Genomic DNA, 57,671 nt, shown 5'->3' with positions numbered 1-57,671 from the left:
GTCGGTTCGCACGCACGAGGGGCGCGACGTCGTGGTGCAGGCGCGCGTGCAGACCTGGGCCGGCAGCGAGGAGCGGGCGCGGTCGACCGCGCAGCAGATCCGCGTGAACACGGGCGCCACCATCAGCGCCAGCGGCCCGGAGATGGGGAACAACAGCGGCTGGGCCGTGAACTACGAAATCCTCGTTCCGGCGCGGACCAACCTGGACGTGCGCACGCACAACGGGCCGATCAGCGTGGAGCGCGTGTCCGGGACGATGAACCTGCGCGCCCACAACGGCCCGCTGAACCTGACGGAGCTGTCCGGAAACGTCACCGCGCGCACGCAGAACGGGCCGGTGAACGTGCGGCTGAGCGGCCGCCGCTGGACGGGCGAGCGGCTGGATGCCGAGACGGTGAACGGCCCCGTGAGCGTCCGCATGCCGGAAGGCTACGCGGCGCACCTGGAGGCTCGCACCGTGCACGGCCCGGTGAACGTTCCGCGTGCCATCCGCGCGGAGCAGCGCCGCCCGGGCGAGCGCGGCTGGCGTCCCGGCGCCAACATCAACACCGACATCAACGGCGGCGGCCCCACCATCCGCGCCGTCACCACCAACGGCCCGATCAACATCCAGGAAGGCTGACCCGCCGCGCGGGCGATAAGAAAGAGGCGCCCCTCCAGCGGGGGGCGCCTCTTTCGTTAACGCGGCTCGTCTCCGGCGGGGCCGGGGAACTCGAACTCGAACACCATCCCGCAGCGATTGCACAGGAATGAGCGGTCCCACCTGCGGACGGCGTCCTCCCACTGTTCCCGCCGGTCGCGGTACCGGCGGGCCAGCAGCCACGCCGCGACCAGCACCAGCAGCCCGGTCAGCGGCCGCGCCACGGCCAGCATCCGCGCGCTTGCCAGGTGTGGAGCGACGTGGTTCAGGAAGATGCTCAGCATGTACAGCAGAAAGACGGCGAACGCGATCATCCCCCACCGGGGCGGGGCCGGAGGCCCGAGCGACCGGGCGAGCTCCGACTGGATGGTCCCGTGCGAGGAGATCCGCCGGTCCTGGGCCCAGAGCGGGGCGCCGCTGAAGATGGCGAGCCCCGTGGGTGTGCTCTCGCTCTCGATGTGGATGTGAGAGCTGCCCTCCGCGCGCACCAGGTCCAGGTCGCGCACGTTCTCGGTGCCGCAGCGCGGACACTTCAACTCGGAATTCAACGAAACGCTCCCGTTCAGGCGCCGGATCGCGATCGCCTTTCGGCCCGGGCGCATGCCCCTGTCGGCACGGCGGTTCCATCGGAACGTACATCGCGCGGATGCCGGCCGGCAACGTCGCACGCGGTCTGCCGGGCCGGGACTTGCAGCGGGGGGCGCGACGAAGATCGATCCACGACAACGGGACAGCGGGAGGGCGGATGCGGCTGGGGATGGTGGGGCTCGGAAAGATGGGCGGCAACATGGCGCAGCGGCTGACGCGCGGCGGGCACGAGCTGGTGGTGTTCGACCGCGACCCCGCGGTCACCCGCGCCGTGGCCGAGGCTTCGGGCGCAAAGTCCGCGGCGTCGCTGCAGGAGCTGGTGGCCGCGCTGGAGCCGCCGCGGGCCGTGTGGGTGATGGTGCCCGCCGGCCCGCCGACGGAGCAGGTGCTGAGCGACCTGGCGGACATCTGCGGCCCCGGCGACGTGCTGATCGACGGCGGCAACAGCAACTACAACGACAGCAAGCGCCGCGCGGCCGAGCTGGAAACGCGCGGGCTGCGGCTGATGGACGCCGGCACCAGCGGCGGCATCTGGGGGCTGGAGAACGGCTACTGCCTAATGGTGGGCGGCGCGCCCGAGGCCGCGGCGGTGTGCGAGCCCGTGTTCCGCACCCTCGCCCCGGAGGGCGGCTACGCGCACGTGGGCCCCAGCGGGTCTGGCCACTTCGCCAAGATGGTGCACAACGGCATCGAGTACGGCCTGCTGCAGGCGTACGCCGAGGGCTTCGAGATCCTCCACAAGTCCGGCTTCGAGTACGACCTGGAGGGGGTCGCCTCGCTGTGGAACCACGGCAGCGTCGTCCGCTCGTGGCTGCTGGAGCTGCTGGAGCGGGCGTACGCCGAAGAGGGCCCGGCGCTGGAGCGCATCAAGGACTGGGTGGCGGATTCGGGCGAGGGGCGGTGGACCGTGGAAACCGCGATGGCGCTGGACGTGCCCGCGCCCGTCATCACCCTGTCGCTGCTGGCGCGCTTCCGCTCGCGCCAGGAGCAGTCGTACTCGGCGCAGGTGGTCGCGGCGCTGCGCAACCAGTTCGGCGGCCATTCCATCAAGACGACGGACGGGGCGGGGGGCGCGTGAGCGACGCGGCCACGGACGACGGCCGGCCGGACCTGGGCGACGTTCCCGCCGCGCCGCCCGCGGGCGAAACGCCGCTGCGCACGCCCATGACCGAGGCGGGCGCCCGGGTGCGCACGCCCGACCCGCTGGCGCTGGTGATCTTCGGCGCCACGGGCGACCTGACGCGCCGCAAGCTGATGCCCGCGCTCTGGGCCCTGCGCGCCGACGGGCTGCTGCCCGAGGGCTTCGCCATCGTCGGCAACTCGCGCGAGGAGATCGGCGAGGGCGACTTCCGCGAGCGGATGCGGGGCGCGCTGGCGGAGTTCGACGAGGAGCCCGGCGCCGACGACTGGGCCGGGTTCTCGCGCCGCATCCGCTACGTGCACGGATCGACGGACGACCCCGGGACGTTCAACCGGCTGAAGCAGGTGCTGGACGAGGTGGAGCGCGACTGCGGCACGCAGGGGAACCGCATGTTCTACCTGGCGCTCCCGCCGTCCGTCATCGCCCAGACGGCGCAGGGGCTGGGGCGGGCCGGGCTGGTGACCGGCGCGAAGGACCCGGCGTGGACGCGGATCATCGTCGAGAAGCCGTTCGGGCGCGACCTGGAAAGCGCGCGGGGGCTGAACGCGAGCCTGCTGGAGGTGTTCCGCGAGCGGCAGATCTTCCGCATCGACCACTACCTGGGAAAGGAAACGCTGCAGAACCTGCTGGTGTTCCGGTTCGCGAACACCATCTGGGAGCCGCTGTGGAGCCGCAACTACGTGGACCACGTGCAGATCACCGTGGCCGAGAGCGTGGGCGTGGAGGGCCGCGCCGGCTACTACGATCGCAGCGGCGCGCTGCGCGACATGATCCAGAGCCACCTGCTGCAGATCCTCACGCTCGTGGCGATGGAGCCGCCGGCCTCGTACGACGCCGATTCCATCCGCAACGAAAAGGTGAAGGTGCTGCAGTCCATTCCCCTGCTGCAGGGCGACGACATCGGGCGCTGGGCGGTGCGTGGCCGATACGGCGCGTCGGGGAAGGGCGGCGAGGACGATCGCGGCTATCGGGACGAGGCGAACGTGCCCGAGGGATCGCGGACCGAAACGTACGCGGCGGTGCGGCTGACGGTGGACAACTGGCGGTGGGAGGGCGTGCCTTTCTACCTGCGGACGGGCAAGAAGCTGGCGGGGAAGCAGAGCGAGGTGGTGATCCGCTTTCGGCCGGCGCCGCACCCCATCCGCGACCTGGTGCACTGCGATTCGCCCGCGCCCAACGCACTGGTGCTGCACATTCAGCCCGACGAGGGGATGTCGCTCTTCTTCGAGGCGAAGGAGCCGGGCATCCGAGGGCCGCTGCGGGCGGTGTCGATGGACTTCGACTACAACCGCGCGTTCGGCGTGGAATCTCCCGAGGCGTACCAGCGGCTGCTGCTGGATGCCATGCTGGGCGACGCCACGCTGTTCGCCAGGCGCGACGAGGTGGAGGCGGCGTGGACCCTGGTGACGCCCATCCTGGAAGCATGGGAGCGCGGGGGCGAGCCTGAGGAGTATCCGGCGGAGTCGTGGGGCCCGCGCTGTGCCGACGAGCTGCTGGCGCAGGAGGGGCGCAGCTGGCACCAGCCGACGGGGTAGGGAGTAGGGAACGTGGTACCTGGGGAGCAGACGAACGTTACGAAGCGCACCTTGTCATCCCGATGGAGCGGCCACGGGGAGCCTGGCCCAAACGCCGTTCCAGGCAGCGACTGAGGGATCCGCCACACACGTTCCGAAGCGCGCGGAGTATCGGCGCGGCCCAGGCCCGATGAGCGGGTGAACCCGCCGCTCGGAAAGCGGTAAGCCCCGACACCGGCCGCTTGCGCGTCCGGTTCGGGGCTTCAACCACACGCGTTTGATAGGTGTGGTGCGCGTCGGTTGTCGGGCGCTCTACGAAGGCTCGACCGGGTGGTTGCCGGCCTTGAGGGCTGCGCGGAGGGCCGTGGCGGTGATCTCCATCTGGCCGAAGATGCGCGCCGGGACGCCCATGGGCGATTGCAGCACCCCCAGCAGCAGCTCGCCCGCGCCCACCTGGTGAAGGCCGGCGGCGCGGGCTTCGCGCATGGCGAACTCGATCGCGCCCTTCACGTCGTCCGCGTAGGGGAGCACGGGCGCGCGCAGGCCCCAGGCGCGCGGCGGCGAAGCGTGCTCCATCCGTCGGCGCACCATCGCGGGTTCGTGCCCCAGGCGCTCGAATGCGCGCGCCGCCAGGCCCGACGGATCGGCCATCAGCGCGTAGAGCAGGTGCTCGGCGTGGACGGCGCCCACGTTGGCCTTCTGCGCCTCGGCCGTCGCGTTGCCGAGCGCGTCGCGCGCCGCCTCGTCGAACGGCAGGTCGGGCGGGCGGGGCGGGGGAACCTTGGGACCGCGGCGAAAGAGCACGCGCAACCTCCGATTCAGGATCGTGCATCAGCGCCCGGAGATGCTCCCGGGCCAGGCCGGAACGTAAGCAACGGAATCCATCGTGTCCACGCAGCCGCCATCCGCCGAGGTCGTTCACCCCGGCACCTCCCGCATCGAAGTCTACGCCGACGCGCAGACCGCTTCCCGCGCATCCGCGGAGAGTTTCGCGCGCCACGCCGTGGAGGCCGTGCAGGCGCGCGGCCGGTTCAGCGTGGCCCTTTCGGGCGGGAGCGCGCCGGAGCAGTCGTACCGCATGCTGGGCGACGAGCCGTTCCGGTCGATGATCCCGTGGGAGGGCGTGCACCTGTTCTGGGGCGACGACCGCTGCGTTACTCCGGGCCATCCACGCAGCAACTTCCGGATGGCCAACGCGGCCTTCATCACCCGCGTGCCCATCCCACCACGGAACGTGCACCGCATGCCGGGAGAGCTTCCGCCCCGCGAGGGTGCCGCGAGGTATGCGGCGGAGTTGGAGGCGTTCTTTGGGCCGGGAGTGCCGCGGTTCGACCTCGTTCACCTGGGGATCGGCCCGGACGGGCACACGGCCTCGCTCTTTCCCTTCGACGACCTGCTGCGCGATGGCGAGCGCACCGTCGGCTGGGCGCTGCACCGGCCGCTCGGGGAGTGGCGGCTCACGTTCACCGTCCCCGTGCTGAACGCGGCCCGGCGCGTGGAGATGCTCGCACTTGGGGCGGGCAAGGCGTCCATCGTCCGGTCGGCCCTGGAAGGGCCGATCGATCCGTACCGCATCCCCGCGCAGCTGGTCCGCCCGTCGGGGGAGATGGTGTGGATGGTGGATCGCGGCGCGGGCAAGGAGCTGGCGGGCGGGTGAGATTGGCGTGGGGCCCCGGCCCTGCTGGGGCGACTGAAGTCGCGGCAACAACGGCCCAAAGTCCGCCTTCGCGGACTGCACGCGCAGTCGAGTGCGTGAGGCCAGCCGGAGCGCGATCGAATTCTCCCTTTCCCCCGCTTGCGGGGGAGAGGGCCGGGGAGAGAGGGCCGCCAGGGCATGCGCCGAGTACCGTCGAAACGCACCGCCCTCGCCCGCGTTCCCGCCGAGTGCACGACGCCAGCCGAAGCGCAATCGAATTCTCCTCTCCCCCATGGGGTTTATGGGGGAGAGGCCGGGAGAGGGGGGCGTCCGCGGCATTCTCCACAACCCGCCCCCCTCACCCGAATTTCTCCCCTCTCCGCACAGCAGTACCGTGCGGGGAGGGGCCGGGGGAGGGGCCGGGGGAGGGGCCCCCTCAGGCCGTCACCTTCCGCACGACATGGAGCCGGGGCCACATCCGCCGCACCAGCGTCCCCAGCCCCAGCAGCCCCGCCACACGCCACGCCGCGAGCAGCAGCACCTGCATCAGGATGATCCTGCCGTCGAAGTGCACCGACGCGATGCCGGCCAGGATCAGGTTCACGTTGATGCCGATCGCGATGATGGCGGCCGGCACCAGGAGCACGCCCGAAAAGAACGAGACCGCCACCGCCACCTCGGCCAGGGGAATCAGGACCGAGAGCAGGCCGTCGGCACCCGTGTCCACCATCAGCCGGGCGACGTGCGTGTAGAAGTCCAGCGGCGTCTGCGTCTGCCCCTCGGCGACGGCCGTCAGCAGGGGGCGCAGCGGATTGCTCGTCAGCCATCCCGCCCGGATCTTTCCCAGCCCGAAGGTCATCCACACCAGCCCCAGGTACATCCGCAGCGCCAGCCACAGGGGCGACGAGAACCGGCTGCGGAACGGCCACGTCAAAAGGCGAAAGCGCCGGAGCGCGTGCGTGCTCATGGTGAATCTCCCGTCCAAGGTCGAAGGTGTCCGTCAACCTGCTGACAAGATGGTCCCCACACAGGGCCGCGGCGATGCGGAGAACTCCGCGACCGCACGCGCGGAGCCGCCCCACGCCGCCCACGTGGACGCGGGGGATTTCCCTTCACGCGGGGACGGAAAAGCGGAGGGGCCCGGCGATTCGGCGGTCGGCGCCGCTCCAAGGCGGACAGGGCGGACGGTCCGCGCGCGCTGCTTGCATGGCCACTCCAGCAGCAGAGACACACTTCATGGAGTTGCCACAAGCGATGCAGAAGGACGCCCCACCCCGCGAGCTCGGGATCCTGTTCGAACGGAATCCCGTGCCCATGCTGGTCGCGGACATCGAAACGCTGGACATCGTCGAGGCCAACCAGGCGGCGCTCCGCCAGTACGGGTACTCGCGCGACGAGTTCCTGGGGATGAACCTGGCCCAGATCCGCCCCGCCGAAGACGTTCCGCTGCTGGCTCAGGCGTTCGCGCGCTCGGGCGGCGGCGTGATGGCGCGGGGCGCGTTTCGCCACACGCGGCGCGACGGCAGCGTGCTGGACGTGGAGGTGAGCACCGAGGACCTGGTGTTCGATGGGCGGCCGTCGCGGCTGATCGTGGCGGTGGACGTCACCGCCCGGAAGCAGGCCGCCCACCGCTTGGAGCGGCTGCAGTCCGTCACCGCCGCCCTCTCGCAGGCGTGGACCACGGAGCAGGTGGCCGAGGCGGTGGTCGGGCGCGGAGTAGACGCCTTGGGCGCGCGCTCCGGCGCCCTGGCCATGCTGGGCGCGGACGGCGATCTGCACCTGGTGAAGGGGATCGGCTATCCGCGGGAGGCGCTGGAACGGTACCGCAGGATCCCGCTCGACACGCCCTTCCCGCTCTCCGATGCCGTGCGCGACGGAGAGCCCATCTTCCTGGCCGGCGCCGAGGAGCGGGCCGCCCGCTACCCTCACCTGGCGGAGCTGCGGCAGACGAACGGGCAGGGGCCCATGGCGGCCGTGCCCCTGCTTCACGACGGGCGCACGGTGGGCGTGCTGGGACTGAACTTTCCCGACGGCGCCGCGCTGGGCGATGACGAGCGGGCGTTCATCGGCACGCTGGCGCAGCAGTGCTCCCAGGCGCTGGCGCGGGTGCAGGCGCACGAGGCCGCCGAAATGGAGCGGCGCCGCCTGGCCGCCGTGCTCGATGCCATTCCCATCGGCGTGTGGATCGCCGACGCCGCGGGGGCGGTCACGCACGTCAACGAGGCGGCGGGCGGCATCTTCGGCGAGGCGCCGCTGAGCCCCGGCATCGACGCGTACGGCGACTACCGCGGCTGGTGGCCGGAGACGGGGCTCCCCGTTCAGCCGCGGGAGTGGGCGCTGGCGCGTGCCATCACCCAGGGCGAGGTGACCGTAGGCGAGCTGCTGGAGATCGAGCGGGCGGACGGGTCGCGCGGCTTCATCCTGAACTCCGCGGCCCCCATCCGCGACGGGGGCGGCGAGCTGGTGGGCGGCGTGGTGACGGCGCTGGACGTCACCGGGCGCATCCGCGCCGAGGCCGAGCGCGACCAGGCGCTGGCCCTGGCGGAGACGGCGCGCGACCGGCTGCGGCGCATCTTTCAGCAGGCGCCGGTGGCCATCGCCACGACGCGTGGGGCGGACCACGTGGTCGAGACGGTGAACCCCGCGTACCTGCCGCTGCTGGGCGCCGGGCACCGGGCCGAGGAGCTGCTGGGGCGCCCGGTTCGCGAGGCCCTTCCCGAGTTCGAGGGACAGGGCTTCTTCGAGCTCCTGGACGAGGTGTACCGCACAGCGCAGCCGTTCATCGGCACGGAGGTGGCGGCGCGCGTGGACCGGGGCGGGGGCACCCTGGACGAGGTGTTCTACAACTTCGTCTACCAGCCGCTGGTGGACGCGGCGGGGCAGGTGGAGGGGCTGTGCGCGGTGGCGGTGGACGTAACGGCGCTGGTGCGTGCCCGGCAGGCGGCCGAGGACGCCAACCGCGCCAAGAGCGACTTCCTGGCCAGCATGAGCCACGAGCTGCGCACGCCGCTGAACGCCATCGGCGGGTACGTGGAGCTGATCCAGCTGGGGCTGCGCGGACCCGTCACCGACACGCAGCAGCACGACCTGGAGCGCATCCAGCGCAGCCAGCGGCACCTGCTTTCGCTGGTGAACGACGTGCTGAACTTCGCGCGGCTGGAGGCGGGGGCGGTGCGGTTCCAGCTGGAGGACGTTCCCGTGACGCGGGCCTTGGCCGAGGTGGACGACTACGTGGCCCCGCAGGTGCGCGCCCGCGGCGTGCGCTACTCGCGCGACGGCGGCCGCCCCGGGCTGGCCGTGCGCGCGGATGCCGAAAAACTGAAGCAGGTGCTGCTGAACCTGCTGACCAACGCCCTGAAGTTCACCCCCGCGGACGGCGAGATCGAGGTGCGCTGCGCCGCCAGCGAGGGGAGCGCCGCCATCCGGGTGCGCGACACGGGCTGCGGCATCGCGGCCGAGAAGCTGCCGTTCATCTTCGACCCGTTCGTGCAGGCGGGACGCGCGCTCCACCGGCCGCAGGAGGGGGTTGGGCTGGGGCTGGCGATCAGCCGCGACCTGGCGCGTGGCATGGGCGGCGAGCTGGCGGTGGAGAGCGTGGAAGGCCGGGGCTCCACCTTCATCCTCACCCTGCCGCTCGCCCCCTCCGCCGCCGCTCCAGTAGACGTGTCCGTGGCCCCCGGTATGCAGCAAGCCTTGATGGAGTAAAAGCTGGCCCCGGCGGACGAACGCAACCATGAGGAGGCACCGATGGCCACTCGCCTGATCGTCCGCTGGAGCATGCCCCTGTGCGCGGCGGTGCTGCTGGGCGGGTGCGGGGCGCGTTCGGCGGCGCCTTCCACCGAGCCGGAGCCGGAGGACGAGGTAGACATCGGCTACGGGACGGTTCCCGCCAGCCGGGTGACGGGGGCGGTGAGCTCGGTGCACGGGCGCGACCTGCGCAACCAGCCGGTGTCGCGCGTGGAAGAGATGCTGCGGGGGCGCGTGCCCGGGGTGCAGGTCACGCGGACGGGAGACGGCGGCTACCTGGTGCGCATCCGCGGTGCCGGCAACTTCGGGGCGGGCGGGGAGCCGCTGTTCGTGGTCGACGGCACGCCCGTGCATGCCCTGCGTCCCGGGAGCGCGCTGGAAGGCATCATGCCGCGGGACGTGGTTCGCATCGACGTGCTGCGCGATGCGGCCTCCGCCGCCTCGTACGGCGTCCGCGGGATGAACGGGGTGATCCTCATCACCACGCGCCGCCCCGGCTGAAAAGAACGGGTTTCACGCAGAGGACGCAGAGAAAAGGGAGAGGACGCAGAGGGGGCGGAGACGCCGCGATCCCTCTGCGTCCTCTCTGTTCTCTCTGCGCCCTCTGCGTGATGGTTTTTTGTCAGAGGCTCGCCGCGATAGCCCGCCCCGCGGTGCGGCCCGAGAAGATGCAGCCGCGCAGGAAGGTGCCTTCCAGCGCGCGGTACCCGTGCATTCCGCCGCCGCCGAAGCCCGCCGCCTCGCCCGCCGCATACAAACCGGGAAGCACCTGGCCGTCGGGCCGCAGCACGCGTGCGGACAGGTCGGTGTGCAGCCCGCCCAGCGTCTTGCGGGTGAGAATGCTCAGGCGCACCGCGATCAGCGGGCCCGCCGCGGGGTCCAGCAGCCGGTGCGGCTTCGCCACGCGGATCAGCTTGTCGCCCAGATAGTTGCGCGCGCCGCGGATGGCCGTGATCTGCGCGTCCTTTCCGAACGGATTCTCCAGCTGCCCGTCGCGCGCCACGATCTCCGCCTCCAGCGCCGTCAGGTCGATCAGCGGCTCGCCGGTAAGGGCGTTCATCCCGCGCACCAGCTCGGGGAGCGTGCGCTGCACCACGAAATCCACTCCGTTCTTCTTGAACGCCTCCACCGGCCCCGGCGCGCCCGGAAGCACGCGGCCCAGCACCTGTCGCACGCTCTTTCCCGTGAGGTCGGGGTTCTGCTCCGAGCCGGATAGCGCGAACTCCTTTTCGATGATGCGCTGCGTGAGCACGAACCAGGTGTGGTCGTATCCCGTCTTCGCGATGTGCTCCAGCGTGCCCAGCGTGTCGAACCCGGGAAAGAGGGGCGGAGGCAGGCGCCGGCCGCGCGCGTCTACCCACAGCGACGACGGGCCGGGAAGGATGCGGATGCCGTGCATCGGCCAGATGGGTGCCCAGTTGTGCAGCCCCTCCGTGTAGTGCCACATGCGGTCGGGGTTGATGATGGCGCCGCCCGCCTCCTGCGCGATGCCCAGCATGCGCCCGTCCACGTGCGCGGGCACCCCCGAGATCATCCGCGCCGGCGCGGGGCCCAGCCGCGGCGGCCAGTTCCTGCGCACCATCTCGTGGTTGCCGCCGATGCCGCCGGAGGTGACGATCACCGCCTGCGCGCGAAAGGCGAACTGGCCCACCGCCGTCCGCGAGCTGGGCCGTCCCCGCTCCACCGCGCTGGGCTCCAGCACCGTGCCGTGCACGCCATCCACCACGCCGTTCGTCAGCGTCAGCCCGTCCACCTGATGGCGGAAGGCGAAGGTGACCAGTCCCCGCGTCTCCGCGTTGCGCACCCGCTGGATGAAGGGCTCCACCACGGCCGGGCCCGTGCCCCAGGTCACGTGGAAGCGCGGCACCGAGTTGCCGTGGCCGATGGCGCCATAGCCGCCACGCTCCGCCCACCCCACCACGGGAAAGAACCGCAGCCCGCGCTCCCACAGCCACGCCCGCTTCTCCCCCGCGGCAAAGTCCACGTACGCCTCGGCCCACTTCCGGGGCCAGTGGTCTTCCTCCCGGTCGAAGCCCGCGGTGCCCATCCAGTCCCTCAGCGCCAGCTCGCGCGAGTCCCTGATCTTCATCCGCCGCTGCTCGGGGCTGTCGACCAGGAACAGCCCGCCGAACGACCAGAACGCCTGACCGCCCAGCGATGCCTCGGGCTCCTGCTCCACGACGATCACGCTGCGCCCCGCCTCCGCCAGCTCGGCGGCGGCGACGAGCCCGGCCAGCCCGGCCCCCACGATGATCACGTCGGCTTCGTGCGTCATTGCTTCGTCTGGCGGGATGTGGAGGGGAGGGTCGGGTAGCGGATCCGCGAACAGCATACGCGCCGAAGCGCCCGACTGCAAAATGCTGCCTGCCGGGGAGGGATTTGCGAAAACCGTCGTCTTGGCGTACAGTGATGCGCGCCGAGCGCAGCCCCGCCCCGTCCCCGTCCCGGATTTCGTGGAACCGCCCCAGGCCCCGCAGGTCCTGTACGATGACCAGGCGGCCCGCTTCGACGAGCGCGCCGGGCTTCCCGCGCACGCCGCCGAATCCATCGCCGCGTCCCTGGCCGAAATCGTCGGAATCGCCGCAGGTCAGCGATGGCTGGAAGTGGGCGCGGGAACGGGGAGCCTGAGCCTGCCGCTGCTGCGCCGCCCCATCCGCTACGTGGGATTCGACCGCTCCCCCGCCATGCTCGGCGTTTTCCGCCAGCACGCGGCGGAGGCCGGGCTGCACCCGGAGCTTCACGTGGCGGACGGGAACGGGCCCTGGCCCGCGGGTGACGGCGCGGTGGAGGTGGTCTTCGCCGCGCGGGCGCTGCATCACGTGGATACGGCGCACGCGGTGGCCGAGACGCGGCGGGTGCTCGCGCCCGGCGGATGGCTGGCCGTGGGCCGCGTGCGCCGGCCGCCGGACTCGCCGCGCTCCGTGCTGCGCCGCAGGATGCGCCAGCTGCTGCGGGACGAGGGATACGCCGGCCGCAGCGGCGAGCGCCACGCCGAGGCCGTGTTCGACGCGCTGGAAGCCATCGGGGCCGCGCGGCATCCGCCCCGGGAGGCGGCGCGGTGGACCACCATGCACAGCCCCGCGGATTCGCTCGCCTCGTGGCGGGAGAAGGCGGGGCTCGCCGGGCTGGAACTGCCTGCCGCCATCAAGGAGCGCGTCCTCGCCGCGCTCCGCGACTGGGCGCTTGCCGAGTTCGGCGACCTGCATCGGCCGCTGCCGCAGGACGAATCGTTCGAGATCCAAGCCATCCGTATCTGAAATCCCCCGCCCGCCGCGGACCCTCCGCCGGCGCCGGAATCCAATCCCCCGCTCCTCCATCCATGCAAGCCGAACTGCTGACCGCGCTGGGCCAGTCGCTGGTGACCGGCAACCTTACGGACGCCGAGCTGCTGGCGCGCACCGCCCCCCATCCCCTGGTGCAGATCCTTCCCGATGCCAACGTGGTGAAGGTGGGCGGGCAGAGCTTCATCGACCGCGGGCGCGCCGCCGTCTTTCCCCTGATCGATGAGATCGTGGCCAACCTGGGCCGCCACAAGATGATCATCGGCACGGGGGCGGGCACCCGCGCGCGGCATGCCTACAGCGTGGGCATCGACCTGGGGATGCCCACCGGCGTGCTGAGCGTGCTGGGCACCTTCGTGAGCATGCAGAACGCGCGCATGCTGCACTACCTGCTGGCCAAGCACGGCATTCCCTTCATCGAGCCCGTGCAGTTTCCCCAGCTTCCGCTGTACCTGGAAGAGCGCGGCGCCTGCATCTTCTTCGGCATGCCGCCCTACACCTTCTGGCAGCAGAACCCCGCCGTCGGGCGCATCCCCCCGCATCGAACCGACACCGGCTGCTACCTGGTGAGCGAGGTGTTCGGCACCAGGTCCATGATCTTCGTCAAGGACGAGGACGGGCTGTACACGGCCGACCCCAAGAAGGACAAGGGTGCCAAGTTCATCCCCCGCATCACCCTGGGCGAGCTGAAGGAGATGGACCTGGACGACGTGGTGGTGGAGCGCGCCGTCCTTGAACTGATGGAGCACGCCGAGAACCGCCGATCGATTCGCATCATCAACGGGCTCGTTCCCGGCAACCTCACCCGCGCGCTCGAGGGCGAAGACGTGGGCACGCTGATCACCGCCGATTGACCCCTCATTCGCCCTCCACTGAATCCATCTCCATGTCCGATACGACGACCGACCGGCGTCACCACGTGACGTCCAGCCTGATGAGGGAAAGCCTGGTGGACCGGGGCGTGATGGCCGGCACCGAGGCGCCCGTGGTGCGCATGCTTCCCAACGTGCACGTGGTGAAGGTGGGTGGCCGCTCCGTGCTGGATGCCGGGCGCGCCGTCACCTATCCCGTGGTGGAGGTGCTTGCCGAGCTGCTGAAGACGGAGCGGCTGATCCTGGGCGTGGGCGGCGGAGTCCGGAGCCGTCACGTCTTTTCCATCGGCCTGGACCTGGGGCTGCCCACCGGCGTGCTGGCCCAGGTGTCCGTGGCCGACGCGCTGGGGAACGCGCACATCCTGGGCACGCTGCTGGCGCCCTACGGCGTGGTCGCCATCCCGCCGGAGATTTTCGGCCACCTGCTGCCGCTGTTCATCCACTCGGCGCCGGGGGTGATCTTCAACGGCGTGCCGCCCTACTCCATCTGGGAGCACCCGCCGCACATCGGCCGCATTCCCCCGCACCGTACGGACGCCGGCTGCTTCCTCCTGGCCGAGTGCTTCGGGTGCAAGACGGTGACGCTGGTCAAGGACGTGGACGGCCTGTACGATGACGATCCCAAGGAGAACCCGGGTGCCTCGTTCATCGACAGCATCGGCGCGCGCGAGCTGAAGAAGCGGACCCTGCGGACGCTTCCGTTCGACGAGGTGCTGCCGGACCTGCTGCTCAACTGCCGCCTGGTGAAGCAGTTCCAGGTGGTGAACGGGCGCGATCCCGACCGCATCGCGGCGGCCGTGCGGGGCGAGCATGCCGGCACCATCGTCTACGCCGACTGACGCCGTCCGCGCCGACGGCGTCTCCCGCTCATTCGCGGGCGGGATCGAGGCGCTGGCCGGAGTGAGCTTCGCCCTGCCGGCGGGAACGCTGACGGCGCTCATCGGCGGCAACGGGTCCGGAAAATCTACGCTGCTGAAGCTCATCCACGGCGCACTCGTAGCGGATTCGGGCGAGTTGCGGGTGATGGGCCTCGATCCACGCCGCGACCGAGGCGCGCTCCGGCCGATCACCGGGTACGCGGGGCAGGACGTGGCGCTGGACCCCGAGATGACGGGCTGGGAAACGCTGCGCCTGTTCCACGCCCTGCGCGGCCTGCCGCGGCGCGAGCGGGACGGCTGCCTGGGGCGCGTGGTGGACGATGCGGGGCTGGAGCCGTTCGTCCAGCGCCGCGTCGGCACCTGGTCCGGCGGGGAGCGGCAGCGGCTTCACCTGGGGCTGGAAATGATGCACGGCCCGCGGCTGCTGCTGCTGGACGAGCCCACCACCAGCCTGGATCCACGCGGCCGCGCCGAGCTGTGGCGCCGCCTCGCCGCGTTCTGCGACGAGGGCAACACCGTCATCACCGCCACGCACGACCTGGCGGATGCGGGCGCCCACTGCGACCGCGTGCTCCTGCTGCATTCGGGTCGCCTGCTGGCGGACGCGTCTCCGCGGGAGTTGGTCGCGACGCACGCCCGGGCGCGCGTCGCGGTCACCTTCCAGCGGCCGGCCAGCGAGGCGGATGTCGCCGGTCTGCGGGAATCCATCGACGCCCTCCCCGAGGTCGCGGACGCCTCGGTGAACGCGTCGGGCGTTACATTCTGGCGCGCCACCCATCCCCCGATCGAGCCGTTGCTTCACCTGCTGGAGGCACGGGGGATCGCGTTCCGCGGGCTGGTGCGCGACGAGCCGGACCTGGCCGCCGCCTACTTTCGGCTGACGGGGAGCGCGCCGGGCTCTCCGCTTCGCCCGGGACGTGGCGGAGGTCGTGGAGAAGGCGGCGGTGGACGGGGCGGCGGGAGGCGCGGATGAGCGGCGTGTACGTGCTGCGGGAGACGGCGCGGCGGACGTGGAGCAAGACGCTGCGTCGGCCGGTGCCGCTGACGTTTTCGCTCGTGCAGCCGCTGTTCTGGATGCTGATCTTCGGCTTCCTCTTCCACCGCTTCACCCTGGGCCCGGCGTACGCGGGGCTCTCGTACCTGGACTTTCTGCTCCCCGGCGTCGCCGCGATGACGGTGCTGTTCGGCGCGTCGCAGGCCGGCATCGAATTGGTGCGCGACCTCCAGACCGGGTTCGCGCAGCGGATGGCGGGCGCTACCTCCCATCCCGGGTGGATGCTGGGCGGCAAGATGGCGGCGGACGTGAGCCGCCTTCTGCTGCAAGCCCTGGCGGTCGCACTGCTGGGGATGCTGCTCGGCGCGCGGCTGCGGCCCAGCGCGCCGGGGCTGGTCGTCGCCATCCTTGCCCTGGCGGCGTTCGGCGTGGCGTATGGATGCCTTTCGTGCTGGATCGCGCTGCGGACGCGGGCGCAGGAGAGCATGGCGGTGTTCGTTCACGTGGTGAACATGCCGCTGCTGTTCACCAGCACCGCACTGGTCCCCACCCGCCAGATGCCGGACTGGCTCGCGGGCGTGGCGCGCTGGAACCCGCTGACCCGCGTGGCCGACGCGCTTCGCGAAGCGCTGCTCTTCGGGCGCGTGCCCGACGCCGCGCTGCTGCTGCCGCTGATCGTCCTTGCCGCCCTGTGCTTCGCCGCCGCGCGCCACGCCATGGCCCGCGCGGCCGAAGATTGACCCTCCCATCCAGCCGATGAACCTGCGCACATCCATCACGCCCATCCTGGCCGCCCTCCTGCTCGCCGCCTGCGGAGGGAAGGCCGACGCGCCAGCGAAGGGCGACCGCGAGGTGGTGGTGTTCGCCGCCGCCAGCCTGCGCGAGGCCATGCAGGAGCTGGCGGCGAGCTTCACGAAATCGACCGGGACGCCGGTGTCGTTCAACTTCGCCGGATCGAACGACCTGGCGCACCAGATCAACGCGGCGCGCGGGATGGACCTGTTCGTCAGCGCCAGCGAGGCGTGGATGGACACGGTGCAGTCCGCGGGGCGGATCGAAGCCGGCACCCGGCGCGACCTGCTGGCCAACTCGCTGGTGATCGTGGGACACTCGCGCGCCACGTGGACGGTGGACCAGCCCTGCGCGCTCGCCACAGTCGGCTTCGAGCACATCGCGATGGGCGATCCCGATGCCGTCCCCGCCGGCACCTACGCGCGCAAGTGGATGCAGTCGGTGGACTGCGGCGGCAAGACGCTGTGGGATGGCGTGAAGGATCGCGTGGCGCCCGCGCCCGACGTGCGCGCGGCGCTGGGGCTGGTGCTGGCGGACCCCGGCGTGGTGGGCGCCGTCTATCGCACCGACCAGATGGTGTTCGCCGGGCGCACGCGCGTCCTGTTCGAGGTGAGCGGCGGGCCGCCCATCCGCTACGCGATGGCGCTCGTGGCGGACGGCGGCAGCCCCGAGGCGGGCCGCCGATTCGCCGACTTCATCGCGAGGCCCGAGGCCGCCCGCGTCTTCGCTCGCCACGGCTTCATCCCCCTCGCCGCGAAGCCGTGAGCCAGGCCATGCTGGAGGTGCTGCGCGCCACCTTCGCGTGGGCCGCCATCGCCACCCTGCTGGTGATGGTGCCGGGAACGCTCGTGGCGTACCTGCTGGCCCGCAAGGAATTCCGCGGCAAGACCGCCGTCTCCACCCTGTTCAGCCTGCCGCTGGTGCTGCCCCCCACCGCGGTGGGATACCTGCTGCTGCGGCTGTTCGCCTATGACGGGCCGCTGGGGGAGGGAACGCTGGGGCTGGACCTGGACGTGATCCTTTCGCCCCGGGCGGTGGTGATCGCCTGCGCGGTGATGGCCACGCCGCTGGTGGTGAGAACGGCGCGCGTGAGCTTCGAGGGCGTGGATCCCCGGTACGAAGAGATGGCGCGCACCCTGGGCCACGGGCGCGCCGCCACCTTCTTCCGCTTCACCCTCCCCCTCGCCCGCCGCGGGCTGATCGCCGCGCTCATCCTGGGCTTCACCCGCGCGGTGGGCGAGTTCGGCGCGACGATCATCCTGGCCGGCAACATCCCGGGCCGCACACAGACGCTGGCGACGGCCATCTTCAGCGCCCAGCAGGCCGGACGCGAGGGCGAGGCGAACGTGCTGCTGATCATCGCGCTCGTGGCGGGATTCGTGGCGGTGTACGCGGCGGAGCACCTGTCGCGCACCCACGCGGCGGCGGTCCGGCGATGACCCATCCCGTGCTTTGCGTGCACGTGACCCTGCCGCTGGACCGCTTTGGGCTGGACGTGGCGTTCGAGACGACGCACCGGGTCACCGGCATCTTCGGCGTGTCGGGATCGGGAAAGACGACGCTGCTGGAGACGGTGGCCGGCCTGCGCCGCGGCGCGCGCGGACGCATCGCGCTGAACGGCGACGTGTGGCTGGATACGGAAAAGCGCGTGCGGGTGCCGCCGGAGGGGCGGGGGATCGGGTACGTGCCGCAGGACAGCCTGCTCTTTCCCCACCTGGACGTGCTGGGCAACCTGCGGGCGGGGCACGGCCGCGCGCGGCGGGGGGCTGGGGACGTGGACGCCACGCTGGACGGCGTGGTGACGGTGCTGGGGCTGCAGCCGCTTCTCTCCCGCGCACCGTCGACGCTCTCCGGCGGCGAGCGGCAGCGGGTGGCGCTGGGGCGCGCGCTCTGCTCCGGCCCCAGGCTGCTGCTGCTGGACGAGCCGCTGGCATCGCTGGACGCGGCCCTGCGCCGCAAGGTGCTCCCCTTCCTGCGCCGCGTGCGCGACGAGTTCGCCTTGCCCATGCTGCTGGTGTCGCACGACCCGGTGGAGGTGCAGGCGCTCTGCGACGACCTCGTCGTGCTGAACGAGGGCCGCATCGTCGCACGCGGCGAGCCGCGGGCCGTGCTGACCCGGCCGGAGGTGTTTACGCTGGGCGAGGGGGAGGTCGAGGGCTTCCAGAACGTGATCCCCGCACAGGTGGTGGAGACGCGCGACGGGGTGAGCGTGGTGCGCCTGGGCGGCGCGGCCGAGGGCCCGCTGCTCACGGTGCACCGCTCCGGGCTGGCCCCGGGGAGCGCGCTCCTGGTGGGCATTCCCGCGGACGAGATCACCCTGGCGCTGCAGCCGCCCCCCGGCCTCTCCGCCCGCAACGCCGTTCCCGCGCGGGTGGAGCGGGTGCAGCAGGTGGGCGCGTCGCGCCTGGTGACCGTGCGCGTGGCCGCGGGCGCGCCGCCCCTGGTGGCCGAGGTCACCGCGGACGCCCTCGCGGACCTGCACGTAGCCCCCGGCACAGGGCTGTACCTGCTGGTAAAGGCCAGCGCGGTGACGCTGTACGAGGACGGCGCGGGCGCGGCCTGATCCGCAAGCCGGGACGAACGAAGGAGCCGCGGCGGGATCGATCCCCCCGCGGCTCCGCTTCTCTACCACCCCTCACCGCCGCCGGCGATGCCGATTCCTCCGTTCGACCTGGCCAGCCCCGCGTTCAAGGCGAACCCGTATCCCGTGTACGCGCGCCTTCGGGAAAGCGAGCCCGTGCACCGGGCGCGGCTGGGATTCCGGCGCGGGGCGTGGCTGGTGTCGCGCTACGACGATGTCGAGGCGCTGCTGAAAGACCCGCGCTTCGCCAAGAACCCGCAGAACGCGCGCAAGGAGGGCGGGGGTAGCGACGCGCCGTGGATGCCGGGCTTTCTGCGCCCGCTCACTCGCAACATGCTGGACCTGGACGCCCCCGACCACACGCGGCTGCGCGCGCTGGTCCAAAAGGCGTTTACGCCCCGGCTGGTGGAGGGGCTGCGCCCCCGCATCCACGCGCTGGCCCACGAGCTGATGGACCGCGCGGGGGGAGGGCGGATGGAACTGGTCGGCGGCTTCGCGCTGCCCATCCCGCTGACCATCATCGCCGAGCTACTGGGGGTGCCGGCGGGGGACCAGCAGCGATTCCACCGCTGGACCACGCGCATCGTGTCGGTTTCGTCGCCGGTGGACATCGTGGGCGTGCTGCCGGCCGTCCGCTCGCTGTTCCGCTATCTGCGGACGCTGTTCGACGAACGGCGAGCCGAGCCGCGCGACGACCTGATCACCGCGCTGGTGCAGGCCGAGGAGGCGGGCGACCGGTTGAGCGAGGACGAGCTGCTGGGGATGGTGTTCCTGCTGCTGGCGGCCGGCCACGAGACCACCGTGAACCTGATCGGCACGGCGGCGCTGGTGCTGGCGCAGAACCCGGGGCAGGCGGCGGAGCTGCGGGCGGACCCGTCGCGGATGAAGTCGGCGGTGGAGGAGCTGGCGCGCTATGCCAGCCCGGTGGAGCTGGCCACGGAGCGGTACGCCCGCGAAGACCTGTCGCTGTGCGGCGTGCCCATCCGCCGGGGCGAGATGGTGCTGGGGGTGATCGGCTCCGCCAACCGCGACCCCGCGCACTTCGCCGACCCCGACACGCTGGACCTGGCGCGCGACCCCAACCGCCACCTGGCGTTCGGCATGGGGGCGCACTACTGCCTGGGCGCACCGCTGGCCCGGCTGGAAACGCAGGTCGCGATCTCCGTGCTGCTGGAGCGCGCGCCCGACCTGCGCCTGGCCGTCCCCGCCGCGTCTCTCCGCTGGCGCAAGCACGCCTTTTTGCGCGGCCTGCGCGAGCTGCCGCTGGCGACGTAGGGGGCGTGCGTCAGCCCGGGTGGCGGCCGATGACGATCGGCTGGTAGAAGGGCTCGTCCAGCCGCTGGACGTCTTCGAACCCGGCCCGTCGCATCAACTCCATCAGCGTGGGGATGCCGACGGCGTAGTAGCGCGTCCTCATCACCTGCACCGACGGCGGCTGCTCGCGCGTGTCGTGGACGACGTACATGGCCAGGTCGTAGTGCTGGCCGTGGAATTCCCAGACCTGGAAGAGGATGCGGAGGCCTTCCCCGCCGGCGTGCACCACCGGTGGCCGCGACTGCACGCCGGCGCGGTCGATGGCGTCGTAGTCGCGGACGGAAACCAGGCAGGTTCCGCCGGGCGCGGTGCAGCGCCACATCTGCCCGAAGGCGGCCTCGATCTCGGCGTCGGAAAGCAGGTGGGGGATGGCGTTGTCGCAGGCGATCACCACGTCGAACTCGCGGGCGTGCACGTCGGCCAGGGCGCGCAGGTCCGCCACGGCGAAGGGAATGCCCAGGCCGCGCGCCTCCGCCTCCGTACGCGCCCGCGCCACCGCGCCCGCCGAAAGGTCGGAACCCGTGACGCGGTATCCCAGCGCCGCCAGCCCCAGGCTCTGGGTTCCCACCCCGCAGGCGGCGTCCAGCACCGTGCTTCCCGGGGCCACGCCGCGGGCGCCGAGCACGGCGTGGAGCGCCGCCGCCTGCCGGGCGATGCTGGCCTCCCAGTCGGCGTAGTTCAGGTGGTACGCCGGCGCCAGCGCGTCGTAGAAATCCGCGGCGGACACGGGGCTACGCGTCGGGAAAGCGGCCGGCAAACCGCCCGATCCACTCCGCGGCGGCTTCCTGCTGCGTGAGGTCCCGCCCCTCGTTCTCCAGTACCTCGCCCCGGTACTGCTCGATGGCGCACACCTGCTCCACCATCCGCGAACGGAACGCGTCGTTCGCGTCCAGGAACTCCACCCCCACGCAGTATCCGTCACCCTCGGGCTTGATCCACACCACCCGGGCGCGCGCCTCGAACGGGGGATCCACCGTGGGGATGCGAACCTGGATGATGGCGCCGAGCGCGTGGTGCTCGTCGGAAACGAACGAGAGCCCGCCCGTGCTGACGTTCACGCTCTTCCGCGTGGACGCGGGGCTCCCTGGCACGCAGGTCACCTCCAGCGGAACGCCCGCCGTGTGGCGGATGAAGGTCCGCCTGGGGTTGTAGCGTTCGGCGGGCGCCGCCGCATCGTCAGCCATCTTCGGTGCTCCTCGTCGCGGAAAGAAGGACGCCGCGACGATGGCAACCTGCGGGCCGCTTGGCGCGGGGGCCGTCGCGAGATACAATCCGGGGATGCCGAACGGTCCCCTGAACGCAGAGCAGTACCTGGCGGTGCGGTCGTCCGCCATCCACGGCCGCGGGGTGTACGCGCGCCGGTCGATTCCCGCGGGCACGCGCATCATCGAATACCGCGGCGAGCGCATTTCGGTGGACGAGGCCGAGGCGCGGTACCCGGACGACTTTTCGGGCCCGCACCACACCTTTCTCTTCGCGCTGGAGGACGGAACCATCATCGACGCCGCGCACCGGGGCAACCGGGCGCGGTGGATCAACCACTCCTGCAGCCCCAACTGCGAAACGGTGATCGAGGACGGGCGGATCTGGGTGGAAAGCATCCGCGGCATCGCCGCGGGCGAGGAGCTGTCGTACGACTACAACATCATCCTCGACGCGCGGCACACCGCCGCCATGAAGAAGCACTTTCCCTGCGTCTGCGGCGCGCCCGGGTGCCGCGGCACGCTGCTGGGCAAAACGCGGTAGGCAAAGGGCCCATCAACCGCGGGCCGCTGGCGTGAACGGCGCTCACTGCTGTACAATCAGGGCAAACATCCATTTAGCGAGGCGAGTGATCGTGCGAAGCAGACTCTGGTTGGGTTTCCTGGCCGCGGCGGCGGTGCTCTCCGCGTCGTGCGCGCCCAAGGCCGCCACCCCCGCCACGCGGCCCACGCCGCGTGCCGACGGCGAGGCCCCCGCGGCCGCGCCGCCCGGCGGCTCCACGGGCGGCGCATCGGCCGGGGGCGGCTCCGCGGCCCGGGGGCCGCGTCCGTACGCGCAGGTGGTGCCCCCGCGGGCGGTGACCGACACCGGCGCCATCACCGTGCACAAGGTGGACGAGCGGTGGCTGCTGGAGGTGCCGGACTCGCTCTTCCGGCGCGACTTCCTGCTGGTGGGCCGCATCGCCGCGGTGCCGGCCAACTTCGGCGCCTTCCTTCCGGCGGGCGTCAGCGTGCAGGAGCGCCTGGTCCGCTGGGAGCGGCAGGGCGACCGGGTGATCCTTCGCTCGGTGGGCGCCGAGGCCGTGGCGGCCGACTCGCTTCCCATCGCCCAGGCGGTGGCCAGCAACTACCTGGGCGCCATCCTGGCCGCCTTTCCCGTGGCGGCGTACGGGCGCGACAGCGCGGCGGTGGTGGACGTCACCGAGTTCTTCGGCGGCGACACGCCGGCGCTCAGCGGTCTCACCACGGCGCAGCGCGAGCAGTACAAGGTGCGCCGGCTGGACCCGGCGCGCAGCTTCGTCAACGCCGTGCGCAGCTACCCGCTGAACGTGGAGGTGCGCCACACGCAAACTTTCGAGGCCACGGCCCCTCCCTCGGACCGTAGCGGCGGCGCGCTGACGCTGGAGATGCGGCAGTCGCTGGTGCTGCTTCCGCGCGAGCCCATGCGCCCGCGCTTCGCGGACCCGCGGGCCGGCTTCTTCGGGGTGGAGCGCATCAACTACGGGCTCGACGAGCAGAAGGCGGCCACGGAAAGCTTCATCGCGCGGTGGCGGCTGGAGCCCGGCGATCCCGCGGCGTACGCGCGCGGCGAGCTGGTGGAGCCGGTGAAGCCCATCGTCTACTACATCGACCCGGCCACCCCGGCGCGCTGGCGGCCGTACGTGCGCATGGGCGTGGAAGACTGGAACCGCGTGTTCGAGAAGGCCGGCTTCCGCAACGCCGTCCGCGCGATGGACCCGCCCACGGACGACCCGGAGTGGGACCCGGAAGACATCCGCTACTCCGTCGTCCGCTGGTCGGCCAGCACCACGCGCAACGCGCAGGGCCCCAGCACGGTCGACCCGCGCTCGGGAGAGATCATCGAGAGCGACATCGTGTGGTACCACAACCACATGCGCAGCTACCGCAACCGGCTGATGATCGAGACGGGCGCCGCCAACCCCGCGGCCCGCAGCCTCGACATTCCCGAGGAGCTGATGGGCGAGACCATGCGCCAGGTGATCACCCACGAGGTGGGCCACGCGCTGGGGCTTCCCCACAACATGATCGCCTCGTCGTCGTTCCCGGTGGATTCGCTGCGCAGCGTGAGCTTCACGCGGCGGTACGGCGTGTCGGCCACCATCATGGACTACGCGCGCCAGAACTACATCGCGCAGCCGGGCGACGGGCTGGCCGCCAAGGACTTCATCCGGCGCCTGGGTCCGTGGGACGAGTTCATCATCGAGTGGGGCTACCGCGTGTTCCCCGACGCGCCCACGCCCGAGTCGGAACGCCCGCGGCTGGACCGGATGCTTTCCAACGCCTCCGGCCCCATGCCGTACCGCTACCTGCCGCAGTACCTGTCGGGCATCGACCCGCGCTCGCAGACGGAGGACCTGGGCAACGACCCGGTGGCCGCGACCACCTACGCCCTCGCCAACCTGCGCCGCGTGGTTCCCAACCTGCCCGCGTGGACGGCCCGCGCCGGCGAGACCGACGAAGACCTGACGGAGCTGTACCGCGAGACCGTCGGCATGTGGCGCACGTACATGGGCCACGTGGCGAACGTCATCGGCGGCGTGTTCGTGGATCCGCGCACGGCCGTGCAGCCCGGCGCCGTGTACGCGCCGGTGCCCCGCGCCCGGCAGCAGCGCGCGCTGGCGTTTCTGGCCGAGCACGCCATCGACACGCCGGAGTGGATGGCCCCTGCCGCCATCACCTCGCGCACGGGGCCGTCGCCGCTGCCGCAGGCCCAGGCCGCCATCGTACAGGCGCTGCTGGACCCGCGCCGGCTGGACCGCCTGGCGATGAGCCAGGAGATGAGCGCCTCGGCGTACCCGGTGGACGACTACCTGGCCGACCTGCGCCGCGTGGTGTGGGCGGGGCGCACGCCCGACGCCAACCTGCGCGCGGTGCACCGGGTGTACCTGGACCGCCTGGCCGCGCTGGTGAACCCGCCCGCGGCGCAGGCCGCACCCCCGGGCGGCGAGGGGCCCAGTGAGCCGCCGTCGCCGCTGCTGGCGCCGCTGAACGTGGCGCGCAGCGACCTGCCGGCGCTGGCCCGCGGGGAGCTGCGCTCCATCCGCGCGGCGGCCCAGGCCAACGTCTCGGGCGGCAGCGGAATCCAGCGCGCCCACTGGGCCGACGTGGTGGCCCGCATCGACGAGATCCTGGAGCCCACCAACCGCTGACGCGGCAACGGCACCAAGCAAGAGAATCCCCAGGCCGCGCCGCGGCCTGGGGATTCTTCTTTGATCCGACATCACGCCACAGCCTGTCATCCTGAGGCCCAGGCGCACCTCACCTGCCCGTAGCACAGCCTACGCGGGCCGAAGGATCTTGCCGAGGACACCTCTACGTTCGGGCGCGGAAGCGGTCACCGGTCCGTGGGCCTCGGCTCTGCGGGGGCGACTGAAGTCGCGGCAACGACGGCCCGAAGTCCGCCTTCGCGGACTTCATGCGGATAGCCGGGTGCGCCTCGACAGGTGAGGCGCGCCCGGCAGTGGAACGGCGGTGCCGAGGGAACGTGCGGAGATCCGGCCTACGGCGTCCGCGGCTCCGGCCGCAGCGCCCAGAGGACGTTGACGATCTGCCAACGGCCGTTCGCCCGGGCGATGTGCATGTAGTCGATCCACGTGGCGGCGTCCACTCGTACGCTCGCCGTGCCCTCGAAAATGTCGAGGATGGTGACGTCCTTCCGCTGGCGCGCGGCTGGGGTGTCGCTCCCGCCGCCCCGCCGCGTCTGCATCACCAGCTCTGAAGCGCCCATGTCGCGGATGTCACTGGCGCCGCTCTGGGGGTCGGTCCGCACCAGGCGCTTGGCCAGCTCGGGGTGTAGCGAGCGTGCCATGCGGACGTGATCGCCGGCGTACCATCCCTCGATGTAGTCCAGCGCCGTCTGGCGGATGGCGGCCGAGTCCGCCGCGGTCTGGCCGTGCGCCGGGCGAGCGGCGAGAAGAACCATTCCGGCGAGAAGAACGAGCTTGCGCATGGGATGTCAGGAGCGGGTGAGGTGGATCGCAACGCCGGCATGAAGGAAGGTGCAGCCGGAGGGCGCCGCGCGCATGTATTCCGACGTCCGTGCGCATAACAAGGTTGCCCGCCCCATGGCCCAGCCGGTCTGAATCGCGTCATCAATGCCGAGCGTCGCACACGAAGACACGGGACGACGCTATCTTCCCCCCGGATTCCTTCCGGACCCGATAGCGCCCATGAAGATGTGCAGCGGCCACGGCTTGTTACGCGTGAGCACCCATGACCTGTGACCGAAGCGCGGGGGTCCCGGACGTACGCTGCTGGAGCGGCTCGTGTGTTTGAAAACTGGGTTTAAGGTGCCCGTGGGGAAACGTGCTCCCCACGGGCGGAAGGTTGCGCAAGTTCACGCGTAAGCGCTCCGTGCGGTCGGGGCGAGGTCCAGGGACCCGGGAAGCCGCTGAGGCTCGACGTACACACCTGATCCGCTTCGGCCGACCGGACGGGAGCACGAGCCTCGAGGATCTGTTAATGGCTCAACCATCTCAGCCACACTTAGCCCACTCCCGCACGTGCATCCCGCTTGGCTCGAGAATGCGCGCGCATGCACCGGTCCCCGCGGGCACCGCAATATGGAATCACGGGCAGATATACCGTACCCGTCCGTGGGCAGAATCGTTGAATCTCAAGGAACCAAAGCCATTTTGCTTTGGGTCGAACTCAACTCCCCAGAACATGGCTCCTGCGTCGCACACGGAGACCGGGGCCGTCCGCCATTTCAGCATGTCCGTCGCTGTGGATTCTGTTCGACGCGGCTGGCGCCGCAATCGGTTCGTTGCTTCGACATGGTCGCGGTGAAAAGCGTTCACGTACACTGTCGCCGCCCATTACCCGGACAATCCCAATGCACTGGCGGTAATGCCGGAACTCCTCCACCCTGTTCGGCCGCGTTCGTGCTGAATCAGTGATCGACGGTTTGGTGCGTCTGCCCGGCCGCGCCAGTCGTTGGTCCATCGTGACTGCCAGCGTGTGAACGAGATTGGGGATTACCGCGTCTGCGGGTGCGAACCCACGGCGCCCACGCGGGGTTCATCGCGCCGCACGAGAAACGTCATAGTGGTCAGCATTGGCGACAAAAATCCCTGCGGCCGTCAGCGGATCGGTAGATTGGGCTAAATGCGAAGAGCCTTCCCGGAGGCTGTGGGCGGGGCCAAAGACCTTATGCCGAGAGTAATGCAGATGAGCACCAGCCACGAACCTGAACTGATCCTGGCGTTCGTCGACCGGGCCCATCGGGACCGGTACCTGTCGCTGCTGGCCAATCCCCGAAAACGCGGCACGATCCTGCGCCGATTGGCTCACGGTGGTGACCTGGACACGCGGTTCATTCACCGCGTGCCGGACGCGGACCAGACACCGGAGCGTATAGAGCGCATGCTGGTGTCACGGGACGCGCCGGAGAGATGCTTCGTAGTGTCGGAGAACGCGGCACTCGATGGCCGCGAACTCCCGCTTGGCGAAGCGCTCCGGGCGGTGGTGGGATACGGGCAGGGAACCCTCATCTCCTGCGTGCCGGGACGGCTGGCCTACTACGAGGCTGAAGAGAGCGGTGAACGGTACATTCTGGAGCGGCGGGAGGGATCGCGCTGACTCACGCCTGTCCATTGTCACTCCTCGCTCGTCCACGTGTGAAAGGTGCCGAACTGCGGAGAGCCGGTGAGCAGGACCTGCTCCGCCAGTGCCAGGACGGGGGCAGACAACCCGCTGCGCTCCATGCGACTGGTCAGCGACTCGGCGTCGACAATCGAAAGCAAGTCGAAGCCGAGGGTGTTCAACGCCCTGGTCGCCTCGCGCCTGTATACATCCGCTCCATGCGCAAACGCAAGGACGTTGACGTACGCCAGGTTGCGATCCAGCAGCACGCCAGCGCGGGGGCGCTGTATCACCTCCGCGAGACCGATCCACACTCGCTCGTACCGCGAAAGATCGTTGTTCATTTGACGTCGGACTCCGCACGCGACGGCTGCCACCCACCTCCACAGGAAGTGGGTAGCAAACACCGCAGGCTACGGTCGGGGATAGTTGTGATGGGTGCTGGTCGGAAGCTTGTTGCCATTCCGGTCAGCCGGGTGGAAGTGCGGATCTCCCCGGGTTGGGTTCGGGTGATGGACGGGAGGACCCTGGCCTTCATTCCGTGCGGCGTCCTGCGCACGCTTGCGGGTTGGATGATTGCGCTGATGCACTGCGGGGCGTCCGCTCGGTCCCAGCACGTTGCCATGCTCGTCAGTCGCGCGGCCGCCGGCTGTCTGGCCCGGCGCGTTCTCGGGACTGTTACCCGCTGAGGCCTCGTCCGCGGCCTGACCATCGTCGTTAGAAGTTGACAGCAATACTTCTGCCGCACGCGCGGTGCGATACCACCGGAAGCCGATAATACCGAGTTCAACAACGCACGCTGTCGCCAGCACCGCGTCTACGGCGGGTACCGGCCCATCAGCAGCTGCCGCAGGAGCAAGCCTGAGCGTTTTAGGACAGAGTCCGTACGGATCGCTATATGTGACCGGGTCCCCGTTGGCGAAGCCGTACACGTTGAGCCCCCCAGCAAGGCCGATCGGGTCCTCCTGCGTGAAGCGGCCTGTGGCTGGATCGTAGTAGCGGTTGCGGCGGTACAGGAGGCCGGATGCGTCCTGCTTCTCGGTGATCAGCGTGCCGTGCCAGTTCTCCGGGATCAGGCGCCCCGCCGGACTGTACGGAAACCACCCCTGCGGCCAATCCAGCACCACGCACCGCTGACCGGTCCCAAAGCCCCGGCAGAGTTGGGGCGCACCGTTCGCGAAGGTTCCCCGCTCCGCCTGTCCGCGTACGTTCCAGTGGGGCACCAGGGTGAATGGCACCGGCCAGGCGGAGTGAACCCCGCCCTGCTTGTCGGCGTAGAGCATCCGGATGACGCTCACCGGCTTGTCCAGCTCCTGCCCGTACGTGTAGAGAACGCGCCCGTAGTGGAGGTTGAGATCGTGTCCGCTCACCACTCCTTGGTCAGCCACGGGGTTGGTGTCGTTCTCGGACGTGCCGGGCATCTGGATCTCGTACAACTCGGCGTCGCCGTCCCACACCACCCGGCGTACGTCGTTGCGCGAGCAGACGGCGGTGTACGGATCATTGGTGCACTCCCGCCGTACGCGGACCCAGATACGACGCCCCAAGGCATCGTACCGGTACTCCTCGTAGTGGATGTAGTAGGGCGACGCATGGTTTCCCGGCGTTTCGTACGAAACCACCGCGGTCTGCCTGCGCAGGTCGGTTGCCCGGAGCCGTCCCTCCGCGTCGAAGAATGAGGCGCGGTCCTGCCGCTTGCCGACCCACTCGGGGTGAATGTTGCGGTCGGTGGCGAATACGATGTTCCCCGCCCGGTCGTACCCCGTGTTCTCCTCCTGTACCCCCTGCTTGCGCACCAGGAGCCGCCCCGTCCCCTGCTGGTAGGTCATCGCGCCCCCGCCAAACGAGGTCGAAGACCCCGTTGCGTCGCTGTATTCGGTGACGGAGTTGTTGTACACGGAGGTGAGGTTGGCCAGTGCGTCCGTCCGTGACTCGCTGTAGTCACGGTGCCGCGCGGTCCTGCCGGTGGCAAGGTCGGTTGCGCGTGTCACGCGATCGGAGCTCAGGACATGGCCCAGCCCCGAGTACGTGAACGTGGCCGAACCCTGCGAGCCGTACAGATCGACGCTCGACAGCAACTTTCCGCGCAGGTCGTAGCCCATGCTCTCGGCCCGCAGCCACGCCCCGTTCTGGTCCATCGAGTTCTGGTCCAGCCGGCCGTCCTGCCTGTAGCGGTACCGCTCGGTGATGCCGCCGGGCCGCAGGAGCGACTCCGTTTCGCCCCGGGTGTTGTAGGCGAACGTAAAGGCGTTGCCCAGCGGATCGATGACTGTCTCGAGGGCACCCGTTTCGGGGTGATATCGATACTGGGTGTCGCCACCGCCCGCAGGCGCAAGCTGGCCGGGGTGTGCCAGCGCCGTGCGCCTGCCGTTCAGGTCGTACCTGTACCCGAGCGTGTAGTCGTGCTGGGCGAAATCCCCCCCCGCAGACAACTCCGCCGCGGTCCGGACGCGCAAGGTATCCGTCTTGAGCAGACCGTTTGGGTAGTACCCTCTCCGGACCTGCGCATCGCGGTTGTCGGCGCGGATCAGGTTTCCGGCATCATCGTACCTGAACTCCACCACGTCAGCGGGAATGCGCAATTCACATCTTGCATCCGATCCTGTGGTACTGCTTCCCAGGCACTTCTCACCGCTCGTGGGATACCGCGGATAGGCGTGGTATCTGCTGAAACCGGACAGAGGCCGCGAGATGCCCTCGGCACGCCCCGCGATGCGCACTTCCGGCAGAATCCGCCTGGTGAGCCGGTTCAGCTCGTCGTACTCCATCCTGATGTAATCGTGGACCTCCGCGTTGTGCCGCCGCGTCCGCGTTCTGACCGCGTTGCCGGACGGGTCGTAGAACGTGCTGTCCACCATTCCATCCGGCGCGACCTCGGCGATCGTGCGTCCAGCTCTGTCATAGTAGAACCGCGTGGTCACCGTTCCAATCTGGGCCTCGTTACCCGCGGAGCTCCGCGACACGGCCGTCAGGCGCCCCTCCTCATCGTACTCGTTTTCCACGATCAGCGTCTGCGCCTGAACGCCGTTCATGGCCGGGCCGAAGCTCTCGGCGTGCCGCACGCGGTCCATCACGTCGTACACCACCGTGTCCACCTGCGCCAGCGATCCTTGGATGGGGGTGCGTGTACGGATCACCCGGCCCAGTTCGTCGTTCAGCAGATCGGTCCGCACCCGGCTGGGCGAGATGGTGGCCTGCAGGTTCCCCCATTGATCGTACCGGAAAACCTCGGCGGCGTTCTGGCCGTTCACCACGGGGTAATCGATGGAGTCAACCAGTTGCAGGGCGTTGTACCCATAGTACACCCGTCGTGACATGTCCGTGCCGGGGTGCTCCCAGGCCCGCAGCCCGTTCGTGTGATACCCGAAACGCACGACCTCCTTCTCCGGCGTGGTGATCTGGCTTACGAAGTCCGGCCACGTCGGGTCGTACAGGTAGGAGGTGATCGCGTTCTGTCCATCACCCAGCGGGTTGTGAACGGTGCTGGTTACGACGTTGCCGCGCGCGTTGTACTCGGCGCTCGTCTCCAGCCCGTTCGCCGCACGCACCCGGGTCACCAGGGCCGGTAGCCGCGAGTCACCGCGCGTCACCACTGTTTCATGCCCCAGCGCGTTGACGATGCGCCGTGGCGCGCCCCAGCGGTCGATATGGAAGGCAGTCGTGTCGGGCACATCCACGCGAGGGCCATCCAGGCGGGTGTAGACCTGGCGGGTGGGTTCCGGGGCCGCCAGCCCCCGCGTTTCGTGCGAGGTGAACGACAGCCGGATCTCATTGTCCATCTCCACCGTCGACGATACCAGCTTGCCGCCGTTGAAGCCGTAGCGCGTGCGCGTGCCCCGCCGGTCTACGCGGGCGCTCATCCACCAGGGCCAGCCGCCGTGATACTCAAACTGTACGGCAGGCAACCCGGGATCGGTGATGGAGAGCACCCGGCCGGTGGCCGCGTCCAGGGACACGCCCGTGGCGCGCGCCGGGTTGCCGTGCAGGTCCGTCGACGTCACCCCGGAAAAGCGTCCGCCGGCGCCGCCATACACGAAGTTGTACCTGACGTGGGTAAGGCCGTACCCGGGCGCCAACGGCACGGAGACGAACCCCAGACGCCCCTCGTTGCTGTAGCCGAAGTTTGTCTGGTGGTTCAGCAGGTTGATGGTCGTGACGTGGTGGCCCGAGCCGTTGTAGATCACCCGGGTGCCGCCGGGCAGCCGCCGCTCGTACGCTGAGTAGGGGTGCGTGGTGGTGTACAGCGTGTCGGGCCGGTCCACCACGTGGGTGGCCGCCCACTTTGCCGGCGTCGTGCCCAAGGGGCGATACGTCCGATAGCTGCCATCGCCCCCAACCCAGAAGATCCGCCCGTCGGGGAGGAAGTGCAGCTTCTCCAGCCCCGCCAGCCACCACCCGGCGCCAAAGGCGCTGGCCTGGCGGTCGACGACGCCGATCTCGCCCCGCGCCGAATACGTGGCGACGGTGCTCGCGCCTGAGGTGACGCGCACCTGGAGGGTGTAGCCGTGCGCGCCGGTCTGCCAGTTCGCGTCGCGAGCACGGAAGAGCAGCGCGATCCGCCGCTCCTGGCCCGGAGTCCACGCCGGCCACTTGCCGGTGGCGAGCGTACCGCCGTTGCTCCCCAGGAGAGTGGCGCTGACCGAATCCGCGGCCACGCCGGCCGGCAGCGACACGTACGCGGCCACGATGGGGTGAGGGTCCACGTGCGCCTGGTTGTAGATCAGCACCGGGGTGCGGGCCTTGTTCAGCGTGCGGATGGTCGGTAGCGCGTGCGCCAGGCGCAGGTCGCCGCACTCGTACGCGCCGCTTCCCGCGGCGATGGTCAGGCACAGGTCGCGCTCCAGCACCGGGGCGGCGCTGGCCGGCTCCAGCGCCAGCCCCGCGCGCGTGCAGTCCCAGGCCACGATCGGCTCACCCGGGACCGCCCGGTCGCCGAAGCGGTCGGTGTACTCCGGGCTGTTCACCAGCTGGCTGATGACGTAGTTCCACCCGTTGGACGCCGCGGAACCCACGTGTACCCACGCGCCGGGGTCGGGGCTGCGGGCCAGCAGGGTTCGGTAGAGGTGCCGGATGATCACGGTGTCCTGCTGCCCGGTGATGAAGCGGCCGCGGTACTCGGGCGACTGGGCCATGTCCCATACGATGTCGCGGACGCTGGTGCCCGCGTGCAGCCGCGCTGCGTGGTGGTCCAGGCCCCCCGGGTCGCCCTCGCGCTCCAGGACCTGCACGTAGATCGCCTTTACGGCGTCTTCGCGGGTGAGGGCGCACGCCTGCGCCCGCAGCGGATTGGCATCCAGGAGAGTCGCCGCGAGGGCGATCGCAAGCAGAAGGCATCGGCGCAGAAACGGCGCCGTGCCCCGCGCGGAAATGCGCGCATCAGTGGGAAAGCGGGGGAGTGGCATGGAGTCCTCGGGCGTTGAACGGGCGAGATGATGTGAGTGGAGGGGCCGGCGATTCGCGGCTGCGGGACGCTGCCGCGCGCGAGACCCGATGGATGATTAACACGACCCGAAGAAAAAGAGAAGACTCGCGAAACAAGAAGTGCGGAGTGGGCGGGGCAATGCTCCTAAACGTGCATCTTGCAAACGTTTGCGCTGAATGCGCGCGGGGGGGGCTCGTTAGGAAAGTAGCCGAAAATACGTGGTGCCGCTTGGGTGCCCGCCGCTCCCGGCGCATGCACGAAGAAGCCGCCGGAGCAAACGCCCCGGCGGCTCGTCATGGTGGTCTGGCGTGCGTTGCGCAGGTGGAATTCCCGGTTTTGGAGCCCGGCCAGGTTGCACTGCATGCCCCCCCTGCCGATCTTCCGTCTACGATCCAGAAACGGCGCCGCATCAACAGATGCAAATCGACTCGCGGCGAGCCGGGCGGATGGATCTCGCACTCCGGTTTGCGTGGGGGATCGGTAGATGTTGTTCCCGGTGGGAGGGCGCGCACGCTCTTTCCCGGATTCTGAGCGGAGCCACCGATGCAGGGAAGAGACGGGCTGGGCGAGGGCACGCAGATCGAGCCGGGGATCGGCGCGGAGGCGACGGCGCCGGTGCCGGGGTGGGGATGGACGGAAGCCGCGCTGGCGATGATGGTGATCGTGTGGGGCGTGAACTTCGCCGTGGTGAAGCACGCACTGGGCGTGTTCGAGCCACTGGCGTTCAACGCCCTGCGCTTCGTGGTCGCCTCGGTGCTGGTGTTCGCGGTGCTCTACCTTCGCGGCCAGTTCTCCATCCCCGGCCGCGAAGACCTGCCGCGGGTGATCGCGCTGGGGCTGCTGGGCAACGTGATGTACCAGATGTGCTTCATCCTGGGGCTGGACCGCACCCGGGCCGGGCACGCCAGCCTGATGCTGGCGCTGACGCCCATCATGACGGCGTTCCTCTCCATGCTCACCGGGCACGAAAAGCCGGGGCCGCGTACCTGGGGCGGCGCGTCGCTCTCCATCCTGGGCGTGGCGCTGGTCAGCGGGGCAAGCCTGCGCGTCGAGGGGCGCGAGGCGCTGGTCGGCGACGCCATCCTGGTGACCGCGTCGGCGGCCTGGGCGTTCTACACCGTGGGCGCGCGCCCCATCGTGCGAAAGTACGGCAGCATCCGCACTACGGCGTGGACGCTGTGGGTGGGAGCCGTGGGGCTGGTGGTGGCGGGAATCCCCGCCCTGTCACGCCAGGACTGGGGCGCGGTCGACGGCCGGGCGTGGGGCGGAATGCTCTTTTCGGCCACGTTCGCCATCGGCCTGGCGTACCTGATCTGGTATCGCGGGGTGGAGCGGATCGGGAACACGCGCACGGCCATCTACAGCAACCTCACCCCCGTGGTGGCGCTGCTGGCCGGGACGGTGCTGCTGAACGAGCGCCCCTCGGCCCTGGCGCTGGCGGGCGCCGCGCTCACGCTGGGCGGGGTGATGATCGTCCGCACCGACCCCGGCTCGGCGGGGTAGCGCGGCTCACCCGTCATCACCTCTATCGACCGGCGGAACCGTGATCCCGTATTCCCTGGACCTGCTCGGCGTGTTCGTGTTCGCCATCAGCGGCGCGCTGGCGGCGGGGCGCAAGAGCCTGGACCTGCTGGGCGTGGTGGTGATCGCGGTGGTCACCGCCGTGGGCGGCGGCACCGTTCGCGACCTGCTGCTGGACCGGCACCCCATCTTCTGGATCTCCGATCCGGCCTACATCGTCGTCATCACCGTGGCCGCGCTCGCCACCGTGGCGTGGACGCGGCGCTTTCGCCCGCCGCACAACACGCTGCTGATCGCCGACGCGCTGGGGCTGGCGCTGTTTGCCATCGCGGGCGCGCAGGTGGCGCAGGATGGGGGGCTTTCCGCGCCCCTCGTCGTTGCGATGGGCGCCATCACGGGAACGGCGGGCGGCATGGTTCGCGACGTCCTGACGAACGAGATCCCGCTGATTCTGCGCCCCGCGATGGACCTGTACGCCACCGCCGCCATGGCCGGCATCGGGCTGTACCTGGCGCTGGAGGCCATCGGTGCACCGCGCGCGCCCGCGGCGATCACGGGGATGGCGGCCATCGCCCTGCTGCGCTTCCTCGCCATCCACCGCGGCCTTCGCCTTCCCGTCTTCAGCCTGCCCCCGGACGTCCGCGACGAGGAAGACGCGCGGGCTCGGCCCGCCGACTCCTGACGCGCGTCCCTTGCCCGCGCCCCGCCGCCCCTGCATCTTCGCCCGTTGCACAACGACTGTCGAAGGAGCAACACGTTGCAGGCTTTGATCATCATCGGCCACGGCTCGCACCTGAACGCCGAGAGCAGCGCGCCCGTCTACGCCCACGCCGCGGCCATCCGGCGCACGGGCGTGTTCGACGAGGTGCGCGAGTGCTTCTGGAAGGAAGAGCCCTCCATGCGCGAGGTGTTCGACCTGGTCGAGGCCGACGAGGTGTACGTGGTCCCCCTCTTCATCTCCGAGGGCTACTTCACCGAAGAGGTGATTCCCCGCGAGCTGGGGCTTTCCGGCCCGGCGCCGTCCGCCACCCGCAAGCTGGGGAAGACCATCCACTACACCGGCCCGGTGGGAACCCACGCGTCCATGGCGGAAATGATCCTTCGCCGCGCCGAGGAAACCGCGGGGCTCGACGCGGAGCGGGCGCGCCGGGCGGGGCTCATCATCATCGGCCACGGCACGGAGCGGAACAGCAACTCGTCGGAGGTCATCTACCGCGTCAGCCGCCAGGCGGGCGAGGCGGGGGTGTTCGGCCACGTGAAGACGGGCTTTCTGGACCAAGAGCCGGAAGTCGGCGACGTGCTGGACGGCATGGAGGAAGACACGGTGGTGCTCGTACCCTTCTTCGTCGCCGAGGGCTGGCATACGCAGGAGACCATTCCAGACGACCTGGGGATCAACCGGCCTGCGGTGACCACGGTGACGGAAAAGGACGGCAAGGTAATCTTCTACGCCGCGCCCGTGGGCACCTTTCCCGAGATCGCGGAGATCGTGCTGCAGCGCGCGCGCGAGGCGGGGGCGAAGGTGCCGGAGGGCGTTCGCGTGAGCGAGGCCGCGGGTGTCTGACGCGCGCGAGGTGCGCGGATCGCACGCGCCGGGCGGGATGGCCGCCGCGCGCGAGGCGCTGGTCGCGTGGGTGAACGAGGAGCCGGCGGGGCGCGTGTTCCTGCAGGTGCGCCTCCTTCACATGGGCGAGGGGCGATACGAGATCCGCCACGTCCGCGACGTGCGGCGCTCGCTGGAGTCGCTGGAAACGGTGACGTCCGATCCGTACGCCGCCATCGAGATCGGCCAGACGACCAACTCGGGCGACCACCGCCCGCTGAAGACGTCGCCCAACCTGCGGCAGGGCTGGGCGCTGGTGAACCTGGACGCGCGGGCGCTGTGGACGGCGCTGGACTACCTGTACCCGGCCTGCGCGCTCCACTGGCACGCGGGGCGTCAGTCCACGCTGCGGGTGACGCACTGGAACGAGGTGGCAGCGCGGCAGACCGGCATGTACGGCGCGGTGAAGCTGCTTCCCGCCGCGGTGGTGCGGAACACGGTACGTGCCTGCTGCGGCGACGAGGTGTGCCTGCGGCGAGTTGCCTGGAACGTGGACGCGGAGACGCCGCTCGCGCTTCCGACGGAGGGGGAGGCGGAGGGAGAGCGGGTGCCGTGCCCCGAGGCGTGCTCGATGTTCATCTCCTTTGCGCGGCAGGTGCTGGTGCAGGAGCGCGCGCCGCGGCTGGAGCTGCCGGGGCTGGGGCGCCTGGCGGCGGAAGAGATCGAGCAGGTGAGGTCGGTGGTGGCCGCCGCGGCGACGGGGCAGAGCCACCTGGCGCGAGAGGGGGAGTTCGGCGACCCCACGAACGTGCGGCGGATGAGGTACCTGGCGCTGCGGCTGGCGGAGGAAAAGGAGAGAGTCGGCGACCTGCCCGCCGCCGAGCTGCCGTGCGAGGGGTGCCCGAAGGCGGTGCCGTGCAAGGGCTGCCCGATGGTGTGAGGGGCGCTCGATGGCCAACCACGTGGCGCGGCCTCGGCCCCGCCGGGGCGACTGAAGTCGCGGCAACGACGGCCCGAAGTCCGCCTTCGCGGACTGCATGCGCAGTGGAGCGCATGAGGCCGGACGAAGCGCGAGCTGTCATCCTGAGGCGCAGGCGCACGGTGCCTGCCCGTTCGGCGGACTACGCGCGCCGAAGGATCTAGCCGCGGATACGAAACAACCTTGGGCGCGGCAGCGGGCACCACAGCCGAGGCCTCGGCCCTGCTGGGGCGACTGAAGTCGCGGCAACGACGGCCCGAAGTCCGCCTTCGCGGACTGCATGCGCAGTCGAGTGCACGAGGCCAGCCGAAGCGCAAACGCATTCTCCCCTCTCCGCATGCGCAGCATGCGGGGAGGGGACGGGGGAGGGGCCAGCCGAGGGATGCGCCGCGGCCCATCGAAACGCCCTCCGCTTCGCCAGCCGCGGAAGGGCCGAGGCCCACGCATCCGTGCCGCTGCCGCGCCCAGGCTGAGAAGTGGCGCAGGCAAGATCCTTCGGCCCGCGACGAGTAATATGCGGGCAACTGCGGTGTGCCTGGGCCTCAGGATGACAGGCCGTGGTGGCGCCGCCCCGACCGAAGCGCACCGGGCTGGCTCCCTTCCCCCGCGCAGTTTGCGGGGGAAGGGCTGGGGATGGGGGGCGCCCGCGGCATGCGCCACCCCCTGCCGCACCGCAACAACTTCAATTCTTCGCACCCATCCATGCCCGACGCACTGACGCTCACCAAGTTCGAAATCCGCTCGTCCGATGGCGGGCCGCCCATCCGCGGCGACGTGCGCGTGCGGGCGGGGCACCGGCCCACAGCGGCGGTCGTCATCTGCCATGGCTTCAAGGGCTTCCGCGCGGCCAACTTCTTTCCCAGCCTGGCCCGCGCCGTGGCGGCCCACGGCTTCGCCGCCGTCAGCTTCGACTTTACGCGGAACGGCGTGGGCCCCGACGGCGCCGACTTCTCCGCGCTGCACCTGTTCGCCGAGCAGACGCACTCGCGCAACGTCGACGAAATCCGCCAGGTGATGGACGCCGTGTGCAGCGGCGTCCTGGTTCCGCGCAAGCCGCGGAGGATCGGCCTGTTCGGCCACTCGCGCGGCGGGGGCGAGGCCATCCTGGCCACCGCGGAAGACTCTCGCGTGGACGCCCTGGTCACCTGGGCCGCCATCGCCGACGTGGCCTCGCGCTGGAGCGGCGAGCACGTCGCCACGTGGCGCGCCGGAGGCACCGTGCACGTCGAGAATACGCGCACCAGGCAGATGATGCCCGTGGGCCCGGACTACTGGCGCGACTACGAGGCGAATCGTGAGCGGCTGGACATCGGGGCCGCGGCGGCCCGCGTGTCCGCGCCCTGGCTGATCGTGCACGGAGACGCCGACGCCACGGTGCCGGTGGACGAGGGACGGGCCCTCTTCGACGCGGTGGGCGAAAGCTCCGAGCTGCTGGTGATCGAGGGCGGCGACCACACCTTCGGCAGCCGCCACCCGTACCCGGGCGCCACCCCCGAGCTGCGAACCGCCGCCGACGCCACGCTGGAGTGGTTCGGCACACACCTCGCATAGTGGGTCGTTCGAACGTTCGCTCGACACCCGTGGACAACCGGGCGGGCGCTGGTTATGATACCGCCTTCCGGCCCTTGGGCGGGCCGCCGGCCAGACGAAAATCCCTGACCCCTCGCTGGAGAACGATATGCCCTACGTGATCGCGGAACCCTGCATCGGCACCAAGGACGCCAGTTGCGTCGAGGTCTGCCCGGTGGATTGCATCTACGAGGCGAACGACCAGTACTACATCAATCCCGACGAGTGCATCGACTGCGGCGCCTGCGAGCCCGAATGCCCCGTGCAGGCCATCTTTCCCGACACGGACGTGCCGCCCGAGTGGTCGGACTACATCGAACGGAACCGGGTGCTTTCCGAGGGCTGACCGCCGGCGGGTCTTCCGCGGAACGAACGAAAGAGGGGCCGCGTCCACACCGGACGGGGCCCCTCTCCTCATCTGCATCCACCGAGCGAATCAGCGGTTCAGCACCTTGCCGGCGTAGCCGTTGTCGGGGTCGCCGCCGCGCTTGAGCACCCGGTCCACCGTGCCCGTGCCGCGGTTGTAGGCCGTCAGCGCCAGCTCCACGTCGCCGTGGTAGCGGTCGATCAGCTCCTTCAGGTAGCGGAAGCCGATCTCCAGGTTGGTGGCCGAGTCGCGCAGCTGGTCTTCGGTGACGCCCTTCTTGAACCAGCGCGCTGTGGGGATCATCAGCTGCGTAAGGCCGATGGCGCCCACGTGGCTGGTCGCGTAGTCCTTGAACTCGCTCTCCGTCCTCACCAGCCCGAAGGCAATGCGCGGGTCGATCTCGTTCTTTACCGCGGCCGCGTAGATCTCCTGGGCCAGCTTGTCGGAGATGGTGAAGCCCTTGCGGCGGTACACCGCGGCCAGCGACTGGGCGGTAACGGGCCCGTCGTTCTCGGCGAGCAGGGCCGGGGTCGGGCTCTTGACCACTACGGCGGGCAGCTTGAGCGCCACGCCCTCCTTGATGGCGGTGCGAACCAGGCTGCGGCGTTCCCTGCCATCCTTCGTATCGAGGCCGCCCGTAGCCACCACGCCCACCTGCACGGCGGCGGTGGCCAGCAGCATCGCCTGAACGGCGCGTGAGCGGATCAGCGACCGAAAGTCGTTGCACCGGGGGTCGCGCTCCTTCACCCGGGGCACAGGGCGGCTCTCGTACTGGCTCAAGCGGTGTCTCCTGTCTGTCACGTGAAATCGCGGGCCGGGAAATCTGCCCCGCGTCGGTCCACGCTGCATTCATTCAACGCTTCGATCCACCGGACGCAACCTGTTGCGTGAATCGAAGTTAGGCCATTCCCCAGCGTTTGCGGGCACACCGTCCGCACGGCTGCTCGCCTGTCGCCCCCGATCGAAGCGTGCTTCCCGACGGGCGGCGTTCGGTGCGGGGGAGAGCCTCTGTGCATGCGCCGCGCCACGGCTCGGTATCGAACCCGAACGCAGAGGCGCGGACGCCCCGAAAGGGACATCCGCGCCTCGTTCTGATGGGTTCTCGCCCTGGGCGGAAATTTACATTCCCGCCGCGCGAAGCTGGTCCAGGTCCAGGCGAGGCTGGGCCGGGGTAAGCTGCGGCCGCTTCTCTCCTTCGGCCTCGCGCGCCTCTTCCTGGCGCTGCTTGACGACCGTAAGGCTTGCCACGATAGCCGCGATGGCAATCAATCCGACTCCCAAGGTGCGAATAAGCGCCTCCCAAGCGGGGGGTTCGTGGCGCGCCGTCCGGTGCGTCCTGCATGCGGACTGGCAGTTTCCATGCCGAACGAGCGTTCGTTACGCACAAGACGCGTAAACGGTTGCACTCGCGACGAGAATCCTGCGTTCCTGCTCGCCATCTGACCGTACAACGCGCGAGACATGAGTTTCCTGACAGCCGCGGGAATTGCTTTCGATTGCGGTGCTGAGTGGACCTTTCCTGTTCGCTGTCCACGCGTGGGGACACGCTGGAGAGGGGGAGAGAATCGCGGCAGAAAACAGCAGGGGAGCAGCGATCGATCTCGCTGCTCCCCTGCGTTTTGGTGTCGGGACCAGGACGCGCCCGGATCCTGGACGCGCCGCGTTCGCACGATCCGCGTCAGTCCACCGTGGCGAGCGCGGGAAGGGCCGCGCCGAACCCGGGTTCCGCGCCCTGGTCGCGGAAGCTGCCCAGCACCTCCATCAGCCGGTCCAGGTCGGCGATGTTGGAGGCAATGCCCACCGACACCCGCACGGCGCCCACCGGGTGGTCGCTCATGCAGTCGGAGAACACCTGGATGTTGAACGTTTCGGGGGTGAGCGTCTTGATGCAGCGGAAGGCGTCTTCGTCGGGATATTCGAAGGCGCACTCCGCCGCGCCGGGATTGCAGAAGAAGCCGGTGCGCAGCGAGAGGGTCGCCTCGTTGGCCCGCTGCTCCACGGCGCGGAAGTCGATCGGCTCGCCCGCGGGGTCCAGCAGGTTGAAGGCGATGGTGCCCCCGCGGTTCGTCATGTCGGACGGGCCGTAGAAGCGCACCATGGGCGCGCCGTTCCCGTGGGCGAGGCCCGCCAGCCGGTCCAGCAGGTCGCGCGTAAGCTCCATCACGTGCGCGCTGATGCGCCCGATGCCGATCCGCTCCAGGAACTCCAGCCCGGTCGACACCGCGGCGATGCCCAGGTAGTTGAGGGTGCCGTCCTCGAACGCCCGCCCCGTGACGTGCTGCAGGTGCACGCGATTCTGCGCGGACACGAAACGCACGGTGCCGCCGGCGAACCAGGGCCGGTGCAGCTCGCCCAGCGCGTTGCGGCGCGCCAGCAGCACGCCCACCCCCGTGGGGAAGCCGAACATCTTGTAGAACGACACGCAGACGAAGTCGGGCGCCACACGCGACAGGTCCAGCGGGTTGGTGGGCACGAACGCCGCCGCGTCGAGCACCACGTGGTAGCCCTGGTCGTGCGCCACGCGCACCAGCTCCAGCGGATGCTTTACGCCCGAGAAGTTGGACTGCGCGGGAAACGCGAACAGGTTGTGCTTGCCGCGCTCCGCGCCGGCCAGGTGCGCCTCCACGTCGTGAAGGCGAAGGTCCGGCCCCAGCGGCACGTAGCCGACGTCGGCACCGTGGGCCGTGGCGAACTCGCGCAGGCCGTTGACGGAGTTGTGGTTGTCGGCGGTCAGCAGGAAGCGGCCGCCCGGCTCCCAGGGGTACGCCTCGCCCACCAGCTTCAGCGCGCCGCTGGCGTTCAGGGTGAACACCACCTCGTACAGCTCGGGATCGGCGTTGAAGTACGTCAGGACGCGGCTCCGCGCGTCTTCGCACAGCTGCGTGGCGGCGAGCGAGGTGGGATTGCGCGAGTGCGGGTTGCCGAAGACGCTGTTGCACAGCAGGTCGGCGTTGGCGTGCACCTGCGACTCGGCGTACAGCCCGGCGCCGGTGTAGTCCAGGTACACGTGGCCCAGCCGGTCCAGACGGCTGAACTCGCGCTGCCGCAACTGCTCGAAGCTTTCGTGCATCCAGGCGCTCCTGCTCGGGACGTGAAGCCTGAAAGGTAGACGCGCGGCGCGGATCCGGGTAGTGGGACGGGGGCCCCTCCCCCCGCAAACTATGCGCGGAGAGGGGAGGCCGAGGCCTCGGCCCTGCTGGGGCGACTCAAGTCGCGGCAACGAAGGCCCGAAGTCCGCCTTCGCGGAGTGCATGCGCAGTCGAGTGCGCGGGGCCAGCCGAAGCGCATTTCAGGTCTCCCCCTCGCCCGCTCGCGGGAGAGGGGGCCGGGGGGAGAGGGCGGCCGAGGCATGCACGGCCGTCCTCGAAACGCTCCCGGCCCGGTCACATGTTCAGCTCACGCACCTGGCCATCCGAAGCGTACCACACTGGCTCCCTTCCCCCGCGGGGTTTGCGGGGGAAGGGCTGGGGATGGGGGGCGCCGCGGCATGCGCAGCAGCCCATCGAGCCCCGACCGAAGTTCTCCCCTCTCCGCACCGCAGTACCGTGCGGGGAGGGGCGGGGGTGGGGCCCCGATTCGTCCAGAGTTTGAACCAATCCACCGCCCGCCCGTGAGTACGTGCCGGCACGATACTTCCTGCGGGCGCGCCCGAACTCTCCGCGAACGAATCACAGGACGGCGATGGCTTCTGCGACCCTGCTACACGACGTAAACCTGATCCTGACGGCCCAGCACCCGGACCCGTTCCGCGTGCTGGGCATGCACACCGTCTCCATCGGCGGCGAGCTTCGCCTGGTGGTGCGCGCCTTCCTCCCCGGCGCCACCTCCGCCTTCCTGGCCGACGAAGACGGCAAGGACGTGGCGCCGATGGAGTGCGGGCACCCCGATGGCTTCTATGAGGCCCTGCTGCCACGCGGGACGTCCAGCTTCCGCTACCGCCTGCGGGTCGTCTGGCCGGGGATGGACGAGCCCGTGCTGCTGGCCGACCCCTTCTCGTATCCGCCGCTGGTCAGTGACTTCGACCTGTACCTGATCAGCGAAGGCACCCACCTGCGCCTGTGGGAGGTGCTGGGCGCGCGCACCATGGAGGTGGACGGGGTGCCCGGCGTGCGCTTCAGCGTGTGGGCGCCGGCCGCCAAGCGCGTCAGCGTGGTGGGCGAGTTCAACCTGTGGGACGGGCGCCGCCACCCCATGCGCCGGCATCCCGCGCAGGGCGTGTGGGAGATCTTCATCCCCGGCCTTCCCGAGGGAACGGCCTACAAGTACGAGATCCTTCCGCACCAGGGCCCCGCGTTCCTGAAGGCCGACCCGCTGGCGTTCAGCGCCGAGCTGCGCCCGGAAACTTCGTCCGTCGTCGCGGACCTTTCCAAGTACGAGTGGGGCGACGCCGAGTGGATGAAGAAGCGCCGCGAGTGGGACTGGTGCGCGGCGCCCATGTCCGTGTACGAGCTGCACCCCGGCTCGTGGCGGCGCAGGCCGGAAGAAGGCGACCGGCCGCTGACGTGGCGCGAGATGGCCGCCGAGCTGCCGGACTACCTCTGCGAGATGGGCTTCACCCACGTGGAGTTCCTCCCGGTGATGGAGCATCCCTACGATCCGTCGTGGGGATACCAGGTGACGGGCTACTTCGCCCCTACCAGCCGCTTCGGCGGGCCCGACGACTTCCGCTTCCTGGTCGACACGCTCCACCAGCGCGGCATCGGGGTGATCCTGGACTGGGTGCCCGCGCACTTTCCCAAGGACGCCCACGCGCTGCGCCGCTTCGACGGCACGGCGCTGTACGAGCATGCAGACCCGCGCCAGGGCGAGCACCCGGAGTGGGGCACGCAGGTGTTCAACTTCGGCCGCAACGAGGTGCGCACCTTCCTGGTGAGCAACGCGCTCTTCTGGCTGGACGAGTACCATGCCGACGGCCTGCGGGTGGATGCGGTGGCGTCGATGCTGTACCTGGACTACTCGCGCGGCGCGGGGCAGTGGGTGCCCAACAAGTACGGCGGGCGCGAGAACATCGAGGCGGTGGAGTTCCTTCAGCAGCTGAACACCACGGTGCGCGACCGCTACCCCGGCACCCTGATGATCGCCGAGGAAAGCACGGCCTGGCCCGGCGTCACGCAGCCGGCGCACCTGGGCGGGCTGGGCTTTCACCTGAAGTGGAACATGGGGTGGATGCACGACAACCTGCGCTTCATGAGCGAGCAGTCCATCCACCGGAAGTACCACTTCAACCTGCTGACCTTTTCGCTGATGTACGCGTTCAGCGAAAAGTACGTGCTGCCGCTGAGCCACGACGAGGTGGTGCACCTGAAGGGCTCGCTGCTCGGCAAGATGCCGGGCGACGGGTGGCAGAAGGCGGCCAACCTGCGGCTGATGCTGGGGATGATGTGGGGGCATCCCGGCAAGAAGCTGCTGTTCATGGGCGGCGAGATCGGCCAGGTGGGCGAGTGGAACGAGAACCGCTCGCTGGACTGGCACCTGCTGGGTGATCCTCTCCACGCGGGCATCCAGCGGTGGATGGCCGACCTGAACGCCGCCTACCAGCGCGAGCCCGCGTTCTGGGAAACGGACTTCAGCCACGAGGGATTCGAGTGGATCGACTTCCGCGACGTGGAGCAGACCGTCCTGTCGTTCATCCGCCGCGCGGCCACGTCGGGGCAGGAGCTGGTGTTCGTCTGCAACTTCACCCCGGTGATCCGCCAGCAGTACCACGTGGGCGTGCCGCGCGCCGGCCGCTACCGCGAGGTGCTGAACAGCGACGCCGCTGCGTACGGCGGCGGCAACGTGGGGAACAGCGGCTGGGTAGAGACGGTTCCGCTCGCCGTGCACGGCCGCGAGCAGTCGCTGCCATTGACGCTGCCGCCTCTGGGCATTCTCATTTTGCAACGCGAAGACTGATGCGGGCGGATTCCTTTCCGCCCGCCTGAACCCATTCGGACGATCATGGCCAAGAAGAGCGGGACCAGCTCCATTCCCCAGGACGACGTCGGCGACGGGCCGGGCACCACGCGCGGCCGCAGCCGGGCCGCCGATGCAGCCGCCGAGGCGATGGCCCCCGGCGGCGCCAAGCCGGCGCGCGGCGGCAAGGCGCCCGGCACCGGCGTGGCCGTCGGCGACCAGCCGGCGTCGGTGACCCGCACCCGCGCGCCCAAGGCAGACGCGGCTGTCGCCAAGTCCGCGACGAAGCCGGCCGCGAAGACCGCCGCGAAGCCGGCCAGCAAGCCCGCCTCGAAGTCCGGCAAGAAGCGCGAAACGTTCGACGAGACGGTGGCGCGCCGGAAGCAGCAGAAGGAGATCGACCAGCTGCAGGCCGACCTCCGCGCCTTTGCGATCGCCCGGCCGGGCGGGTGGAACCACGAGGACTGGCTGGGCTTTCTGGATTCGCTCCGCCAGAAGGGGCACGACCTTTCGGCCCCCGAGGAGATCGGGTCGCGGCTGGAGCGCGAGCGGCTGGGGGTGGTGCTGAGCGGAATCCAGGGAATCGGGCCCAAGCGGGTGGATGCGCTGGTGAACCGGTTCCACACGCTGTACAGCGCCCGCCACGCCAGCGTCGAGGAGTTCGCCGGCGCCGGGCTCCCCCGTGCGGATGCGGAGCGCGTGCTGCGGGAGCTGCAGGAGCGCTTCCCCTGAGCACCTGCCTCGACTGAAGGGACGGCGCCACGCGGAGCCGCGGGACATCCTTTCCCGCGGCTCCGTCGTTTTCCCCCTCCGGCCTTGTTCTCGCATTGGGGGCGCGGACGCTTGCGCGCGCTTCTGCCTCCATCCAGCTTCCATGCATCCGGAACGACAACTTCTCCCGTACCCTTCCGTGAGCGATCCCGCTTCCGGGCGTCCGCGGCCCGGCTCCGCATCGGCCGACGACCCGGACCTGGCCCTGGTGCGCGCCATGGCCGCGGGGGACGAGCGCGCCCTGGGGCTGCTGTACGATCGCTGGCAGCCGCTGCTGCACTCCCTGGTCTTTCACGTCGTCGGCGATGCGGGCGACGCCGAAGAGGTGCTGGAAGACGCGCTCTGGCAGGCGTGGCGGCAGGCGGGCACGTACGACGAGTCGCGCGGCAGCGTGCGCACCTGGCTGACGACCATCGCCCGCAGCCGGGCGCTGGACCGGGTGCGTGTGCGCCGGGCCGCGCGGCAGGACGTTTCGCTGGAGGATGCCCCGGCATCCGCGGAGTTCGTGCTGGCGGGCGGCGGCCCGGCCGAGGCGGCCGAAGCGGCGGACCTGCGGGCGCGGGTGGAGCAGGCGCTGGCTGGACTGCCGCCGGACCAGCGCGAGACGGTGGAGTTGGCCTACTTCCGCGGGCTGAGCCAGACGGAGATCGCGGAGGCCACGGGCCAGCCGCTGGGTACCGTGAAGACGCGGGCCCGGCTGGCGCTCCAGAAGCTGAGAACGGCGCTGTCGAGCCTTCGGGAGGAGGCGCCATGACCATCGAGATGACGCACGACGAAGTTCGCGAGGCGCTGGGCGCGGAAGCGCTCGGCGCGCTCGACGGCGGCGAGCGCGAGCGGGTGCTGGCGCACGTGGCGGGATGCGACGCCTGCCGCGCGGAGCTGGACGCGCTGCGCGAAGCGGCGGCGCTGGTGGCGCACGTGGCTCCCCATCGCCCCCTGGCCCCGGCCCGCACGGCGGATGTCCGCTCGCGCCTGCTGGCCCGGGCGGCGGCGGATGGTGTCTCGCGGGCCTCACAGGACGACGTGACCATCGAGGCAGCCCCGGCTCCGATCCCTGCCGCGTTCCCGCCCCCGCGCGCCGACGCCGAGCCGGCGCGGGCCGCTCCGTCCCGCCCTGACGTGACTCCCATCACCTCCGCGCGCCGGGGCCGCGGGGCGATGGCGGGGTGGCTGGCCGCCGCTGCTTCGCTGCTGCTGCTGATCGCCGCCGGGGTGTACGCGTCCGGGCTGCGGCGGCAGGTGGATGCGCTCCAGGCGCGGGCGACGCAGCTGGAGGCGGAGCGCACGAGGCTGGCGGATCGCGTACAGCAGGGCGAGGCGACCGTCGCGTCGCTTTCCGGGCCGGCTGTGAAGGTGATCGAGATGGCGGCGGCGCGGCCGGCGGACCCCACGGGCCGCATGTTCTGGGACACCCGGACGGCACGCTGGACCTTCTTCGCCCACAACCTTCCCGCCACCCGGCCGGGCCGCGAGTACCAGCTGTGGCTGGTGACGGCGGATCGGAAGATCAGCGCGGGCACCTTCCGCCCCGGGCCGCGCGGCAGCGCCGTCGTGCAGGCGGAGTACGAGCTGCCGCCGGGGTCGCTGCAGGCCGTGGCGGTTACCGAAGAGCCGGCCGGCGGCCAGCCGCAGCCCACCGGCGCCATCGTCCTGGCGGGCGCGATGTCGACGCGATAACGCGCGGTGTCGGGACGGAGGGAACTATCGTGGACCGGGAGTCGTACCTGCGGGTAGGCTCCCGGTCTTCGTTCCGCACGGTGACAGGCTCTCCGGATGCGTCTTCTCCGCTCCTCTCTTCTCGGCATCCTCACTGCCGCCACGCTGGCCGCCTGCGAACGCGTGCCGACGGTCACCCCTGTTGAAGCGCCTGAGTTGGCGGAAGCGGGAGACGTTCGTGGCCTCGAGGCGCGCTTCGTGGAGATCGAGCGCGAGGTGCCGGGCTTCGGCGGCTACTTCTTCGCCGCGGACGGCGCCGTGGCTGCGTACGTCGCGGAGCCCGGGAGCGCGCCCGCCGCCCGCGTCGTGCTGGCGCGGGTGCTCGCGGAACGCATCCCCTCCGCGCGCGACCGGCGCACGGGCGAGATGCGCGTGCTCGAGGGCCGGTACTCGTTCTCGCAGCTCGCCGCGTGGCGCGACCGGCTGGTGGCGCTGCTGCCCATCCCCGGCGTGGTCTACGTGGACGCCGACGAGGCGTTCAACCGCGTGCGGATCGGCGTGTGGACGAACGAGGCGCGGCTGGCGGTGCCCGCGGCGGCGGTTCGGCTGGGCGTTCCGTTGGTAGCCTTGGTGCTTTCCGACGAGCGTTCGCTGCGCCCGCTCGTCCGCCTGGCGGATGCCGCCGGTCCCCTGGTTTCGGGCGGTCAGCGGCTGAGCTTCGCTTCCGGTCCCTCCGTCTCCGTGCAGTGCAGCGTCGGGTTCAACGTGCTCGCACTCGACAATGCCGGGTACGTGACGGCCGCGCATTGCTCGCGGGTGCAGGGCCGTGCGGACGGCACCGTGCACCAGCATCCTGACGAGACGCAGCTGCTGGGGATGGAGACCGCCGATCCCCCGCTGTTCCGGGGCGGCGCCTGCCCATCCGGCCGCCGCTGCCGGTACAGTGACGCGGCACGGTTCCGCTTCGCCCCCGGCCACGTGGCCGATCCCGCCATCGCCCGGGCGGCGGAGCCGGGTTCGCGGGAGGTCGCCGGGACGCTGCGGGTTGGGGGCGAGAGTCCCTATCCAGTAGCGGGCGAGGTGCTGGACAAGGTGGGCGCGGAAACCGGGTGGACGTTCGGCGCGGTCGCCGCCACCTGCGTGCACGTGAACGTAGATGGCACCGACGTCACGCTCCTGTGCCAGGACGTGGTCGACGCCGCGGCGGAGGGAGGCGACAGCGGCGCTCCCGTCTTCGCCTGGCGCGGCGGGGAGGCGACCCTGGCCGGCGTACTCTGGGGAGGGACGGGGAAGCGCTTCTACTTCAGCGCGATGGGGAACGTAGAGGCGGAGCTGGGGCCGTTGACGACGGGGGCGCCCCGGTAGTTACTCGGCGGGTGCGGCTGGGAGCGTGAGGGTAAACGTGGATCCCTCGCCCAGCGTGCTCTCGGCGACCAGGTCTCCGCCCATGCCGCGGGCCAGGTCGCGGCTGATCGCCAGCCCCAGTCCGGTTCCGCCTGCCGTACGGGTGAACCCCGCCGACACCTGCGCGAACGGGTGGAAGATGAACTCCAGCTTGTCGGCCGGAATGCCGATGCCCGTGTCGCGCACGCGGATGGCCACGGTGTCGGCCGCCGGCTGGCACGACACCTCGATCCGCCCGCCGGCGGGGGTGAACTTGATGGCGTTGGAAAGCAGGTTCAGCAGCACCTGCTCCACCCGTGATTGGTCCGCCAGCAGCACCGCGCCGCAACGTGCGCGGCTGTCGTCGTACGCCAGCTGCTTCTCCGCGATCTGCGGCAGCACCAGCCCCTCCACCTCGTCCATCACCGCGTCCAGCATCACCGGCTCCCGCGCATAGCTGGCGGTCCCCGCCTCGTTCGTCGCAAAGTCCAGCACGTCGTTGATCAGCCCGAGCAGGTGGCGCTGGCTGCGATCGATGCGCCCCAGGTCTTCGCGCTGCTCCGGTGTGATGGGCCCGCGGATCTCCATCTCCATCAGCTGCACGTATCCGCCGATGGCGTTCAGCGGCGTGCGCAGCTCGTGGCTCATGGTCGCCAGGAACATGCTCTTGGCGTGGTTGGCTTCCTCGGCGCGCGCCCGCGCCTCCTGCGCCTCGCGCCCGGCGAGCTCCGCGGCATGGGTGCGCTCCTCCAGCTCCTCCGCGGTCGCCTGCAGTTCCTCGTGCGCCATCTCCATCTCCGTCGCCTGCTCCTGCAGCTGCGCGTTCGCGAGCTCCACCTCGAGGGCCTGCTCCTGCAGCTGCTGGTTGGCCAGCTCCAGCTCGGCGGCGGCCTCCCGCGCGGCGTCACGGGCGCGCTGCAGCGACTCGGTAGTGGTGCCCACCAGCCACGACACGCCGATGAACGCCACCAGCGGCACGAGGTCCCTGGGATCTTCTGGTACGAAGCCTCCGAGAGGCGGGATGAGGTAGTAGTTCAATCCCATCACGCAGATGACGCCCGTGACCAGCCCCGGCCACGAGCCGCCGTACCACGCGGAAACGATCACCGCGACGTACGAGAAGAGGAACATCGAGCGGGGGAGGAACTCGGCGAGCGCGATGGTCAGCGCCACCGCGAGGACGCCCGCACCGATCGCGGCGAGCGCTCGCATTCCGGCGCCGGGGCGGCGCGCACGTTCGGTGGAGGTGGCGGCGGGGGTGAGGTTGGTCACTGGACGGGCAGGCGGAGGGGAGTCCACGAGCTTCCCGGAGCGGACGGAACTTTCGAGCGGGCGGCACAGAAGCTAGGGCCAGATGATATCAGCGCAAGCGTGGCGTTGCCGGGTGGCATGCGAGGTGCCGCACCCCGGGCGGTGTCCTCGGCTTCCACTTGCTTCGGCTTTTGTGCGGGCGTAACCTACGTGCGCGTTTCTCCCCGACCTGAACCGCGCGCCGTGACCGCTTCCGCGTCTCCCGATCCCGAACTGCTCTCGTGCGCCATCGCGGGCGGCTATGCCGGCCGGTGGGCGCGTGCGCAGGTGCGGTCAACGGAGCCCGAGGGTGAGGCAGTTGAGCCGTCATCCGCGTGGTTCGTGGATGCGTTCGCGGGCGCGGACCTGCAGCGGGCGGCGATTCGGGGGGTGGCGGTGGAGGCGGGGGGCCTCGCGTCCGTCCGCGCGATGACGGATTCCGTGGATCGCCTCCGCATCGTGCTCGCGGACGAAGACCCGGGGCTGCTGGTTCGGCTTGAGGACGAGCTGGAGAGGCTGGGCATGGGCGGCCGGGTGCGGCGGACGCGCGACGTCGCTTCGATCCAACCCGGGGAGATCGGCCTCGTCGAGTCGTCGTTCCCGGCGCTCTCGGCGGGGCTGGTGGACGCGATAAGCGACTCCGCCGCGCTGGTGCGCCTCGCGCCGCTGAGCGCGCGGGCCCTGCCATCGACGGCGCTTCAGACGATGGCCTCGCGGGAGGAGACCGAGCTGCTGCTGCGCTTTCCCGCGGAGGACTTCCACAAGCAGGCCCGCGTCACCGGCCCCATCGCCGACTTTCCACCCAACATCCGCCGCCTCGTGGAAGGGTGTTCGGCGCTGCTGGGGGACGGGCGGCACAGCTGGCTCTCCGCCTGGCGGGACGCGGTGCGGCGGGACGGCGCGGACGCGGCGCTGGACGAGGTCGTGGACCGCTACCGCGAACTGATCGTCGGCGCAGGGGAGGGACGGATCGTCCGCACGCAGCGGCTGGGCGGTGTCCATCTCCTGCTCGCCACCTTCAATCCGGCGCACGTGCTGGAATTGAACGGCGCCATCGCGGACGGCGGCGTGGACCCGCTCCCTCCCGCTGTCATTGCCGCAGAGCCGGAGCCGGAGCTGGAGCCGGAGGTGGTCGAGGCGCCCATCGCGCTGGATCTGTTTCCTGTCTCGCCGCCGCCGGTAGAGCCGAAGCCGCGTGGCGCGGACCTTCGCGCCGTCGGGGACGACCTTCACGCCCGCCATCGCGGCGCGCTCGTCGTCTATCGCGACATGCTCGCGACCCTGGCCGATTCGGGGCTCACGCCGGAGCAGGTGCGCGAGGCGCTGTCGATCCTGAAGCGCGAGGGGCGGGCGGCCTACCGCTCTCTGGACGCGGCCGACGCGGAGATCGACTTCCTCCTGGAGCCCGCGGCCCCCGCGCCGCCCCGCAAGCGCAAGCCGCGCAAGGTCGCGCCGGGCGAGCTGGGCCTGTTCGACATTCCCGACGAGTAGCGGGGCGCGCGCAACATGCGCAATCGATGCGGGCGCGCTAGATTGCATGCCATTGCCGCGCGTCCGGGACGCGGCCCGCGGTCACCCCGAGTCCCGCAGCAACCGATGAGCATCGCCGAAATCTTCGAGACCATGGAATACGGCCCCGCCCCCGAGAGCGCCTCGCCCGCGGTGGAGTGGCTGGAGGAACGGGGCCGCACCTTCCGGCACTTCGTCGGCGGCGAGTGGCGCGAGCCGGAGGGCGGCGAGTTCTTCGATACCACCAATCCCGCCACCAACCAGCCCCTGGCGCGCATCGCCCAGGGAAGCGAGGCCGACGTGGACGCGGCGGTGCGCGCGGCCCGCGAGGCGCTTCCCGCCTGGCAGGCGCTGGACGGCCACGCGCGCGCCCGCTTCCTGTACGCCATCGCCCGCCACATCCAGCGCCACAGCCGGCTCTTCTCCGTGCTGGAGACGATGGACAACGGCAAGCCCATCCGCGAGTCGCGCGACATCGACATCCCGCTGGTGGCCCGGCACTTCTACCACCACGCCGGGTGGGCGCAGCTGATGGATACGGAGCTGGCGGACCAGGTGCCCGTAGGCGTCGTGGGCCAGATCATCCCGTGGAACTTTCCGCTCCTGATGATGGCGTGGAAGATCGCCCCGGCGCTGGCGATGGGGAACACGGTGGTCCTGAAGCCGGCCGAGTTCACCTCGCTCACGGCGCTTCTCTTCGCCGAGGTGTGCCGCGACGCGGGGCTGCCTCCGGGCGTCGTGAACGTGGTCACCGGCGACGGGCGCACGGGCGCCGCCATCGTCGGCCATCCGGACGTGGACAAGATCGCCTTCACGGGATCGACCGAAGTCGGCCGCATCATCCGCGTGGCCACGGCGGGAACGGGGAAGAAGCTGTCGCTGGAGCTGGGCGGCAAGTCGCCGTTCATCGTGTTCGACGACGCCGACCTGGAAAGCGTGGTCGAGGGCGTGGTCGACGCCATCTGGTTCAACCAGGGGCAGGTGTGCTGCGCCGGCTCGCGCATCCTGGCGCAGGAGGGCATCGCCGAAAAGCTGACGCAGCGGCTGCGCGAGCGGATGGAAACGCTGCGCGTGGGAAATCCGCTCGACAAGGCGGTGGACATCGGCGCCATCGTGGCCCCCGTGCAACTGGAGCAGATCCGCCGCTTGGTGCAGGCCGGCGCCGACGAGGGCGCGCAGATGTGGCAGCCGTCGTGGAGCTGCCCCACCGAGGGATGCTTCTATCCGCCGACGCTGTTCACCAACGTTTCGCCCTCGTCCAGCGTGGCGCAGGTGGAGATCTTCGGCCCCGTCGTGGTGCTGATGACCTTCCGCACGCCCGCCGAAGCCGTGGAGCTGGCCAACAACACGGTGTACGGCCTGGCGTCGAGCGTGTGGACCGAGAACATCAACCTGGCCCTGGACGTCGCGCCCAAGATCAAGGCCGGCACGGTGTGGATCAACAGCACCAACCTGTTCGACGCCGCGTCGGGCTTCGGGGGATACCGCGAGAGCGGCTTCGGGCGCGAGGGCGGCAAGGAGGGGCTGTACGAATACGTGAAGCCGCGCTGGGAGGTCGCCAGCAAGAACGGCGGCGCCCCCGCCCGCCGCGACGACCGCAAGGCCAGGCCCGCGCGCGCCGAAAAGCAGCGCGGCAACGGCGCCGGCCCGGTGCTGCCGCCCATCGACCGCACCGCCAAGCTGTACATCGGCGGCAAGCAGGCGCGGCCGGACAGCGGCTACGCGCTTTCCATCTATGGCCCGGGCGACCGGCTGATCGGCGACGTGGGGCTGGGCAACCGCAAGGACGTGCGGAACGCCGTGGAGGCGGCGCACAAGGCCAAGGGGTGGAGCAAGGGCACGGCGCACAACCGCGCCCAGGTGCTGTTCTACCTGGCCGAGAACCTGGCGGCGCGCTTCGACGAGTTCAGCCGCCGCATCGCCGCCATGACGGGCGACGAGGCGGGGGCGGACCGCGAGGTCGAGGCGTCCATCCGCCGCCTGTACACCTACGCCGCCTGGGCCGACAAGTACGACGGCCTGGTGCACGCCACGCCCATGCGCAACGTGACGCTGGCGATGAACGAGCCCATCGGCGTCGTCGGCGTGGCGTGCCCCGACACGGCGCCGCTGCTGGGCTTCATCTCCGCCGTCATGCCGGCGGTGGCTACGGGCAACGCCGTGGTGGTGATCCCGTCGGAGCGCTGGCCGCTCGCCGCGACGGACTTCTACCAGGTGCTGGACACCTCCGATGTTCCCGGTGGCGTCGTCAACATCGTCACCGGGAAGCGAGACGAGTTGGCCGAGACGCTGGCGGCGCACGACGACGTCGAGGCCATGTGGTACTTCGGCGGGGCCGAGGGGAGCGCCATGGTGGAGCGCCTGTCGGCCGGCAACATGAAGCGCACCTGGGTGAGCTACGGCCGCGAGCGCGACTGGTTCAACGCCGAGCAGGGCGAAGGCCGCGAGTTCCTGCGCCAGGCCACCCACGTCAAAAACGTGTGGGTGCCCTACGGCGAGTGATTGGCCGGCTGGTTGACATCGGCTGGTCGGACGGATGGGAGGCACGATGAGCAAGATCACGTTGCACAAGGCCCAGGACGGTGAGTCCGGCGTACTCCCGGGCGAGGTGCTGGAGCGGCTTGGGATTGAACCTGGTGAGTCGGTCTACATGATCGATCGCCCGGGCGGAATCCTGCTTACGTCGGATCCCAACTTCGACTCCGCGATGCGGGCGTTGGATCGGGCTCGCGCGCAGTATGCAGACACGTTCCGCCGGCTCGCCGAGTGAGAATCGGCGGATCCGCTTCGCACAAAGGGTAAGACGAAACGGGGTGGATCGCCGATGGTGATCCACCCACATTCGTTCCCGATCTCTGTGCATCCGCGTCCAACTGCCCGGCGTGTCAAAATCCGTGGCGTCCATCCGTTACATCGCATCACGGTGGGCTGTCGACATCTTCCCGGAGCGGAGCCATGCAACGAAGCGGTTCGCGCGTGCTGCTCTTCACAATTGCTCTCGCCCTCATTGCCGCCCCCGGGCTCTCGGCGCAAACCGTCGGTGGCACCGTCGTGGAGAGGGCGACCGGCGAGCCGATTCAGGGTGCGGTTGTGGCGCTGGTCGATTCGCTCGGAAGGCGCCGGGACGCCGTGCTCAGCGATGCGCAGGGGCAGTACAGCCTGCAGGCTCCCGCGCCGGGAACCTACCGCGTTCGCGCCGAGCGGGTGGGGTACGCGGCCGCCTCGTCGCCCTCACTGGCACTGGACGCTGGGGAGCAGGTCGCGCAGCCGCTGTCCATGTCTCCCGTCCACGTGACGCTGGACGCCGTAGTCGCGCGGGGCGTGCCGCGGGCGTGCACCATCCGCCCCGAGAACGGTGAGCAGGCGGCGCGCGTGTGGGACGAAGCACGGAAAGCGCTCGACGCCACCCACCTCGGTGGCCGGGCAGGCGCCTACGAGTTCCGGGTGCGGCTGTTTCGGCGCACGCTGGCCTTGCCCAGGCTTACGATCGTCGATTCCAGCTCATCCATCCAGTCGGGGTTCAGCCGCCAGCCGTTCGCGACGCCCGTCGAGCGGCTGGTGACGCACGGCTACATGGAAGTCGAGCGCGATTCCATCGTGTTTCGTGCCCCGGACGCGCCTACGCTGCTGTCCGACGCCTTTCTGGACCACCACTGCTTCAGCCTGGTCCGGGGCCGCGGCACCGAGGCGGGGATGGTGGGGCTGGCGTTCGCTCCCCTGCGCGGCAGACGGCTTCCCGACGTGCAGGGAACGCTGTGGCTCGACGGGCAGACGGGGCACCTGCGCTACCTGGAGTACACCTACACCCGGTTGCCCTTCGCCAGCTCCGACGCCCGGCTGGGCGGGCGGGTGGACTTCGTGCAGCTGCCCGAGGGCGGATGGATCGTAAGCCGGTGGCGCATCCGGATGCCGATCCTGGAGAGGGAAAACCCGCGCGCGCCACCCATGGTCAAAGCCCTGGTGGAGAGCGGGGGCGAGGTGCTGGGCGTCCGCACGGGCCGGGGAGCGCGGGTACCATTGCGGACGGTGAGCGTCGGGCCGAACACGGCCGCGGTCGCGTCACTCGCTGCATCGCCGCGGTGACGGAGGCCCGAGTCACCGAACTACGCTGCCTCGTGACCTCCCCCGTACGTGCCTTCGGCGTAGATGAGACCCTCGACGGGCGCGGCGACGCGGAACCAGCGCTCGGGGCCGTCGTCGCTGACGAGCAAGCGGGCCGTGGCGGGGAGGGGCAGGGGCGCGCGGAAGGCGATGCGCATCCGCCGCAGGGCGCCCGGGTCGCCGCCCAGGCAGTGCTCGATCAGCGAATGCGCGGCACGGGCGGCGATGCAGTAGCCGTGCAGGATGGGCGCGCGAAAGCCGAACGGGCGCGCCGTCAGCCCCCACAGGTGAATCGGGTTGTAGTCGCCGGACACGCGGGCGTAGCGCCGGCCCGCGCTCCCTGACAAATCCCATCGCACCAGTTCGGTCCATCCGCCCTCGGGCGCTACGGGACCCGCGCGATCCGCCGGGCGGCCCGGGGCACGATCCGGATCGTCCGTGCCACCCGTCCTTACCTGGAACACGCTCGTAGACTGGCAGCAGAGCTGGCCTGCACCCAGCCAGTTGCGGGCGAGCACCGTCATCCGAAAGCCGCGGCGCGCGGGCTCCACCCGGTCCAGCTCCACGCGGCAGCGCACCGCGTCACCCGGGCGCAGGGGGCGCGCCCACACCAGGTCCGTCGACACGTGGACGATGGCGCCCAGCGGCAGCGGCTGCTCCATCCCCGCGAACATCTGCAGTGCCAGCGCCGTTTCCCAGGTGGCGCAGTAGAACGGCGGAACCGCGCCGGCTCCCTCTGCGAACCCCGCGATACGCTCCCCGTTCGTCGCGGCGGCGTACGCCTGCACGTGACCCGGATCGATCCCGATGCCCGCGCGCTCCGCGGACACCTTCCGGCGCGGGATGGCGGCCAGGTCCAGCGGCGCGCCCGACCGGCGCGCCTGGATGCCGCGCGCCACCAGGTGAACCATCGACCGCAGGTGAGAGGGCGCGGCCACCCCGCTCATGCCCGCAGCAGCTGCACGGCCACGCGGCGCTCGCGCGGCCCGTCGAACTCGCAGAACCAGATCCCCTGCCACGTTCCCAGCACCGGCTGCCCACCGCTGACGATGACCGTGAGCGATGGGCCGAAGAAGCTGGTCTTCAGGTGGCTGTCGCTGTTCCCCTCGTCGTGTCGATAGAACGCTTCGTCCTTGGGCACCAGCCGCTCGAGCTTGCCCAAGAGGTCGTGCACCACGTCGGGATCGGCGTTCTCGTTGATGGTGAGCGCGGCCGTGGTGTGAAGGCTCTGCAGCACCACCACGCCCTCGTCCATCCCCGACCGTGAGACGATCTCGCGCACGCGGCCGGTGATGTCCTGCATCTCGCCGCGCCGGTGCGTCCGGATGCGGATCTCCTCCATCGGGATTAGCGGTCGCCCACGTACATGATCCGCCAGATGCGGCCACCCGCGTCGTCCGACACGTACAGTGAGCCGTCCGGCCCCTGCGCCAGCCCGGTGGGCCGGTGCCGCGCGCCACCCTGCTGCCCCGGCGCGGGCACGGGCGCCTGCGCGAATACGAAGTGCGGCCCGCTCGGCGCCCCGGCGGCGGTCATCGGCAGGAAGGTGACGTTGAAGCCCTGCTGCGGAAGCGGCGCGCGGTTCCACGAGCCGTGGAAGGCCACGAACGCGCCGCCCCAGTACTGCGTGGGGAACTGCGTGCCCGTGTAGAACAGCAGGTCGTTGGGAGCCCAGTGCGCGGGGAACGCGTACGCCGGGGCGGCCTTGCCGGTGCAGCGGCCCACCTGCGTGCCGTTGCCCCCATACTCGGGCGCCAGCACCTTCCGCCGCGCGGCGGGGTCGAAGTAGCAGTACGGCCAACCGCCGTCGGTGCCGCGGTCCAGGCGGAACATCTCTTCGGCGGGAACGTCGGCATTCTGCTGTTCGGTGAATCCCCAGTTGGAGCTCAGGTTGTCGCGCCCGTGCGAGACGGTGAACGGCACGCCCGCCGCGGGGTGGAAGTCCAGCGCGTAACCGTTGCGGATGCCGGTGGCCCAGCGCTCGCCGGCCGCCGGCGCCTGGTTCGCGCGATTGGCGTCGAAGCGCCAGATGCCCGCGCGCGTGGCCAGCTCCGGGCAGGGGTCGCGGCCGGTGGAGCGGCTCTGGCGATCCTGCTCCTGGCAGGCGTTGGACACGGACCCGATGCTGACGAACATCCCGCCGCGCCCATCGAACGCCAGCGCCTTGGAGGCGTGCCCGCCCACCGGCAGGCCGCTGACCAGCAGCTCCGGCTGGCCCTGCGGCACCAGCTGCCCGGGCGTAAGCCGCCACCGGACGACGCCGTCGTTCATGGCGAAGTACAGCCAGCCGTCGTGAATCTGCAGGCCGCTTCCCCCGCGGTTCTCGAACTTCTGCCGCACCTCCGCGCGCCCGTCCCCATCCGCGTCGCGCAAGGCGATCACGCCCGCGGGCCCGTCGCGCCGCCCGGAGAGTGAGGCGTACACGTCGCCGCTGGCCGACACGTCCAGGTGCCGCACCGGTCCCAGGCTGTCGGCCACCACCACGGCGCAGAATCCGTCAGGGAGCGTAAGGCCCACGTCCACCCTGGCGCACATCGCCGGGCTGGGACCCGCGCTCTGCCACGGCGTGGTGTCTAGCGGACGCGCGTCGGCCGGGTTGGCGCGCGGCGGGGGCACGGACGCGGTCTCCCGCGCGGGCGGGGCGGGCGGGCAGGCCGCCAGCGCCAGGGGTGCAACGGCCAGCAGGGCGAGTCTGAACCGCATGATGCGGGGCTCCGGAGTGGTGGATTCTGCTGCGCGGCGCGCAATGGGATTGTAGCTGAAACCTTCCCGCAACGCCCGCGCCGGAAGTGATCCCAGGGATGCACACGGCCGCAGTGGGACCGCGATCGAATTCTCCCCCTCGCCCGCTTGCGGGAGAGGGGGCCGGGGGGAGAGGGCAGCC

General features: G+C 70.6%; 49 protein-coding genes (1 of these 49 running past the window's edge). 33 read left to right on the top strand and 16 right to left on the bottom strand.

Annotated elements, in window-relative coordinates; translation table 11 throughout:
- Positions 1–622 carry the 3' portion of a DUF4097 family beta strand repeat-containing protein gene (locus tag VGB24_RS18905; RefSeq protein WP_331074506.1) on the top strand. It extends 206 nt beyond the left edge of the window, so 622 of the gene's 828 nt are visible here — the last part of the coding sequence; its start codon lies beyond the left edge, outside the window; its stop codon occupies positions 620–622.
- Positions 623–678: 56 nt separating this feature from the next.
- On the opposite strand, the gene VGB24_RS18900 is transcribed toward VGB24_RS18905, so the two are convergent.
- Complete coding sequence (locus VGB24_RS18900; RefSeq protein WP_331074505.1) at positions 679–1,188, bottom strand: hypothetical protein; 510 nt, start codon at positions 1,186–1,188, stop codon at positions 679–681.
- Positions 1,189–1,385: 197 nt separating this feature from the next.
- Here VGB24_RS18900 and gnd point away from each other — a divergent pair, with 197 nt between their 5' ends.
- Positions 1,386–2,306, top strand: a complete 921-nt coding sequence (gnd, locus tag VGB24_RS18895) for a phosphogluconate dehydrogenase (NAD(+)-dependent, decarboxylating) (protein ID WP_331074504.1) — start codon at positions 1,386–1,388, stop codon at positions 2,304–2,306.
- Complete coding sequence (gene zwf, locus VGB24_RS18890; protein WP_331074503.1) at positions 2,303–3,904, top strand: glucose-6-phosphate dehydrogenase; 1,602 nt, start codon at positions 2,303–2,305, stop codon at positions 3,902–3,904. Before gnd ends, zwf begins: the two co-directional genes overlap by 4 nt.
- A gap of 291 nt (positions 3,905–4,195) precedes the next feature.
- On the opposite strand, the gene VGB24_RS18885 is transcribed toward zwf, so the two are convergent.
- Positions 4,196–4,687 (bottom strand): Clp protease N-terminal domain-containing protein, encoded by a 492-nt coding sequence (locus tag VGB24_RS18885; protein ID WP_331074502.1) that lies wholly within the window; start codon positions 4,685–4,687, stop codon positions 4,196–4,198.
- 82 nt (positions 4,688–4,769) lie between these two features.
- Here VGB24_RS18885 and pgl point away from each other — a divergent pair, with 82 nt between their 5' ends.
- Positions 4,770–5,540 (top strand): 6-phosphogluconolactonase, encoded by a 771-nt coding sequence (gene pgl, locus VGB24_RS18880; protein ID WP_331074501.1) that lies wholly within the window; start codon positions 4,770–4,772, stop codon positions 5,538–5,540.
- 415 nt (positions 5,541–5,955) lie between these two features.
- Here the strand turns inward: pgl and VGB24_RS18875 are convergent, their stop codons facing one another.
- A complete protein-coding gene (locus VGB24_RS18875) occupies positions 5,956–6,486 on the bottom strand; it encodes a hypothetical protein (protein ID WP_331074500.1) in 531 nt (176 codons plus the stop codon).
- Between the two features lie 287 nt (positions 6,487–6,773).
- On the opposite strand from VGB24_RS18875, the gene VGB24_RS18870 reads away from it, so the two are divergent.
- On the top strand, positions 6,774–9,224 hold the full coding sequence (locus VGB24_RS18870) for a PAS domain S-box protein (RefSeq protein ID WP_331074499.1): 2,451 nt from the start codon (positions 6,774–6,776) through the stop codon (positions 9,222–9,224).
- A 42-nt stretch (positions 9,225–9,266) separates the two neighbouring features.
- Positions 9,267–9,767 carry a TonB-dependent receptor plug domain-containing protein gene (locus VGB24_RS18865; protein ID WP_331074498.1) on the top strand — a complete coding sequence of 167 codons (501 nt, stop codon included), beginning with the start codon at positions 9,267–9,269 and terminating at the stop codon, positions 9,765–9,767.
- Between the two features lie 121 nt (positions 9,768–9,888).
- Here VGB24_RS18865 and VGB24_RS18860 read toward each other — a convergent pair whose 3' ends face one another.
- The gene (locus tag VGB24_RS18860) at positions 9,889–11,541 is read right to left on the bottom strand and encodes an FAD-binding dehydrogenase (protein WP_331074497.1); all 1,653 of its coding nucleotides are present in this window, start codon (positions 11,539–11,541) and stop codon (positions 9,889–9,891) included.
- Between the two features lie 178 nt (positions 11,542–11,719).
- Here VGB24_RS18860 and VGB24_RS18855 point away from each other — a divergent pair, with 178 nt between their 5' ends.
- The 9 genes from VGB24_RS18855 (at position 11,720) to VGB24_RS18815 (ending at position 19,939) form a co-directional block, all read left to right on the top strand.
- On the top strand, positions 11,720–12,523 hold the full coding sequence (locus VGB24_RS18855) for a class I SAM-dependent methyltransferase (protein ID WP_331074496.1): 804 nt from the start codon (positions 11,720–11,722) through the stop codon (positions 12,521–12,523).
- A 62-nt stretch (positions 12,524–12,585) separates the two neighbouring features.
- Complete coding sequence (locus tag VGB24_RS18850; RefSeq protein ID WP_331074495.1) at positions 12,586–13,401, top strand: hypothetical protein; 816 nt, start codon at positions 12,586–12,588, stop codon at positions 13,399–13,401.
- A 32-nt stretch (positions 13,402–13,433) separates the two neighbouring features.
- The gene (locus VGB24_RS18845) at positions 13,434–14,258 is read left to right on the top strand and encodes a hypothetical protein (protein WP_331074494.1); all 825 of its coding nucleotides are present in this window, start codon (positions 13,434–13,436) and stop codon (positions 14,256–14,258) included.
- Positions 14,230–15,270, top strand: coding sequence for an ABC transporter ATP-binding protein (locus VGB24_RS18840; RefSeq protein WP_331074493.1), 1,041 nt, complete (start codon positions 14,230–14,232; stop codon positions 15,268–15,270). The genes VGB24_RS18845 and VGB24_RS18840 overlap by 29 nt, the downstream gene beginning before the upstream one ends.
- Positions 15,267–16,031, top strand: coding sequence for an ABC transporter permease (locus tag VGB24_RS18835; RefSeq protein WP_331074492.1), 765 nt, complete (start codon positions 15,267–15,269; stop codon positions 16,029–16,031). The genes VGB24_RS18840 and VGB24_RS18835 overlap by 4 nt, the downstream gene beginning before the upstream one ends.
- Positions 16,032–16,047: 16 nt before the next feature.
- On the top strand, positions 16,048–16,848 hold the full coding sequence (modA, locus tag VGB24_RS18830; RefSeq protein WP_331074491.1) for a molybdate ABC transporter substrate-binding protein: 801 nt from the start codon (positions 16,048–16,050) through the stop codon (positions 16,846–16,848).
- On the top strand, positions 16,845–17,522 hold the full coding sequence (modB, locus tag VGB24_RS18825; protein WP_331074490.1) for a molybdate ABC transporter permease subunit: 678 nt from the start codon (positions 16,845–16,847) through the stop codon (positions 17,520–17,522). Before modA ends, modB begins: the two co-directional genes overlap by 4 nt.
- Positions 17,519–18,646: a molybdenum ABC transporter ATP-binding protein gene (gene modC, locus VGB24_RS18820; protein WP_331074489.1), complete on the top strand. Its 1,128-nt coding sequence runs from the start codon at positions 17,519–17,521 to the stop codon at positions 18,644–18,646. Before modB ends, modC begins: the two co-directional genes overlap by 4 nt.
- An 87-nt stretch (positions 18,647–18,733) precedes the next feature.
- The gene (locus VGB24_RS18815; RefSeq protein ID WP_331074488.1) at positions 18,734–19,939 is read left to right on the top strand and encodes a cytochrome P450; all 1,206 of its coding nucleotides are present in this window, start codon (positions 18,734–18,736) and stop codon (positions 19,937–19,939) included.
- Between the two features lie 10 nt (positions 19,940–19,949).
- Here VGB24_RS18815 and VGB24_RS18810 read toward each other — a convergent pair whose 3' ends face one another.
- Positions 19,950–20,705 (bottom strand): class I SAM-dependent methyltransferase, encoded by a 756-nt coding sequence (locus VGB24_RS18810; protein ID WP_331074487.1) that lies wholly within the window; start codon positions 20,703–20,705, stop codon positions 19,950–19,952.
- A 4-nt stretch (positions 20,706–20,709) separates the two neighbouring features.
- Positions 20,710–21,162 carry a PilZ domain-containing protein gene (locus VGB24_RS18805; protein ID WP_331074486.1) on the bottom strand — a complete coding sequence of 151 codons (453 nt, stop codon included), beginning with the start codon at positions 21,160–21,162 and terminating at the stop codon, positions 20,710–20,712.
- A gap of 94 nt (positions 21,163–21,256) precedes the next feature.
- Here VGB24_RS18805 and VGB24_RS18800 point away from each other — a divergent pair, with 94 nt between their 5' ends.
- Positions 21,257–21,724 (top strand): SET domain-containing protein, encoded by a 468-nt coding sequence (locus VGB24_RS18800; RefSeq protein WP_331074485.1) that lies wholly within the window; start codon positions 21,257–21,259, stop codon positions 21,722–21,724.
- A gap of 91 nt (positions 21,725–21,815) precedes the next feature.
- Complete coding sequence (locus VGB24_RS18795; protein ID WP_331074484.1) at positions 21,816–24,350, top strand: zinc-dependent metalloprotease; 2,535 nt, start codon at positions 21,816–21,818, stop codon at positions 24,348–24,350.
- Between the two features lie 350 nt (positions 24,351–24,700).
- On the opposite strand, the gene VGB24_RS18790 is transcribed toward VGB24_RS18795, so the two are convergent.
- Positions 24,701–25,150: a nuclear transport factor 2 family protein gene (locus tag VGB24_RS18790; RefSeq protein WP_331074483.1), complete on the bottom strand. Its 450-nt coding sequence runs from the start codon at positions 25,148–25,150 to the stop codon at positions 24,701–24,703.
- 1,220 nt (positions 25,151–26,370) lie between these two features.
- Between VGB24_RS18790 and VGB24_RS18785 the strand changes: the two genes are divergently transcribed.
- Positions 26,371–26,781 carry a hypothetical protein gene (locus VGB24_RS18785; protein ID WP_331074482.1) on the top strand — a complete coding sequence of 137 codons (411 nt, stop codon included), beginning with the start codon at positions 26,371–26,373 and terminating at the stop codon, positions 26,779–26,781.
- A gap of 17 nt (positions 26,782–26,798) precedes the next feature.
- On the opposite strand, the gene VGB24_RS18780 is transcribed toward VGB24_RS18785, so the two are convergent.
- Together VGB24_RS18780 and VGB24_RS18775 are read right to left on the bottom strand one after the other, a co-directional pair.
- Positions 26,799–27,128 (bottom strand): hypothetical protein, encoded by a 330-nt coding sequence (locus VGB24_RS18780; protein ID WP_331074481.1) that lies wholly within the window; start codon positions 27,126–27,128, stop codon positions 26,799–26,801.
- A gap of 69 nt (positions 27,129–27,197) precedes the next feature.
- Complete coding sequence (locus VGB24_RS18775; RefSeq protein ID WP_331074480.1) at positions 27,198–32,186, bottom strand: RHS repeat-associated core domain-containing protein; 4,989 nt, start codon at positions 32,184–32,186, stop codon at positions 27,198–27,200.
- Positions 32,187–32,749: 563 nt separating this feature from the next.
- Between VGB24_RS18775 and VGB24_RS18770 the strand changes: the two genes are divergently transcribed.
- The 6 genes from VGB24_RS18770 to VGB24_RS18745 all read left to right on the top strand — a co-directional run bounded on the left by VGB24_RS18770 (position 32,750) and on the right by VGB24_RS18745 (position 38,164).
- Positions 32,750–33,709 carry a DMT family transporter gene (locus VGB24_RS18770; RefSeq protein WP_331074479.1) on the top strand — a complete coding sequence of 320 codons (960 nt, stop codon included), beginning with the start codon at positions 32,750–32,752 and terminating at the stop codon, positions 33,707–33,709.
- A gap of 40 nt (positions 33,710–33,749) precedes the next feature.
- Positions 33,750–34,409 carry a trimeric intracellular cation channel family protein gene (locus tag VGB24_RS18765; RefSeq protein ID WP_331074478.1) on the top strand — a complete coding sequence of 220 codons (660 nt, stop codon included), beginning with the start codon at positions 33,750–33,752 and terminating at the stop codon, positions 34,407–34,409.
- 75 nt (positions 34,410–34,484) lie between these two features.
- Complete coding sequence (locus VGB24_RS18760) at positions 34,485–35,291, top strand: CbiX/SirB N-terminal domain-containing protein (protein WP_331074477.1); 807 nt, start codon at positions 34,485–34,487, stop codon at positions 35,289–35,291.
- Positions 35,284–36,210 (top strand): DR2241 family protein, encoded by a 927-nt coding sequence (locus VGB24_RS18755; protein WP_331074476.1) that lies wholly within the window; start codon positions 35,284–35,286, stop codon positions 36,208–36,210. The genes VGB24_RS18760 and VGB24_RS18755 overlap by 8 nt, the downstream gene beginning before the upstream one ends.
- A 741-nt stretch (positions 36,211–36,951) precedes the next feature.
- The gene (locus VGB24_RS18750) at positions 36,952–37,800 is read left to right on the top strand and encodes an alpha/beta hydrolase (protein ID WP_331074475.1); all 849 of its coding nucleotides are present in this window, start codon (positions 36,952–36,954) and stop codon (positions 37,798–37,800) included.
- A gap of 127 nt (positions 37,801–37,927) precedes the next feature.
- Positions 37,928–38,164: a ferredoxin family protein gene (locus VGB24_RS18745; RefSeq protein WP_331026220.1), complete on the top strand. Its 237-nt coding sequence runs from the start codon at positions 37,928–37,930 to the stop codon at positions 38,162–38,164.
- Positions 38,165–38,254: 90 nt separating this feature from the next.
- On the opposite strand, the gene VGB24_RS18740 is transcribed toward VGB24_RS18745, so the two are convergent.
- From VGB24_RS18740 to VGB24_RS18730, 3 genes are all read right to left on the bottom strand, one after another.
- Positions 38,255–38,965, bottom strand: coding sequence for a lytic transglycosylase domain-containing protein (locus tag VGB24_RS18740; protein WP_331074474.1), 711 nt, complete (start codon positions 38,963–38,965; stop codon positions 38,255–38,257).
- Positions 38,966–39,304: 339 nt separating this feature from the next.
- Positions 39,305–39,433, bottom strand: coding sequence for a hypothetical protein (locus tag VGB24_RS18735; RefSeq protein WP_331074473.1), 129 nt, complete (start codon positions 39,431–39,433; stop codon positions 39,305–39,307).
- Between the two features lie 430 nt (positions 39,434–39,863).
- Positions 39,864–41,255 carry an aminotransferase class V-fold PLP-dependent enzyme gene (locus tag VGB24_RS18730; protein ID WP_331074472.1) on the bottom strand — a complete coding sequence of 464 codons (1,392 nt, stop codon included), beginning with the start codon at positions 41,253–41,255 and terminating at the stop codon, positions 39,864–39,866.
- A gap of 611 nt (positions 41,256–41,866) precedes the next feature.
- Here VGB24_RS18730 and glgB point away from each other — a divergent pair.
- From glgB to VGB24_RS18705, 5 genes are all read left to right on the top strand, one after another.
- Positions 41,867–44,077 (top strand): 1,4-alpha-glucan branching protein GlgB, encoded by a 2,211-nt coding sequence (gene glgB / locus VGB24_RS18725; protein ID WP_331074471.1) that lies wholly within the window; start codon positions 41,867–41,869, stop codon positions 44,075–44,077.
- Positions 44,078–44,122: 45 nt separating this feature from the next.
- A complete protein-coding gene (locus tag VGB24_RS18720) occupies positions 44,123–44,809 on the top strand; it encodes a hypothetical protein (protein WP_331074470.1) in 687 nt (228 codons plus the stop codon).
- A 178-nt stretch (positions 44,810–44,987) separates the two neighbouring features.
- Positions 44,988–45,602, top strand: coding sequence for a sigma-70 family RNA polymerase sigma factor (locus VGB24_RS18715; protein ID WP_331074469.1), 615 nt, complete (start codon positions 44,988–44,990; stop codon positions 45,600–45,602).
- A complete protein-coding gene (locus VGB24_RS18710; RefSeq protein ID WP_331074468.1) occupies positions 45,599–46,525 on the top strand; it encodes an anti-sigma factor domain-containing protein in 927 nt (308 codons plus the stop codon). The genes VGB24_RS18715 and VGB24_RS18710 overlap by 4 nt, the downstream gene beginning before the upstream one ends.
- A 195-nt stretch (positions 46,526–46,720) precedes the next feature.
- Complete coding sequence (locus VGB24_RS18705) at positions 46,721–47,869, top strand: hypothetical protein (protein ID WP_331074467.1); 1,149 nt, start codon at positions 46,721–46,723, stop codon at positions 47,867–47,869.
- Here VGB24_RS18705 and VGB24_RS18700 read toward each other — a convergent pair whose 3' ends face one another.
- Positions 47,870–49,159: an ATP-binding protein gene (locus VGB24_RS18700; protein ID WP_331074466.1), complete on the bottom strand. Its 1,290-nt coding sequence runs from the start codon at positions 49,157–49,159 to the stop codon at positions 47,870–47,872.
- A gap of 222 nt (positions 49,160–49,381) precedes the next feature.
- On the opposite strand from VGB24_RS18700, the gene VGB24_RS18695 reads away from it, so the two are divergent.
- The 4 genes from VGB24_RS18695 (at position 49,382) to VGB24_RS18680 (ending at position 54,769) form a co-directional block, all read left to right on the top strand.
- The gene (locus VGB24_RS18695; protein ID WP_331074465.1) at positions 49,382–50,668 is read left to right on the top strand and encodes a hypothetical protein; all 1,287 of its coding nucleotides are present in this window, start codon (positions 49,382–49,384) and stop codon (positions 50,666–50,668) included.
- A gap of 105 nt (positions 50,669–50,773) precedes the next feature.
- Complete coding sequence (locus tag VGB24_RS18690; RefSeq protein WP_331074464.1) at positions 50,774–53,188, top strand: aldehyde dehydrogenase family protein; 2,415 nt, start codon at positions 50,774–50,776, stop codon at positions 53,186–53,188.
- Between the two features lie 46 nt (positions 53,189–53,234).
- Positions 53,235–53,456, top strand: a complete 222-nt coding sequence (locus VGB24_RS18685; RefSeq protein WP_331074463.1) for an AbrB/MazE/SpoVT family DNA-binding domain-containing protein — start codon at positions 53,235–53,237, stop codon at positions 53,454–53,456.
- Between the two features lie 185 nt (positions 53,457–53,641).
- Complete coding sequence (locus VGB24_RS18680; RefSeq protein ID WP_331074462.1) at positions 53,642–54,769, top strand: carboxypeptidase-like regulatory domain-containing protein; 1,128 nt, start codon at positions 53,642–53,644, stop codon at positions 54,767–54,769.
- A 20-nt stretch (positions 54,770–54,789) separates the two neighbouring features.
- Here the strand turns inward: VGB24_RS18680 and VGB24_RS18675 are convergent, their stop codons facing one another.
- The 3 genes from VGB24_RS18675 to VGB24_RS18665 are packed head-to-tail and all read right to left on the bottom strand — an operon-like array spanning position 54,790 to position 57,490.
- Positions 54,790–55,734, bottom strand: a complete 945-nt coding sequence (locus VGB24_RS18675) for a MaoC/PaaZ C-terminal domain-containing protein (RefSeq protein WP_331074461.1) — start codon at positions 55,732–55,734, stop codon at positions 54,790–54,792.
- Positions 55,731–56,129, bottom strand: coding sequence for a secondary thiamine-phosphate synthase enzyme YjbQ (locus tag VGB24_RS18670; protein ID WP_331074460.1), 399 nt, complete (start codon positions 56,127–56,129; stop codon positions 55,731–55,733). The genes VGB24_RS18675 and VGB24_RS18670 overlap by 4 nt, the downstream gene beginning before the upstream one ends.
- Positions 56,130–56,134: 5 nt before the next feature.
- Positions 56,135–57,490 (bottom strand): PQQ-dependent sugar dehydrogenase, encoded by a 1,356-nt coding sequence (locus VGB24_RS18665; RefSeq protein WP_331074459.1) that lies wholly within the window; start codon positions 57,488–57,490, stop codon positions 56,135–56,137.
- Between the last annotated feature and the right edge of the window lie 181 nt (positions 57,491–57,671).

The organism is Longimicrobium sp., from assembly GCF_036399935.1.
Lineage (GTDB): Bacteria > Gemmatimonadota > Gemmatimonadetes > Longimicrobiales > Longimicrobiaceae > Longimicrobium.
The sequence above is the reverse complement of the archived record's forward strand: the minus strand, read 5'-3'. Positions and strand labels throughout refer to the sequence as shown.

Coding starts and splice junctions, on each gene's coding strand:
- gnd (WP_331074504.1), top strand. CDS start 1,386: ATGCGGCTGGGGATGGTGGGGCTCGGAAAGATGGGCGGCAACATGGCG.
- VGB24_RS18875 (WP_331074500.1), bottom strand. CDS start 6,486: ATGAGCACGCACGCGCTCCGGCGCTTTCGCCTTTTGACGTGGCCGTTC.
- VGB24_RS18870 (WP_331074499.1), top strand. CDS start 6,774: ATGCAGAAGGACGCCCCACCCCGCGAGCTCGGGATCCTGTTCGAACGG.
- VGB24_RS18865 (WP_331074498.1), top strand. CDS start 9,267: ATGGCCACTCGCCTGATCGTCCGCTGGAGCATGCCCCTGTGCGCGGCG.
- VGB24_RS18860 (WP_331074497.1), bottom strand. CDS start 11,541: ATGACGCACGAAGCCGACGTGATCATCGTGGGGGCCGGGCTGGCCGGG.
- VGB24_RS18850 (WP_331074495.1), top strand. CDS start 12,586: ATGCAAGCCGAACTGCTGACCGCGCTGGGCCAGTCGCTGGTGACCGGC.
- VGB24_RS18845 (WP_331074494.1), top strand. CDS start 13,434: ATGTCCGATACGACGACCGACCGGCGTCACCACGTGACGTCCAGCCTG.
- VGB24_RS18840 (WP_331074493.1), top strand. CDS start 14,230: ATGCCGGCACCATCGTCTACGCCGACTGACGCCGTCCGCGCCGACGGC.
- VGB24_RS18835 (WP_331074492.1), top strand. CDS start 15,267: ATGAGCGGCGTGTACGTGCTGCGGGAGACGGCGCGGCGGACGTGGAGC.
- modA (WP_331074491.1), top strand. CDS start 16,048: ATGAACCTGCGCACATCCATCACGCCCATCCTGGCCGCCCTCCTGCTC.
- modC (WP_331074489.1), top strand. CDS start 17,519: ATGACCCATCCCGTGCTTTGCGTGCACGTGACCCTGCCGCTGGACCGC.
- VGB24_RS18815 (WP_331074488.1), top strand. CDS start 18,734: ATGCCGATTCCTCCGTTCGACCTGGCCAGCCCCGCGTTCAAGGCGAAC.
- VGB24_RS18805 (WP_331074486.1), bottom strand. CDS start 21,162: ATGGCTGACGATGCGGCGGCGCCCGCCGAACGCTACAACCCCAGGCGG.
- VGB24_RS18800 (WP_331074485.1), top strand. CDS start 21,257: ATGCCGAACGGTCCCCTGAACGCAGAGCAGTACCTGGCGGTGCGGTCG.
- VGB24_RS18790 (WP_331074483.1), bottom strand. CDS start 25,150: ATGCGCAAGCTCGTTCTTCTCGCCGGAATGGTTCTTCTCGCCGCTCGC.
- VGB24_RS18785 (WP_331074482.1), top strand. CDS start 26,371: ATGAGCACCAGCCACGAACCTGAACTGATCCTGGCGTTCGTCGACCGG.
- VGB24_RS18780 (WP_331074481.1), bottom strand. CDS start 27,128: ATGAACAACGATCTTTCGCGGTACGAGCGAGTGTGGATCGGTCTCGCG.
- VGB24_RS18775 (WP_331074480.1), bottom strand. CDS start 32,186: ATGCCACTCCCCCGCTTTCCCACTGATGCGCGCATTTCCGCGCGGGGC.
- VGB24_RS18770 (WP_331074479.1), top strand. CDS start 32,750: ATGCAGGGAAGAGACGGGCTGGGCGAGGGCACGCAGATCGAGCCGGGG.
- VGB24_RS18750 (WP_331074475.1), top strand. CDS start 36,952: ATGCCCGACGCACTGACGCTCACCAAGTTCGAAATCCGCTCGTCCGAT.
- VGB24_RS18745 (WP_331026220.1), top strand. CDS start 37,928: ATGCCCTACGTGATCGCGGAACCCTGCATCGGCACCAAGGACGCCAGT.
- VGB24_RS18730 (WP_331074472.1), bottom strand. CDS start 41,255: ATGCACGAAAGCTTCGAGCAGTTGCGGCAGCGCGAGTTCAGCCGTCTG.
- glgB (WP_331074471.1), top strand. CDS start 41,867: ATGGCTTCTGCGACCCTGCTACACGACGTAAACCTGATCCTGACGGCC.
- VGB24_RS18720 (WP_331074470.1), top strand. CDS start 44,123: ATGGCCAAGAAGAGCGGGACCAGCTCCATTCCCCAGGACGACGTCGGC.
- VGB24_RS18710 (WP_331074468.1), top strand. CDS start 45,599: ATGACCATCGAGATGACGCACGACGAAGTTCGCGAGGCGCTGGGCGCG.
- VGB24_RS18690 (WP_331074464.1), top strand. CDS start 50,774: ATGAGCATCGCCGAAATCTTCGAGACCATGGAATACGGCCCCGCCCCC.
- VGB24_RS18685 (WP_331074463.1), top strand. CDS start 53,235: ATGAGCAAGATCACGTTGCACAAGGCCCAGGACGGTGAGTCCGGCGTA.
- VGB24_RS18680 (WP_331074462.1), top strand. CDS start 53,642: ATGCAACGAAGCGGTTCGCGCGTGCTGCTCTTCACAATTGCTCTCGCC.
- VGB24_RS18675 (WP_331074461.1), bottom strand. CDS start 55,734: ATGAGCGGGGTGGCCGCGCCCTCTCACCTGCGGTCGATGGTTCACCTG.
- VGB24_RS18670 (WP_331074460.1), bottom strand. CDS start 56,129: ATGGAGGAGATCCGCATCCGGACGCACCGGCGCGGCGAGATGCAGGAC.
- VGB24_RS18665 (WP_331074459.1), bottom strand. CDS start 57,490: ATGCGGTTCAGACTCGCCCTGCTGGCCGTTGCACCCCTGGCGCTGGCG.